The sequence below is a fragment of the Curvibacter sp. GW821-FHT09D12 genome (assembly GCF_059416245.1).
In genome coordinates, this window is the sequence record NZ_JBWKOU010000010.1 from 56,597 (window position 1) to 113,546 (window position 56,950).

The window sequence follows — 56,950 nt, forward strand, 5'->3', positions numbered from 1 at the left end:
GGCCCGCCAGGCGGCCCAGCTCAACACCCACACCCGCTACCTGCACGAGGGCGTGCTTGACTACGCCGAGCGCCTGCTGGGCCACCTGCCCAGCGAGCTGGGCCAGGCCATGTTCACCTGCACCGGCAGCGAGGCCAATGACCTGGCGCTGCGCATCGCACGCGCCCACACCGGGGCGCAGGGCGTGGTCATCACCCGCTGGGCTTATCACGGCGTGACCACCGTGCTGGCCGAGGCCTCGCCCTCGCTGGGGGCCGGCATGAAGCTGGGCGCCGCCGTGCGCACCGTGGCCGCCCCCGACAGCTACCGTGAGCCTGCCACTGATCTGGGCCAACGCCTGGCCCGCGATGTGCGCGCCGCCATCGCCGACCTGCAAGCCCAGGGCCTGCGCCCCGCGGCCCTGCTGGTCGACACGGTGTTCTCCAGCGACGGACTGTGCACCGCCCCGGCAGGCTTTCTGCAGCCCGCCGTGCAGGCCATGCGCGAGGCTGGCGGCCTGTTCATCGCTGACGAGGTGCAGCCCGGCTTCGGCCGCACGGGCGAGGCCTTCTGGGGCTTTGAACGCCACGGCCTGGTGCCCGACATCGTGACCCTGGGCAAGCCCATGGGCAACGGCCACCCGGTGGCGGGCCTGGCCGTGCGGCCCGAGGTGCTGGCCGCCTTCGGGCGCGAGTGCCGTTACTTCAATACCTTTGGCGGCAACCCGGTGTCGATGGCAGTGGCCAGCGCCGTGCTCGACGTGATCGAGCAAGAGGCCCTGCAGGCCAACGCCCTGGCCGTGGGCCAGTACCTGCGCGATGGCCTGCAGTCACTGGCCGCCCGCCATGAGGCGGTGGGGGATGTGCGCGGTGCCGGCCTGTTCGTGAGCGTGGAGCTGGTGAATGACCGGGCCCGCCAGCAGGCAGACGGCCCGCTGGCCGCCCGGGTGGTGAACGGCCTGCGCCGCGCCGGCGTGCTGCTCAGCGCCTCGGGCCCGCAGGCCAACTGCCTGAAGATCCGCCCGCCCCTGGTGTTTTCAAAAACCAACGCCGACGAGCTGATCGACAAGCTGGATGGTGTGCTGAAAGACGGCGGCTGAGGCCCAACTTCCCATCACCTCTCCATTTGAATGGCCCCGAAATGACCTCTCACCCCGCACCGACAGCCGCAGCGCTGCAACAGGCCGTGGCGCAACTCGACGCCGAGATGATCGACACCCTGAGTGCCTTCGTGGCAGCGCGCAGCCCCTCAGGGGCCGAGCAGCCGGCCGCCGATTTTCTGGAGGCCCAACTGCGAGCCCTGGGCCTGGACTGCGAACGCATCGTGCTCGACAGCGATCGCATCCGTCGCTCGCCCCTGTTCTCCTGCCCCTGCGACCCCGATGGCGGGCGCTACAACCTGCTGGCCCGGCACCTGCCACGCAACAAGCAAGGCCCTCGCGGGCGCTCAGTGCTGTTCAACGGGCACCTGGATGTGGTGCCGACCGGCCCTGAGGCCCTCTGGAGCGCACCGCCCTTCCAGCCCCATGTGAAGGACGACTGGCTGTTTGGCCGGGGCGCGGGCGACATGAAGGGGGGCATCGTCTGCGCCCTGATGGCCTTCAAGGCCTTGCGCCGGCTCGGCCTGCAACCGGCCGGGGTGGTGGGCTTCAATGCCGTGCTGGACGAAGAGAACACCGGCAACGGCACCTTGGCCACGGTACATGCCCTGCAGAACGCCCTGGCCAAGGCGCGCCTGACCGACTTTGACGCGGTGATCATCCCCGAGCCCTTTGCCGAAACCCTGATGGCGGCCCAGGTGGGTGTGAGCTGGCTGTTCGTCACCCTGACCGGGCGGCCGGCCCATGTGGCCTACATGGGCCAGGGCCTGAACCCCATCGAGGCGGCCCACGAACTGATGGCCGACCTGAAGCTGCTGGAAGCCGAATGGAATGCACCGGAGAACCGCCACCCGGCCTTCCGGGACGTGGCCCACCCGATCAACTTCAACCTGGGGCGCATCGAGGGGGGTGAATGGAACTCCTCCGTGCCTTGCACCTGCACCCTGGGCCTGCGTTGCAGCTACTACCCAGGCACCGAACCCGATGCCGCGGTGGCCCTGATCAGCCAGCGCTTGCGCGCCAAGGCCCAGGCCCTGAACCCGGCCCTGCAAGTCGAGATCAGCACCCAAGGCCATCGCTCGCCAGGCTGTGTGTATGACCTCGATCACCCGGCCATGCAGGCGCTGGCCCAGGCCCACCGGGCGGTGAACGGCCGCGAGGCCGAGCGCCTGGCCTGCACCGCCACTACCGACGGCCGGCACTTCAGCCTGATGACCGACATCCCGGTCACCAATTACGGCCCGCTGGCACGCGACATCCATGGCATCGACGAGGCCGTTTCACTGGCCAGCATGCGCCGGGTCACCCTGACGCTGGCCCACTATCTGGTGAATTGGTGCGGGGTGGAACCGATATAAACCGGGTTGAGGACAAAAATGCCTTGAGCCGCTGGTCAGAAAAATGGGATAATCGAGGGCTTTTGGCGAAAAGTGCTGTGCAGTGGTTTGTGCAGTGGCTCTCGCAACTTCCTAAAAGGTAAGACCATGGCCAAAGAAGGCATTCACCCGAACTACCGCGAAGTCCTGTTTGTGGACCTCTCCAACGGTTTCAAGTTTGTGACCCGTTCCTGCGTGAACACCAAGGAAATGGGCAAGACCGAAGACGGTCGCGAACTGCCCCTGTTCAAGCTGGACACTTCCAGCGAATCCCACCCCTTCTACACCGGCACCCAAAAGTCGGTGGACAACATGGGTGGTCGCGTCGAACGCTTCCGCAACCGTTTCGGCAAGCTGGCCACCGCCAGCAAGTAAGTCATTGGCGGCGACTCTCGCCGCTTCGACTTCTGCTAAAAAGGCAGCCCGGTCCCCGAGCTGCCTTTTTTCTTGCCCGCTGCATTTTGCCCCCCGCAGCGGGCGGCCCGGTTGCCACGACACTTCCCGAACCGCACCTTGAACTCGACCTCACCCGCCATCGTTGCCCAGAGCGCTGTCCGTCGCCTGCCCCGCTGGGCCCTGATCGGCCTGTGTGCCGCCTACGTGCTGGCCGGCTTCTGGGGCCGCGCGCCCTGGAAAGGCGCCGACATCGCCGAACTGGGCTACATGATGGAAATGGCGGCCGGCCACACCAGTTGGCTGCAGCCCACCCTGGCCGGGCTGGCCCCCGAGAACGACGGCCTGCTGGCTTACTGGATCGGCGCCTGGATGCTGCAACTGGCGCCGGCCAGCTGGGCCCCCGAGTTGGTGACCCGCTTGCCCTTCATGGCCATGCTGGCCCTGACCCTGGTGGCCACCTGGTACGGCGTGTATTACCTGGCCCGCAGCCCGCGGGCCCAACCCGTGGCCTTCGCCTTCGGAGGCGAGGCCCGCCCCAATGATTACGCCCGCGCCCTGGCCGATGGCGGCCTGCTGGCGCTGATGGCCTGCCTGGGTCTGGCCCGGCCCAGCCATGAAGTCACCTCTTACCTGGCCCAACTCACCTGCACCACGCTCACCTTCTATGCGGTCGCCGCCAGCCCCTATCGGCGCTGGGCCCCGCTGACGGCCCTGGTGCTGGGGCTGGCTGGCCTGGCCCTGAGCGGCGCCCCCACTGTGGCACTGGTGCTTGGGGCGGCCAGCGCGGTACTGATCCGCCTGCAGACCGATGCCGACACCGAAGGCCGCCAACGCCCGGCGTGGCCCCGCGAGGCCTCGCTGGCTGCCGCCTGCGTGACGGCTGGCGTGGGCGTGCTGGTCTATCAGCTGAATCTGGCGCACTGGCGCATGGTGTGGCCCAGCTTTGGCGAGGCGCGCAGCCTGGCCCGCCTGCTGCTGTGGTTTGCCTGGCCTGCCTGGCCGCTGGCGCTGTGGTCGCTGTGGCGCTGGCGCCATCACCTGCGCACGGACCCATGGCCTTTGCACCTGGGGCTGCCCATCTGCTTCGTGGCCGTGTCGGTGGTGATCACCTTCACCACCCCGCCAGCCGACCGGGCGCTGCTGCTCGGCCTGCCGGCATTGGCCACCCTGGCCGCCTTTGCCCTGCCCACGTTGAGCCGCAGCATGGGGGCACTGATCGATTGGTTCACGCTGCTGTTCTTTACCAGCGCCGCGCTGGTGATCTGGGTGGTGTGGCTGGCCATGCAAACCGGCTTTCCGGCGCAACCGGCGGCCAATGTGGCACGGCTGGCGCCTGGATTCCGGCCCGAGCTGTCGTGGTTCCCCCTGCTGTGTGCAGTGGCCGCCACCGGCGCCTGGCTGTGGCTGGTGAAATGGCGTGCCGGCCGCCACCGCGCCGCGATCTGGAAGAGCCTGGTGCTGCCCGCCAGCGGTGCCGCACTGGGCTGGATCCTGCTGATGACGCTGTGGCTGCCCCTGCTCGATTACGCGCTGAGCTACGCCAGCATGGTGCAGTCGGCGCGGGCCCTGATGGGCACGGCCACCTGCGCCGAGGTCTACGGCCTGAGCCCCGACCAGACGGCAGCCTTCCAGGTGCACGGCGATCTGCGCCTGGTGCCCACCGGCGCCAACACCCGCTGCGACTGGCTGCTGGTGGACCGCAACCAGTTGGTGGGTTGGCTGGAAACCCACGACGGCCCGAACTGGATTTACGAAACCAATGTGTGGCGCCAGGGTGAGCAGCGCGAATCCGTGCTGGTCTACCGCCGGGTCGGGAGCTGAACTTGAGCGAGTTGCGCCTGATTGCCCGCCATGCGGGCACGGTGCTGGCCGGCCAATTGGCCGTGATGGCCTTCGGCGTCACCGACACCCTGGTGGCCGGCCGCCATTCACCCGAGGCCCTGGCCGCGCTGGCCGTGGGTTCGGCCGTGTACATCAGCGTCTACGTGGGCTTGATGGGGGTGCTGCAGGCCTTGCTGCCAGTCTGGGCCGAATTGGAAGGCGCAGAGCGCCCGCTGGCGGTGGGGCGTTCGGTGCGCCAGTCGCTGTACCTGTGTGCGGTCGCTTCGGTGCTGGGCATGGGCGTGCTGCTCCAGCCCGACGCCTTGCTGCGCTGGACCGGGGTGCCCGACGAGCTGCGCGCCGATGTGGGCCATTACCTGCAAGTGCTGGCCCTGGCATTGCCGCCGGCGCTGCTGTTTCGCGTCTACAGCACGCTGAACCAGGCCCTGCACCTGCCGCGCCTGGTCACCTGGCTGCAGTTGGCGGGGCTGGCGCTGAAGGTGCCGCTGTCGATGTGGTGGGCTTGGGGCGGCGCCGGTGTCACCGCACAGGGGGCCACGGGCTGCGCCTGGGCCACCCTGGCCGTGAATGGCGCGATGGCCGCCCTGGCTGCGCTGATGCTGAGCCGGCAGACGGTCTATCACCCCTACCGCCTGTGGCAACGGCCCGAGCCCCCCGACTGGCAGCAGTTGGGCCAGTTTCTGCGCCTGGGGCTGCCGGCCGGCCTGTCCATCCTGGTCGAGGTGACCTCCTTCACGCTGATGGCGCTGTTCGTTGCCCGCCTGGGCACCACCGCGGCGGCCAGCCACCAGATTGCGGCCAACCTGGTGGCCGTGCTTTACATGGTGCCCTTGTCGATCGCCATCGCCACCAGTGCCCGCACCAGCTACTGGCTGGGGGGGCGCCAGCCGGCCCGGGCCCGGCAGGCGATCCGAACCGGCTTGCTGCTGGCCCTGGGTCTGGCCACGCTGTGCTCCACCGCGCTGTGGCTGGGCCATGCCGCGCTGCCCCGGCTCTACACCCAGCAGGCCGAGGTAGCCCGCCAGGCCGCGCCCCTGCTGGTGTGGGTGGCGCTGTACCACCTGTTCGATGCGGCCCAGACCCTGTGCGTATTTGTGCTGCGCTGCTACCGCGTGACGGTGGTCACGCTGGTGGTGTACGGCGCCTTGCTGTGGGGTGCCGGCCTGGGCGGCGGCTACTGGCTGGCCTACCGCGGCCTGGCCGGCTGGGCACCCTGGGAACGGCCTGATGCCTTCTGGGCTGGCAGCACCGTGGCACTGGCCGCCGTGGCGGCCATCTTCATGCCGCTTCTTTGGCGCGCGGTGCACCGCCCGTTGGCATCGCCCCGGTGAGTGCGGGAACGGCCTGCCGCAAGCGGCTGGCAGGGAACACGATCGAGAACCGCGAGCCCACACCCAGCGTGCTTTCGATGTTGAGCTGGGCCCCGTGGCGCTGCACCACGTGCTTGACGATGGCCAGGCCCAGGCCGGTGCCACCGGTTTCACGCGAGCGGCTGCGGTCCACGCGGTAGAAGCGCTCGGTAAGGCGCGGCAGGTGCTCAGGCGCAATGCCAGGGCCAGAATCCCGCACGTCAAACTCGGCGCGCCCGTCCGGCAGCATGTGCCAGCTGACCTGGATGCTGCCGCCGCCCGGGGTGTAACGCACGGCATTGCTGACCAGGTTGGACAAGGCGCTTTGCAACTCGTTGTGTGAACCGGCCAGGTCGAGGCCGCGGGCCGCTTCGATGTCGAAGTGGATCTGGTGGCGCCGCCCGCTGTGGCTGCCGATCACGCCCGACAGGGCCTGGGCCTCTTGCTCGCAGTGCATGAGCAGCCCCAACACCCCCACCCATTCGGTCAAGCCCGGGGCCGGGCTGCCTTCCAGACGCGACAACGTGAGCAGGTCGCTCACCACGGTCTGCATGCGGCTGGCCTGCTGGGACATCAGGTTCAGGTAGTGCTGACGCTCGTGGTTTTCGAGGTTGAGGGTCTGCAGGGTCTCGATGAAACCCGACAGCACCGTCAATGGGGTGCGAATTTCGTGCGACACGTTGGCCACAAAGTCACGGCGCATGGCGTCGGCCTGGTCGAGTGCGGTGATGTCGCGCGACAACAGCAGACGCCGTCCTTCGCCATAGCCGTGCAGGTGCACCGACAGGCGCACCGGCCGGGACAAGGTGCTGCCGCGGCCGTTCATCACAATGTCGTGGCTGTAGTCACGCGAGGCGTAATAGGCGGCAAAAACCGGCTCGCGCAACAGGTTGCCGATGGACTGCATCAGGTCCCGGTCCGGATCGAAGCCGAAATGCTCGGCCGCGGTCTGGTTGCACCATTCGATGTGACCTTCGGGGTCCAGCAGCACCACGCCGTTGGGCGAGGCCTGGATGGCCAGCAGAAACTCCTGCAGCCGGGCTTCGCTGTCCTCGGCCTTCTTGACCAGTTGGCGCAGCATGCGTCGCGCCCGGTCGGCCACCTCGCCCCACAGGCCGCCCAGGGCGGGGGCCTCATCGAGTTGGCCTTTGCGCAACCAGCGGCGCACCCGCAGGCCACGCCAAAGGTCAAGCAGAAACCACAGCCAGGTGCCCAGCAGCAAGGCCAGCAGGGCCCCCAGGGCGTCGCCCAGCGACCACCCTGCCAGGACCGCCAACAGCTGGGCCCCGGCAAAAGTCAAAAACCGGAATGTCATGAGAAAGGCCAGTCAGGCCGTCAGGCGGAAGCAATAGACGCAGCAGAAGCCACAGGAGCAACCGACGCGGGGGCAGACACCGCCACCTGGGGCTGACCAGTGAGCCGGTAGCCCGCGCCGCGCACGGTTTCGACCATGGTGCCGGCCCCACCCAGGGCCTCACGCAGGCGTTTGACGTGCACGTCAACAGTGCGCTCTTCGATGAACACATGGTCGCCCCACACCTTGTCGAGCAATTGCGAACGGCTGTGCACGCGCTCGGAATGCTTCATGAGGTAGTGCAGCAGCTTGAACTCGGTGGGGCCGACCTTGAGCGGCTGGCCCGAGAACGTGACCCGGTAGGTGGCTGCATCGAGCACCAGTTCACCGATGGTCACCGTGTCGGACACCTGCTCCGGGGCCCGGCGGCGCAGCACGGCACGGATGCGCGCCAGCAACTCCTGGGTGGAAAAGGGCTTGGTGATGTAGTCGTCGGCACCCGCGTCAAGACCCGCCACCTTGTCGGACTCGTCGCCGCGCGCGGTCAGCATCAGGATCGGGACACCCTTGGTGCGGGCGTCGGCGCGCCGTTTGCGCGCCAGGGCCACACCGCTCTGGCCGGGCAGCATCCAGTCCAGCAGGATGACATCGGGCAGCACGGCATCCAGCTCGCGCTGGGCCGAAATGCCGTCTTCGGCCCACACCGGCTGAAAGCCGTTGTGGCGCAGGTTGACCGCGATCAGCTCGGCAATCGCCGGCTCATCTTCAACGATCAGGATATGGGGCAGCTTCTTCATGGCAGATCACCGGACGGCGGACTCCACGTCGTCGATGGACGCGTGGCGCACATCCGTGCCCTTGACAACGTAAATGATGAACTCGGCAATGTTCTTGGCATGGTCACCGATGCGCTCGATGGCCTTGGCCAGGAACAGCAGATCCAGGCTGGGCGAGATCGTGCGGGGGTCTTCCATCATGTAGGTGATGAGCTTGCGCACGAAACCGTCGAACTCGCGGTCGATCAGGTCATCCTCTTTGAGAATGGCCACGGCCGTGGAGGTGTCAAGCCGGGCAAAGGCGTCGAGCGCCTTGCGCAGCAGGCCGGCCGCCAAGTCCGCCGCCACACGCAGGTCGGTGGAAGGCAGTTGGCGGGCCGAGCCGCTTTCGATGATCGACTTGACCATGCGGGCGATCTTGCTGGCCTCGTCGCCCACGCGCTCCAGGTTGGCCGTGGTCTTGGAGATGGCCAGCAACAGGCGCAGGTCGCGCGCCGTGGGCTGGCGCCGCGCAATGATGGAGGCGAGATCTCGGTCGATCTCGATCTCCATGGCATTGACCCGCTGTTCGATATCGATCACCTGGGCCGCAGCCTCGGTGCTGAAGTTCGACAGCGAGTAGATGGCTTGATGGATCTGGGATTCAACCAGGCCGCCCAGCTCCATGACCCGCGACGAAACGCCGTTGAGATCACTGTCGAACTGGGTGGAAAGATGTTTTTCAGGCATGCTGCCCTCCTCAACCGAAACGGCCTGTGATGTAGTCTTCTGTTTCTTTGCGGGTGGGCTTGAAGAACATCTGTTCCGTCTCGCCGAACTCGACCAGATCGCCCAGGTACATGTAGGCGGTGTAGTCGCTGCAGCGTGCCGCCTGCTGCATGTTGTGGGTCACGATGACCACGGTGTAGTCATCCTTCAATTCGGCGATCAGCTCTTCCACCTTGGCGGTGGAGATCGGATCAAGCGCCGAGCAGGGCTCGTCAAGCAACAGAACCTCAGGCTTGATGGCGATGCCGCGGGCGATGCACAGACGCTGCTGCTGGCCACCGGACAGGCCCGAACCGCTCTGGTTGAGCTTGTCCTTCACCTCGGTCCAGAGTGCCGCCTTGCGCAAGGCCCATTCAACGCGATCATCCATGTCGGTGGCGCTGAGGTTCTCAAACAGCTTCACACCGAAGGCGATGTTGTCGTAGATCGACATCGGGAAGGGCGTCGGCTTCTGAAACACCATGCCGACCTTGGCACGGATCAGGGCCACGTCCTGCTTGGAGGTGAGCAGGTTCTCGCCATCCAGCACGATCTCGCCTTCGGCCCGTTGCTCGGGGTACAGCTCGAACATGCGGTTGAAGGTGCGCAGCAGGGTCGACTTGCCGCAACCCGACGGGCCGATGAAGGCGGTGACCTTCTTCTCGGGAATGTTCAGGTTGATGCCCTTGAGGGCATGGAATTTGCCGTAGTAGAAGTTCAGGTTGCGCACCGCAATCTTGGCTTGCTCGTCGGGCACGGTGAATGTGGTCATGAAAAATCCTTGCCTTTACTTCTGACGGGTCAGCACGCGCGCCAGGATGTTGAGCCCCAGCACCGCCATGGTGATCAGGAACACGCCTGCCCAGGCCAGTTGCTGCCAGTTTTCGTACGGGCTCATCGCAAATTTGAAGATGGTCACGGGCAGGCTGGCCATGGGTTTGGACAGGTCCGAGTTCCAGAATTGATTGTTCAGCGCGGTGAACAGCAAGGGGGCGGTCTCGCCCGAGATGCGGGCCACTGCCAGCAACACCCCGGTGATCACGCCCGACTTGGCAGCGCGCAGCGTGATCGTGATGATCACCTTCCACTTGGGCGTGCCCAAGGCGTAGGCGGCCTCGCGCAGCGCCGAAGGCACCAGCGTGAGCATGTTCTCGGTGGTCCGGATGACCACCGGGATCACGATCAGTGCCAGGGCGATGATGCCGGCCCAGCCCGAGAAGCTCTTGAAACGGGCCACCACGATGGCGTAGACAAACAGGCCGATCACGATGCTGGGCGCCGACAACAGAATGTCGTTGACGAAGCGCGTGGTCGAGGCCAGCCAGCTCTTGGTGTCGTACTCAGCGAGGTAGACGCCGGCCATGATGCCGATGGGCGTGCCGATGAAGGTCGAAACGACCACCATCACCAGCGAGCCGAAGATCGCGTTGGCAATGCCACCCACCTCGTTCGGCGGTGGCGTGGACTGGGTGAACAAGGCCACGCTCAGGCCACCAAAGCCCAGGCGAACCGTCTCCCAGAGAATCCAGATCAGCCAGAACACGCCAAAGGCCATGGCTGCCAGCGACAAGGCCAGGGCCATGGTGTTGACCCGCTTGCGGCTGGCGTAGCGCGCCTGGCGCACCGCGGCCAGCGCCGTGCGCTCAGCCAGTGCCGAAGAAGCTGCTGTATTCATGAGCGGGCTCCTTCGTTCTTCTTGAGTTGCATCAGCAGCACCTTGGACAGGGCCAGCACCACGAAGGTGATGAAAAACAGCACGAGACCCAGGTAGATCAGCGAAGCCTGGTGCAGGCCCTCGCCCGCTTCAGCGAACTCGTTGGCCAATGCCGAGGTGATGCTGTTGGCAGCCTCGAAGACACTCAGCGAGTTGAGCTGATTCATGTTGCCGATCACAAAGGTGACGGCCATGGTCTCGCCCAGAGCCCGGCCCAGGCCCAGCATGACCCCGCCCAGAACACCGGTCTTGGTGTAAGGCAGAACCACCTTCCAGACCACTTCCCAGGTCGTGGACCCCAGGCCGTAGGCGGATTCCTTGAGCAGGGGTGGCGTCACTTCGAACACATCACGCATCACCGAGGCAATGAAGGGAATGATCATGATGGCGAGGATGATGCCGGCCGACAAAATGCCGATGCCCACCGGCGGGCCGGAGACAAACGAGCCCAGCAGCGGCACCCCCTTCAACAAGGCCTGGAGGGGCTGTTGCACGAAGCGCGCCAGAATGGGGCCAAACACCATCAGGCCCCACATGCCATAAACGATGGAGGGAACCGCTGCCAACAGCTCGATGGCGGTGCCCAAGGGGCGCTTGAGCCAGGCCGGCGAAAGCTCGGTCAGGAACAGGGCAATGCCGAAGCTGACCGGCACGGCAATGGCCAGCGCGATCAGCGAGGTGGCCAGCGTGCCGTAGATCATCACCAGACCGCCAAAATCGGACTGGACCGGATCCCAGACGCTGCGCACGAGGAAACTCAGGCCGTACTTTTCAATTGAGGGCCAGGCGCCGAAAACCAGCGACAGCAAAATGCCGAAAAGAAGGCCCAGGGTCAGAATGGCAGCGCCTTTGGCCAACCAGCCAAAAAGACGGTCAGCCATGGCACCCGACAACAAAGGGCGGGGAGATGGAGGTGTGGTCATAGGTTGAGCACGCCCCACCGAGGCGGGTGGGGCATGGTTGACCGGCAGTGTAGTGGACACGACTAAGTCCCGAAAGCAGGTCTGAGGCTGAGGTCAGAAACCGCGACTCACTTGAAGGCGACCGGCTTGTCGCCAGCCGCTTCGCGGATCTCGCTCCAGGACTTCAGGATCACTTCCTTGACGCTGTCGGGCATGGGCACGTAGTCCAGGTCAACAGCGGTCTTGTCGCCGCTCTTGTAAGCCCAGTCAAAGAACTTCAGAGCGGTGGTGGCCTGGGCCGGCTTGTCCTGCTTCTTGTGCATCAGGATGAAGGTGGCGCCCGTGATGGGCCAGGAATCCTTGCCCGGCTGATTGGTCAGGATCTGGTAGAAGCTCTTGCTCCAGGTGGCGCCCGCAGCGGCAGCCTTGAAGGTCAGGTCGTCCGGAGCCACATAGGTGCCGGCTGCGTTCTGCATCTGCACATAGTTGAGCTTGTTCTGCTTCACATAGGCGTACTCGAGGTAGCCGATGGAATCCGGCAGGCGACCCAGGAAGGCGGCCACGCCTTCATTGCCCTTGCCACCCGCACCGGTGGGCCAGTTCACAGCAGTGCCTTCACCGACCTTGCTCTTCCACTCGGGGCTGACCTTGCTCAGGTAGTTCGTGAAGATGAAGCTGGTACCCGAGCCGTCGGCGCGACGCACCACGGCGATCGGCGAATCCGGCAGGGCGAGGCCTGGGTTCAGCGACTTGATGGCGGCATCATTCCAGTGGGAGATCTTGCCCAGGTAGATGTCGGCCAGCACAGCGCCGGTCAGCTTCAGTTGGCCCGGGGTCAGGCCCTTGACGTTGATCACCGGCACCACGCCGCCAATCACGGTGGGGAATTGCACCAGGCCCTTGGCCTTGAGGTCGTCATCGGTCAACGGGGCGTCGGAGGCGCCGAAGTCCACCGTCTTGGCTTCGATCTGACGGATGCCGGCACCCGAACCCACCGATTGGTAGTTGATCTTCACGCCGGTGGCCTTGTTGTAATCGGCCGCCCACTTCGAGTAGAGGGGGGCCGGGAAGCTGGCACCTGCGCCGGTGGCTTCCTGTTGCGCCCAACTGGCGGGAGAGAGCAAAGCGGCAACGGCGCCGGCAACAGCCATACGAATCGTCCAGGTCATTTCAATTCACCTTGGTGGGTTGGAGAGTTGACTGGACTCTAGTGGGCCTTGATGACAGTTGCGTGACAGGCCCCAAAGAGGCTGAAGATCCCGATTTTTTGTCACAATCAGCGCAAATTCGGTCACCCAACTGTCATAAACGGCTTCTAGACTGCGAAACGCGTGAAAAATACGGGGTCGTCGGTTGGTGTCCTGTCGGTCGCAGCCACAATCGCTGCTGTCAGGTTCAGCCGCCACGCAGGCGGGAGTCCGATATCCAGCGAACTTGCCTCGACAGACTCCGGAACCCGAACCCCCTCTCTTCACAGCCCAGTACGCAAGCGGCGACGAACTCAGCTGCCGCCGCAGAGTGACCGGACCCAAGCGCTGCCAACAAATGCAAAACGGAACACTCATTGCCGCTGTCGACCTGGGGTCGAACAGCTTCAGACTTGAAATTGGCCGCCTGCAACACGGCCAGATCCAGCGCAGCGAATACCTGAAGGAAACAGTTCGTCAGGGCAGCGGCCTGGACGAGGAGCGTCGGCTTCGTGCCGAGGCCATGCAACGCGGCTGGGATTGCCTGGCCCGCTTTGCAGAACGTCTGGCCGGATTTCCGCGCACCCAGGTGCGTGCGGTGGCCACCCAGACCCTGCGTGAAGCCCGCAATCGGGACGACTTCCTGACCCGGGCCACCGAGATCCTGGGTTTTCCGATTGACGTGATCTCGGGCCCCGAGGAGGCCCGCCTGATCTACCAGGGCGTGGCACGACTGCTGCCCCAGTCGGATGAGCGTAGATTGGTGATCGATATCGGAGGGCGCTCTACCGAAATGATTCTGGGCCAGCAGTACAACGCCCACATGATGGCGTCGTACCGCGTGGGCAGCGTCGCCTGGTCAATGAAATATTTTCCCCAGGGCCTGTTCACCCAACAGGCCTTCATGACCGCCGAGATCGCGGCCAAGGCCGTGCTCGACGAAGCCCTGGACAGCTACCGCCGCGACAGTTGGGACATCGCCTACGGCTCCTCCGGTACGGTCGGTGCCGTGGCCGACGTCCTTGCCGCTGCCGGTGAACCTGGCGGCATCATCACCCGCAGCGCGCTGCATTGGCTCAAGGAGCGCCTGCTGCGCGCCCAAAGCGCAGAACGGGTGCGCATGGAAGGTTTGAAAGACGACCGCCGCGCCGTCATTGGCGGTGGGGTCAGCGTGCTCACGGCCATTTTTGACCTGTTGGGCATTGATGAAATGCACGTGGCCCAAGGTGCCTTGCGCCAGGGCGTGCTGTACGACCTGCTGGACCGCGAACAGCCCCACACCGACTTGCGCGCCACCACGGTGGTGTCACTGTGTGAACGTTTTCAGGTCGACCTGGCCCAGGCAGAGCGCGTGCGAGACGCGGCACTGGCGCTTTACCAGCAGGTCGAAAGCCCGCTGGACGAGCGTGCCGAACGCAAGCTGGCCTGGGCTGCCAGCCTGCACGAGATCGGCATTCAGATCTCGCACAGTGATTACCACCGGCACGGCGCCTACATTCTGGACAACACCGATGCACCGGGCTTTGCCCTGCCCGAACTCCACCGGCTCAGCCTGCTGATCCTGGGTCACCGCGGCAAGCTGCGCAAACTGGAGGCCGATTTCAGCGACGCGGCCTTTGTGGCGCAGTTGCTTTGCCTGCGCCTGGCCGTGGCCCTGTGCCACGCCCGGCGCACCCCCGATCTGGCCCCGCTGGAGCTGGCCTGTGACGGCATGGCCTACACCCTGCACCTGAGCCAGGCCTGGTGCCAGCAATACCCGCAATCGGCCCACCTGCTGCGCGAGGAAGCGATCGCCTGGCAAAAGACACCCTGGTCGCTGGATCTGCTGGTGTCCTGAGCGCGCTGCCCCAGCCGACCGGCCATCCCATGAGCCCCCGGCACCTTGCGGTGACCGGGGGTTTTTTCATGCCGGGTGCAGGCACCCGACTGGCATCACCGCAGCCTTACAAACATCGAATTAAACCGTATATACTGTTTATACCGATTCACTCAAGGAATGTTGATGACCAGCACCAGCGACAAAAAAGAGACCCCGACAACCCCCGTGGCCACCCCCGTGGTCGCAACGCCCGTGACGGCGGCTGCCCCTGCCAGCGCCCCGGTGAGCAAGGCGGCCGAAAAGCCGGCCGCCAAGCCCGCCCCCAAGGCGGTGCCCGCCGCCCCCGTGAAGGCAGCCGCTCCGGCCAAGGCCGCCACACCTGCCAAGGCCAAGGCTGCGGCTCCGGCCAAGGCCCCCGCCAAGGACACCAAAGCCATCAAGGCCAGCCCCGCCCCCAAGAAGGCCGTGAGCAAGCCTGCCGCCAAGCCCAAGGCCGCGCCGGTGGCTGTCGCCGCGCCCGTGCCCGCACCGCCCAAGGCGAAGGTCGAAGCCCCCAAGAAGATCAAGGACAGCAAGCCCAAGAAGGCTGCCGAGCCCGAACTGAAGGCCAAGAAGGCGAAGCTGGTGCGCGACAGTTTCACCATCCCCAAGGATGAGTACGACGTGCTGGCCGACCTGAAGCAACGCGCCCACCTGCTGGCCCACAGCCCCAAGAAGAGCGAGATCCTGCGCGCAGGCGTGCGTTTGTTGGCCGGCCTGGGTCAAGAAGCCTTCCTGAAAGCCCTGAAGGCCATTCCTTCGATCAAGACAGGCCGTCCCGCCGCCGAAAAGCCGGCTGCTGTGGCCCCCAAGAAGGCCGGCAAAGCCTGACAGAGTCGCCCCCGGTCAAATCGGGGGCTGGGGGTTACAGCAGCTCCGGAATCTGGACCGTGACCACCACGGTCTGAGATTCGCCTTGCCGTTCCCGGTGGCGCAGCCACCAGACCGCCCCCTTGCGCACCGAGCACTCCCCCTCAGGCAAGCCCAGCAGATGGGCCACGGTCTGGCCCAGCATGGGCTGGTGTCCGATCACCAGCACGGCCCCTCGTTGACGAGGCCATTGCACCAACTCGAGCAGATCCGACACCTGCCCCCCGGGCAGCAGTTCGGCGCGCAATTTGTACTTGCGACCCAGGGCCAGCGCCGTCTGCTCAGTGCGCCGGGCGGGGCTGCACAACACCCTCAAGCCCTCGGGCAGTTGGCGATCCAGCCAGGCCGCCATGCGCATGGCCTGCTTCTCCCCCCTGGGGGTGAGGTTGCGGGCCAGGTCTTCCATGGCCCCGGCATCGTCTTCAGCTTCGGCATGTCGCCACAAGATCAGGTCCATGGGGGTCACTCACTCCAGGTCAGGTTTTCTTGGGTTTGGGGTCGCTGCCGTAACGGTCCATCAGGGCCTGCTGGACACCGTGGGCCACATCCCCCAACGGAGCAACCCGCTGGTAGACGCCATCGGCACCCAAAGTCCAGGCATCACGGTCGTCGCACAGGTAGCCGACCAGGCATTCGTCAATGATGCGTTGGCGCAGTTCTGGGTCATGGACGGGCCACGACACCTCGACCCGGCGCAGCATGTTGCGGTTCATCCAGTCGGCGCTGGACAGGTAGAGATGCTCTTGCTCGCCCATGCGGTAATAGAAGACCCGGGAATGCTCGAGAAAGCGCCCGATGATGGAACGCACCCGGATGTTGTCGGTCTGCCCCGGGACGCCCGCGGGCAACATGCAGGCGCCGCGGATGATCAGGTCGATGCGGGCCCCGCGCTGACCCGCCTCGATGAGTGCGCGGATCAGGGGCTCGTCGGTCAAGGCGTTCATCTTGGCGACGATGCGCCCCCCCTCGCCTCGCTCGGCCGCCAGACCCACCTGGCGAATGGCCTCCAGGGTCTTGGCGTGCAGATGGAAGGGTGCCACCCACAGGTGCTTGAGGCGAGGCAGGCGGTTCTGGCTGGCCAGATGAGAGAACACCTGGTCCATCTCGGAGGTCAGATCCGGGTTGGCCGTGAGGTAACTCAGGTCGGTGTAGAGGCGCGCGGTGCGGGGGTTGTAGTTGCCCGTGGAGAGGTGCCCGTAGCGGCGCAGCACGCGGCCCTCGCGACGGGTCACGAGCAGCATCTTGGCGTGGGTCTTGAGCCCCACCACCCCGTAGACCACCTGGGCACCGATGGACTCAAGTGCCTCGGCCCAGTTGATGTTGGCCTCTTCGTCAAAACGGGCCTTCAGCTCGACCACGGCCGTCACTTCCTTGCCGCGGCGCACCCCTTCGCGCAACAGCTCCATCAACTCTGAATCAGACCCGGTGCGGTAGATGGTTTGCTTGATGGCCAGCACCTGAGGGTCGTTGACGGCCTCGCGCAAAAAGCCCAGCACGCCGTCAAAGCTCTCAAAGGGCTGGTGGATCAGCACATCCCGCTGCGCCACCTGCTCAAAAATCGAGGTGCCATGCTGCAACTGACGCGGCAGTGCGGCCTTCCAGGCCGGAAACAGCAGCGAGGGCTCGGTCATCAGATCGATGAGCTGCGTCAGGCGAACCAGGTTGACCGGACCGTGCACACGGTAGAGCGCCCCCACCGGCAGACTGAACTGGGACAACAGGAAGTCGGACAGGAATTTGGAGCAACCAGCCGACACCTCAAGCCGCACGGCCTGGCCGTAGTTGCGGTGCTCCAGGCCCTGGCGCAGCGCGGCACGCAAGTCACGCACATCTTCTTCATCAAAGGCCAGGTCGGAGTGGCGCGTGACCCGGAACTGCGAGAACTCGGTCACTTCGCGGCCGGCAAACAGATCGTGCAGATGCGCCCGGATGACGCTGGACAGGCTGACGAAGCTGACCCCCTTGCCCGCCACCCGGGCTGGCATGCGGATGACCCGGGGCAGCACCCGAGGCACCTTGACGATGGCCACTTCGTTCTCGCGCCCAAAGGCGTCCTGGCCTCGCAGGCGAACAATGAAATTGAGCGACTTGTTGGCCACCTGGGGGAACGGGTGCGCGGGGTCCAGGCCCACCGGCACCAGCAGGGGGCGCACCTCGCGCTCGAAGTAATCGTGCACCCAGCGGCGTTGCTCGGCATTGCGCTCGCCGTGAGAGACGATGCGGATGCCCAGGCGCGCCAGCGCGGGCGTCAACTGGTCGTTGTAGAGCTTGTATTGGCGTTCGACCAGATCATGGGCACGCTCCGACAGGGCCTCAAACGAGTTGCTGCTGTAGGTGCCGCGCGGATCGCGCAATTGCAGGGCAATCAGGTGCGGCGCCACACGCACCTCGAAAAACTCGTCGAGGTTGGACGACACGATGCACAGAAAACGAAGCCGCTCCAGCAGCGGCACATCGCCGCGGCGGGCCCAGTCCAGCACACGGTCGTTGAAGGCCAGGATGCTGTGATCGCGATCCAGCAAAGGGAACGGCTGCACCGTGTCGGGCACGGCAGGTTCGGATGGGGATGACGTAGCGGAGATGGACAAGCAAGAAACCTCAGACAAGCATGCCGGCTGACGCCGGGTGGCGGCACTCAGACGGAAGGCAACCCGCCGACCCGGCAGGGCAGGAACAGGTCGCCAACATTATTCATACCGAGCCCGGCCTTTTGATGACAAATGCATGACAAGTCGATTTTCGACCAATGGGTTCCACTTTATCAATAGAGGGCCGACTCAGACACTGAGCGCGTTGATCGCCGTCCCGTGCGGCTGGCCCAGGCTCGGGTTCCAGTGCACCAATTCGAGTCGACCATCAAAGTGCTCGACCAAGGCCGTGTGGCTTTCCACCCAATCGCCATCGTTGCAGTACAGCGTGCCCTGGATGGTGCGCATTTCGGCCCGGTGGATGTGCCCGCACACCACCCCATCGAGACCCCGGCGTCGCGCCTCGGTGGCCACGGCCACCTCGAAGTCCATCACGTAATTCAACGCCTTCTTGACCTTGCCCTTGAGGTAGGCCGAGAGGGACCAGTAAGGCAGACCCAGCCGGCCCCGCAGGTTGTTGAGGTGCCGGTTCAAGCGCAGCAGCAATTCATAAAGGTTGTCGCCCAGGTAGGCAAGCCACTTGGCACACTGGATCACACCATCGAAATGATCGCCATGGATGACCCAGAGGCGGCGGCCGTCCAAGGTGGTGTGGATGGCCTGCTCGACCACCTCGATGCCCCCAAAGGAATGCCCGACAAAGCCGCGGGCAAATTCGTCGTGGTTGCCCGGAATGAAGATGATCTGACACCCCTTGCGGGCCCGTCGCAACAGCTTCTGCACCACGTCGTTGTGAGCCTGGGGCCAGAACCAGCGGCGGCGCAACTGCCAACCGTCAATGATGTCCCCCACCAGATACAGGGTGTCGCTGGGGTGGTGCTTGAGGAAGTCGAGCAGTGCCTCGGCCTGGCAGCCCGGGGTACCCAGGTGCAGGTCGGAGATGAACACGGCTCGCACCCGGTTGCGCCCCTCGTCCCCGCCCGGATCCGTCTCGACTTCAGTGGGCGGGCCCTGAGTGGCCCACTGGTTCAGCGCCTCGAAGCTGGTTCTCATCAGACACCCAGAAAGTGCTTGCGGTAGCGTGACGGCAGGTCGGAGATGCGCATGAGCATGGGCAGATCGGCGGTGTTGAAGTCAGGGTCCCAGGCGGGTGCACCCAGCACTTTGGCCCCCAGGCGCAGGTAGCCCTTGATCAGCGCTGGCGGCTCGATCTGCAGGCTGTCATCGAGCTGTTCGACCGGCAAGGCCAGGCGAGGCAGCACGTGGTACTCGATGGGGGCCAGGTGCGTGTCACGCAGTTGGCGCCAGATGCTGGCCGCTGCGTCGCCACTGACCACCCCGTTGTGCAGCATGGGAATGCTGGCACAGCCGATCATGGTGTCGAGTTGGTTGCGCACCATGAACTCGGCCAAAGCGCCCCACAAAGCCATGATCACGCCGCCCTGGCGGTGCTCGGGGTGCACGCAGCTGCGGCCCAGCTCGACCATGCGCGAGCGCAGCATGCGCAGGCGGGTCAGGTCGAACTCCATGTCGCTGTAGGTGCTGCCGATGCGCTTGGCCTGGACCGGGGTCAGCACACGGTAGGTTCCGATCACCTTGCCACTGTGCTGCTCACGCACCAGCAGATGCTCGCAGTAGTCGTCGAACAAATCCACGTCGTGACCGGGCACCGAGGTGGCCAGGCGGGCGCCCATCTCACCGGCGAAGATGTCGAACCTCAGGCGCTGGGCTTCACGCACTTCGTCAAGGTGTCGCGCCCACGAAACCTGAATACCCCCGCGCCCAGTTGACGCATCCGCAGCGCCGTGCGGGCGCTCAGCTGAGTGGTCGCCTCGATGAAGCGACCCCCGAGGCAAGGCAATCGGCGACAGCGGGAAGGTCGGGTTGGGCAACTCTTTCATCGTGGGCTCCTGGGCGACTGACAGGCGGGGCTGCACCTGGTCAGCCGCACACCGAATGCTGAAAGGGGCCGCCACCCAACGTGGCCTACCCCACCGTTGCAAGCTCGGCGCCGCGCCGGATCACACCAGGACGAGGACAGCCAGCTGCTCTGGGGGGAAGTCTCTTCAGCCGCGATGACCGGGTCATGTCATGGGCATGGCAAAACCGTGACACTGCCCTGGGTGCCCAGGAAGCCCTGTGGTCTGACGGTCTTCTCAGCAGGGTGAACGGCATAATCAACCCAGTTCACCTACGCACCTTTGCCGCCATGCCCTCCGTGAAACCCTGGACTGCAGCACTGCTGACCTTCCTGCTTTCCATGGCGGCCTCCGTGGCCTTGGTCCAGGTCTTGCAAAACCACGAGCGAAGCGAAGCCATCGCCCGTTTGTCCGATCTGGCCAATGACCATGCCCAGGCCGTGCAGCGCGCATTGGAGCAGGCACTGGCCGCCAACTACGCCTTGGCCGCGCTGGTGCAGCAAAGCCGCGGCAATGTGAGTCAGTTCGATGCGGCAGGGGAGATGCTGCTCAAATTTCATCCCGGGGTCACCATGCTGGGGCTCGGGCCCGGGGGGCGGATCAGTCAAGTGGTCCCCCTGGCGGGCAATGAGCGTGCGATCGGCTTCAACCCGCTGGAAGACCCGCTGCAACGCGATGAAGCGCTGCGGGCCCGGCAGGCCAAGCAGCTCAGCATGGCCGGCCCCCTGAAGCTGGTTCAAGGTGGGGTGGGTGTGGTGGGGCGCCTGCCCGTGTTCTTGCCCGACGGCACAGGCCAAGACAGTTTCTGGGGTTTCACCAACGTGACCATTCGATTGGACCCCGTCTTGAACCAGGCTCAACTGCCCCGTTTGAGCGAACGCGGCTTTGTCTACCAACTGTGGCGGACCGCACCCGACACCGGCGCCAGACAGGTGATCGCCGAAGGCGGCCACGGCTTGCTGGATCAGCCCGTCGAGCGGACGATTGCACTGCCCAATGCCGAATGGCACCTCAGCGTCAGTCCGGCTGACGGCTGGACGTCCCCCCTGAACCACTTGGTTCATGGACTGGGTGCGACCCTGGTCTCGATGCTGCTGGGGTACCTGGTGTATCTGCTGGCGCGCCAGAGGCTGCAGGAGCGCTGGCTGGAGACCCAGGTTGCCACCCGCACGGCCGAAATCGAAGCCGCACAACAGCATCTGCAGGCCACGCTGCAGGCCGTACCCGACCCCATGTTCGAGTTCGACCTGGAAGGCCTGTGCCTGGGGGCGCAGGTGCCCGTCTATGGCACCGGTGTTCTTCACACCGAACTGGTGGTAGGCCGCCCCCTGCAGGAGACCCTTGATGCGGAAGCCAGCAAAGAGGTGATGAGCGCCCTGGATGAAGCCCATCGACTGGGATGGTCGGGGGGGCGTCTGTTCGTGCTGCACCATGAGGACGGCCCCCATGAATTCGAACTGTCTGTGGCCCGATCAGCCGTGTCTGCAGGGGCCATGCCGAGGTTCGTGGCAGTGGTGCGAGACGTCACACGACGGCAGATGGACCAGGAGATGCTGCGCCTGACCGCCAAGGTGTTCGAACTCAGCAGCGACGCCTTCGTCGTGACCGATGCGCATGAGCACATCATGATGGTCAATCAGGCGTTCTGCACCTTGACCGGATTTAAACGCCAGGAGGTGCTTGGCAGACCCGCCAAGTTGCTCGCTGCGCACCGTGAGGACGACCGCTTCGTGCACCTGGTGCGCGCTGCCATTCACCAGCACGGCCATTGGGAAGGCGAGGCCTGGAACCAGCGCAAAGACCGCAGCCGCTACCTGCAGTGGCTGTCCGTGAGCAGTCTGGTGTCGCCCCAAGGCCAGACCAGCCACTACATCGCGGCCTTTCGTGACATCACCCTGCAAAAGCAATCTGAAGAACGCATCCGGAGCCTGGCCTACTTTGACCCCCTCACTGGGCTGCCCAACCGGACCTTGCTCCAGGAGCGAAGCCAGGCGGCCTTGAATACGGCCCGGCGCACCGGCCAGGGTTTCGCCGTCTTCTTCCTGGACATTGATCATTTCAAGAACGTGAACGACTCCCTGGGCCACGGAGTCGGGGATCAGCTGCTGCTTGAATTCGCCCGCCGCTTGCACGATCTGGTGACCGAACCAGACACCGTGGCTCGCCTGGGAGGGGATGAGTTCGTGTTGCTGATTGGCCAGGCGCAGGCGCCCGAGGCACAGAAATTGGCCCAGGCAGTGCTGGATCTGGCGACCGAGGCTTTCATGGCAGGAGGCCATGAGCTCAACGTGACCTTGTCGATTGGCGTGGCCCTGTTCCCGCAACACGGCACCGATTTCCAGGCGCTGCAGCAGCGGGCGGACGCGGCCATGTACCGTGCCAAGCGCAGCGGCCGAAACCAGTATTGCCTGTTCACCGATGCGATCCAGGCCGACGCCAATCGGGTCCTGGTGCTGGAGAACGCCTTGCGACGGGCCCAGGAGCGCGGACAGTTGAGCTTGCACTACCAACCCCAGCTCGACCTGAACACCGGTGCGGTGGTGGGCGCTGAAGCCTTGATGCGTTGGAACCACCCGGAGCTGGGGGCTGTTTCGCCAGCCGAGTTCATTCCGATTGCAGAAGACACCGGCCTGATTCTGGGCTTGGGGGAATGGGTGCTGCGCACCGCACTGGGCCAGTTGCGGCAATGGGTCGATCAGGGCCTGCCGCCATTGACCCTGGCCGTGAACGTGTCTGCCGTGCAGTTCCGTCAGTCCCAGCTCCCTGATTTGGTCAAGCGGCTGGTCGACGAAGCGGGCGTTGCCCCTGATCTGGTGGGGCTCGAACTGACCGAGGGTGTCGCGCTGGAGGATCCTGTCGGGGCCAGCCAGATCATGGACCGATTGCATGCGCAAGGCATCCGGCTGCTGATCGATGACTTTGGCACAGGCTACTCGTCACTCAGCCAACTCAAACGCTTCCAGGTGAGCACGCTCAAGATTGACCGCTCCTTCATCAACGATCTGCAGAACAACCCCGAGGACCGGGCCCTGGTGCGGGCCATCATCAGCATGGCACAGGCCCTGGACATGGTGACCCTGGCAGAAGGGGTGGAAAGCGCTTGGCAAATGGACTTCTTGCGCCAAGAGGGGTGCCAGGAAATCCAGGGCTTTCACTTCAGTCGCCCCTTGCCGGCCCACGAATTCGAGACCTTTGTCAGGCAACACCACCAGGCACTGCTGGCCACCGCCGTCTGAACCAGGGGCATGGCCGTGGGTAGGCCTGCCGGCTCAGCCAGCCCGCGCGGCGTCGGCCATCTGATGGGCCAGCGAGCTGGCCAGGCTGGCATCGCGGGCCTCCACCATCACGCGCAGTAGTGGCTCTGTGCCACTGGGGCGGATCAACACCCGCCCCTGCCCCGCCAAAGCGGCCTCCGCCTGGGCAATGGCCTGCTTGAGCAAAGCGTTGTCCTGCCAGGTCTGGCCCGGGCGCAGACGGACGTTGACCAGGGTCTGCGGGAACAAGGTCACTGGTGCCAGCCACTGTGCCAGGGTGCGACCACCACGCACGCAGGCCTGCAGCACCTGCAAGGCACTGATGAGGCCGTCGCCCGTGGTGTGGCGATCCAGGGCCAGCAGGTGTCCGGAGCCCTCGCCACCCAGGGTCCAGCCTCTTTGCTCAAGCTGTTCGAGCACATAGCGGTCACCCACCTTGGCCCGCACAAAATCAACGCCGTGTTCACGCAGCGCCAACTCCACCGCCATGTTGGTCATCAAGGTGCCGACAACACCAGGCACTGGCAGGCCCCGCTCCAGTCGGTCCATGGCAAACAGGTAAAGCAGTTCATCGCCGTTGTAGAGCCGCCCGGTCGCATCGACCATCTGCAGGCGATCGGCATCCCCATCCAGCGCCACGCCGAGATCGGCCTGGTTGGCCCGGACAGATCGCACCAGGGCATCCGGGTGGGTGGCACCGACTTCGTGATTGATGTTCAGGCCGTCGGGGTTGCACCCCAGCGCAATCACCTCGGCGCCCAACTCATGAAACACCTTGGGGGCGATGTGGTAAGCCGCACCGTGGGCAGCGTCCACCACGATGCGCAAGCCCTTGAGCGTGAGTTCGTTGGGAAAGGTGCTCTTGCAGAATTCGATGTAGCGGCCGGCCGCATCGTCGAGACGCCGGGTCTTGCCCAGCGAAGCCGAGTCCACCCAGACGGGGGCTTCCTGCAGGGCGGCTTCCACATCCAGCTCCCAGGCATCGGGTAGCTTGGCGCCCTGGGCACTGAAGAACTTGATGCCATTGTCCTGAAACGGATTGTGGCTGGCACTGATGACCACGCCCAGGCTGGCGCGCTGGGCGCGGGTCAGATAAGCCACGCCGGGCGTCGGCAGAGGGCCCAGCAATACCACGTCAACCCCGGCCGAATTGAAGCCGGATTCCAGTGCGCTCTCCAGCATGTAGCCTGAAATGCGGGTGTCCTTGCCGATCAGCACGGTGGGACGGCTTTCGGTTTGGCGCAGGACCCGACCCACGGCATGGGCGAGTCGCAACACAAAGTCAGGGGTGATGGGCGCCTGGCCCACCGTGCCTCGGATACCGTCGGTGCCGAAATACTGTCGTGTCATGTCAATCCCTCGTCTGGCCCGGTGAATCTCAGGCCGCTTGTTGAATGCTTGGTTTCTCGGCATCGCGAACCGCCTGCCACACCTGCAAGGCGGCCCGGGTCTCCCGCACATCGTGCACTCGCACCACACGGGCCCCCCGGTCCACGGCGAGCACGGCCGCCGTGGTACTCGGCACCAGGCGCTGCTCCACCGGCAATTGGGTCACGGCCCCCAGCGACGACTTGCGCGACCAGCCCGCCAGCCAGGGCAGGCCCAGCACATCCAGCTCACTTTGGCGGGCCAGCAGAGCAAAATTCTGCGCCACGGTCTTGCCGAAGCCGACTCCGGCGTCCAGCACCACCCGCTCGGGGTCCACCCCCGATGCGAGCAGGCGATCGAGCTCTTGTCGCAAAAAGGCGTTCACGGCAGGAACGACGTCGCCTTCCAGAGGTTCCAGCTGCATGGTCTGAGGGTCGCGGTGCATGTGCATCAGACAGACCCCGCAGCGCGGATGGCGGGCCACGACCTCACGTGCGCCGGCCTGCCGCAAGGCCCAGATGTCGTTGATGACATCGGCACCCAGGTCCAGCACGGCCTGCATCACCTCGGGCTTGTAGGTATCGACCGACACCGGCACGCCCAGGCGCACTGCGTCCTGTACCACGGGCAGCACACGGGCCAATTCATCCTCCAGCGACACCGCCGGGCTGCCCGGACGCGTGGACTCACCACCGATGTCCAGCAGATCTGCCCCTTGGGCCAGCAGTTGCTCGGCATGCCGCAAGGCCTGAACAGCCGTGGCGTGGTGACCGCCATCGGAGAAGGAGTCGGGGGTGACGTTGACGATGCCCATCACCTGCGGGCGACTCAGGTCGATCCGAAAACGCGAAGTCTGCCAAAACATCCAAAAAAACCGATCCGAAATAGGCAACGGGGCCAGTCAAGGCCCCGTTGAGGAGAGACGCCCTGGGCGTCGATCAAGGTCAGCGCCCGAGACTCAGGCGGCCGTCGGTGCTGCCGGAGCCGCCTCGGTGTTGACGGCAGGGGTACCACCGCCACCGCCATCACCACCGGTGGGGGTGCGGGGCGTCCAGTCCTTGGGAGGACGGGGGGCCTTGCCAGCCATGATGTCGTCAAGTTGCTCGCCGTCGATGGTTTCCCACTCCAGCAAGGCCTTGGCCATGGCGTGCATCTTGTCGCTGTGCTCTTCGATCAGGCTTCGCGCAAGCGCGTACTGCTGGTCGATGATGCGACGCACTTCAGAGTCGACCTTTTGCATGGTCTGCTCGCTCATGTTGGTGGTCTTGGTCACCGAGCGGCCCAGGAACACTTCGCCTTCGTTCTCGGCATAGACCATCGGGCCCAGCGATTCGGTCATGCCGTAGCGCATCACCATGTCACGGGCAATCTGAGTGGCACGCTCAAAGTCATTGGAAGCGCCGGTGGTCATCTGGTTCATGAACACTTCTTCCGCAATCCGGCCACCGAACAACATGCTGATCTGGTTGAGCATGTAGTCGCGGTCGTAGCTGTAGCGGTCTTGCGCCGGCAGGCTCATGGTCACGCCCAGCGCACGGCCGCGCGGGATGATGGTGACCTTGTGCACCGGATCGCACTTGGGCAGCAGCTTGCCGATCAAGGCATGGCCCGACTCGTGGTAGGCCGTGTTGCGGCGCTCTTCCTCGGGCATGACCATGCTCTTGCGCTCGGGGCCCATGAGGATCTTGTCCTTGGCCTTTTCAAAGTCTTGCATTTCAACAGTGCGCGCATTGCGGCGGGCAGCCATCAGGGCAGCTTCGTTGCACAGGTTGGCCAGGTCGGCACCGCTCATGCCGGGCGTGCCACGGGCAATGATGCCGGGGTTCACGTCCTGTCCAATGGGCACCTTGCGCATGTGCACATTGAGGATCTGTTCACGGCCGCGGATGTCGGGCAGGGTGACGTAGACCTGACGGTCGAAACGGCCCGGACGCAACAAGGCAGCGTCCAGGATGTCAGGGCGGTTGGTGGCAGCCACCACGATCACGCCGAGGTTGGTCTCAAAACCATCCATCTCGACCAGCATCTGGTTGAGGGTCTGTTCGCGCTCGTCGTTACCGCCGCCCAGCCCGGCGCCGCGCTGGCGTCCGACCGCATCGATTTCATCGATGAAGATGATGCAGGGCGCGTTCTTCTTGGCGTTCTCGAACATGTCGCGCACGCGGGCTGCGCCCACGCCAACGAACATTTCCACGAAATCAGAGCCCGAAATGCTGAAGAAAGGCACCTTGGCTTCGCCAGCAATCGACTTGGCCAGCAAGGTCTTGCCGGTACCCGGAGGGCCCACCAGCAGGAGGCCACGGGGAATGCGCCCACCCAGCTTCTGGAACTTCTGCGGGTCCTTCAAGAAGTCGACCACCTCTTTGACTTCTTCCTTGGCTTCATCGCAACCGGCCACATCGGCAAAGGTGACCTGGTTGTTGTTCTCGTCGAGCATGCGAGCCTTGCTCTTGCCGAAGCTGAAAGCGCCGCCCTTGCCACCACCTTGCATCTGACGCATGAAATAAACCCACACGCCGATCAGCAACAGCATGGGGCCCCAACTGACCAGCAGGGTCATGAGCAGGGAGCCCTCTTCGCGCGGCTTGACGTCGAACTTGACGTTGTTGTTGATGAGGTCACCCACCAGACCGCGATCGAGGTAGGTGGCGGTGGTGCGCAGTTTGCGGTCGTCGGTGGTGACGGCCACGATCTCAGTACCACCCTGGCCTTCTTGGATGGTGGCGCTCTTGATGCGGTTGCCACGCACTTCCTCGAGGAAATCGGAGTACCCGACATAGCCCGCACCCGAACCACCACGCGAGTCGAACTGCTTGAAAACAGTGAACAGCACCATGGCAATCACGAGCCAGACGGCAATTTTCGAAAACCACTGATTATTCAAGCGGGGCTCCAGAAGCGTAAGTCAACGAGGGAAACGTGGGGCCCATTTTAGGCCTTTCAAGTCGTCAGGGGATCTGATTTCTCGATTGCAGCCATAGGGCAAACAAGGGTTTTGACGCAGGAAGCCCTGATTTTCTTGATCTGACTCACGGTTTGCCCGGGTTCTTCAGCCCCATGCCGATCAGAAAGGTCTCCGACGATTTGTCGCGCGAGGACTTGGGCTTGAGCGGCTTGACCACCTTGAAGGTCTCTTTGAACAATTGCACCAGTTGGGTGTAGCCGCTGCCATGGAATACCTTGGTGACCAACGCGCCCTCAGGCTTCAGGTGGTTCTGTGCGAAGTCGATCGCCAGCTCGATCAGATGGGCAATTCTGGCGGCATCGACGTTCTCGACACCCGACAGGTTGGGTGCCATGTCGGACACCACCACATCGATCGGTCGCCCCTGCACCACAGATTCGAGTTGCGCCAGCACCTCGGCTTCACGGAAGTCACCCTGAATGAAAATGACCCCTTCGATCGGATCCATGGGCAGCAGGTCGAGCGCAATGATGGCGCCATTGAGCTCGCCCACGGCGGCACCCGCCGGCGACAGCTTGCGTCGCACGTACTGACTCCAGGCCCCCGGCGTGGAACCCAGATCCACCACCAGGTGGCCTGGCTTGATCAAGCCCAGTGCTTCATCGATTTCCTTGAGTTTGTAGGCCGCACGGGCCCGATAGCCGTCGCGTGCGGCCTGCTTCACGTAGGGGTCGTTGACATGGTCGTTCAACCATGCCTTGTTGACCTTTTTGCTCTTCGTTTTGATCTTCATGTTTCCTTGCCGGCGGCCTGGCCGCCAGGTCACCCTGGTTCTAGGGGCGGCCAAGCCCGATAATACGGCCATGCCCCAAATTCAACTTACACCCGCCGAGCGCCGGGAACAACGGGCCAACGCCCACCACCTCGATCCCGTCGTGCTCATCGGGAGCGATGGTCTCACCCCTGCCGTCCAGAAAGAAGTGGACGCCGCCCTGAATGCCCACGGCCTGATCAAGGTCCGGGTGTTCTCGGACGACCGAGCCAACCGCGAACAGATTTACCAGACCCTGGCCAATGACCTGGGTGCCGCCCCGGTGCAGCACATCGGCAAGCTGCTGGTGCTGTGGCGCCCGCAAGCCGAAAAGCAACGCCCCGAGGACGAAGACCGCATGCCAGGTCCGCGCGACGTCAAGGTGCTGAAATACAGCAAGCGCGCAGGCCACAAGCCTGAGGTCAAGACGCTTCGCGTGCTCGGCAACCAGCGCCTGACGGCGGGTGGTGTGGTCAAGCGCGCCAAGCCCAAGCAGAAGTCGATCAAGAAACGCCAGGCCGACTGAACGCATGAGCCCGGTACCCGACACGGCGATCACCTACAACGGTGATCGCCACGTCATCTGCATGAAATGGGGCACGAAATACGGCCCCGAATACGTCAACCGGCTTTACGCCATGGTGCGCCGCCACCTCAGCGGCCCCTTCAATTTTGTCTGCCTGACAGACGATGCCACCGGCATACGACCCGAGGTCCAGTGCCTGCCCATTCCTGCCCTGAACCTGCCAGCCGGCATTCCCGAACGGGGCTGGACCAAGCTGGCCACGTTCAGTGCCGACCTGCACGGCTTGAACGGCACCGCCCTCTTCCTCGATGTGGACGTGGTCATCACGGGCTCGCTGGATGCGTTTTTCACCCAGCCTGGCGAGTTCCTGATCATCCATGACTACAAACGCCCTTGGCGCATCACAGGCAATTCGTCGGTGTACCGCTTTCAACTGGGGGCTCATCCGGACGTATTGGCGTACTTCAGAGACCATTTCGATCAGATTCGCCAACAGTTCCGCAACGAGCAGGCCTATCTGTCGGATTTTCTGCATCGACAGGGCAAGCTGGCCTATTGGCCTGCCGATTGGTGCCCCAGCTTCAAGTACCACTGCATCCCCGCTTGGCCCAGCAACTACTGGAAAGCCCCTTTTGTGCCCCAGGGCGCGCGTGTGGTGATCTTTCACGGTGAATGCAACCCCCCGGATGCCCTGGCAGGCCGACGCAACCGCCGCTTCCGTCACATCCAGCCCGCCACCTGGGTGGCCGATCACTGGCACGAGTAAAAGCCCTGCAAGCCACCCCTTCAGGCGGCTTGCCGGTGCGACTCACCCGCGACGCCACTGAGGCGCCACAACAGCAGTCCGACCCATACCCACTGCAACAAATACAGGCCACTGCCCAATGAATGCCACAGCTTGAGATTGTCCCGGGCCACGATGTGTGGCGCCACGCCAAACTCAGACAGCAAGGCACACAGCATGGCTGCCAGCACAAAGCCCAGCCATGTCGTCGGCCACACCGGGGCCGAGGCATCTTGATCGGCTGATGGACGCAAGAACATCAGCAACAACAAGCCACAGACCGTCCCAACCCAGGTTTGAGCCGTGAACAGATGGGCGGCCATGCCCCCGGCTACCGCAGGGGCGCCCAACTTGGCAAACAGCAAGGGCACCACCATGAAGCCGACGGCACTCAGGCTGCCCCACCACAGGCCTGCCACCAGGATCGGCAGGCGCGCCCGGAGTCGCTGACGCCAGGTGCTGGTCACAGGTAATGCACCGCCACCACTTCGTAGCGCTTGATGCCGCCCGGGGCCTGCACCTCGGCCACATCGCCTTCTTCCTTGCCGATCAAGGCACGAGCGATCGGGCTGGAGACATTGATCAGACCTTGCTTGAGATCGGCCTCATCCTCACCCACGATCTGGTACCTCACGGCGTCACCGGTGGCCTCGTCTTCCAGTTCGACGGTGGAGCCGAACACCACACGGCCGCCTGCATCGAGGGCCGACGGATCGATGATCTGTGCCGCCGACAGCTTGCCTTCGACTTCCTGAATCCGGCCTTCGATAAAGCCTTGACGGTCTTTGGCAGCTTCGTACTCGGCGTTTTCGCTCAAGTCGCCCTGGGCGCGCGCCTCGGCGATGGCATTGATGACCCAGGGACGGTCGACAGTCTTGAGGCGATGCAGCTCTTCCTTGAGCTTTTCAGCGCCACGCTTGGTGATGGGGATGGTAGCCATGGGGTTACTCCGTCATTTTTTCTTCGAAGTCTGCCTTGCTGACACGGCAGGCTGGCAGGGCACAAAAGCAAACCGCCGCACGTTGCCGCGCGGCGGTTTCATTTCAGCGGTGGATTATGCCGCGATTAGAGCGGTGAACTCAGGCAGCCGTCAATTGCGCATGCAACTCTTGCACCGAGTACACGTCCAGGTTGTCCATGTACTTCATGCCCTCGACGGCCGCCTCGGCACCCGCAATGGTGGTGAAGGTGGTGACACGGGCCAGCAAGGAGCTGGTGCGGATCTGCCGCGAATCAGCGATGGCGTTGCGACGCTCTTCAACCGTGTTGATGACCAGGGCAATCTCGTTGTTCTTGATCATGTCGACGATGTGAGGACGGCCTTCGGTGACCTTGTTCACCGTCACGCAGGCCACGCCTGCGGCGGTGATGGCCGCCGCAGTGCCCTTGGTGGCCACCAGCTCGAAGCCTTGCGCCACCAGTTGACGGGCCACTTCGACGGCGCGCGCCTTGTCGTTGTTCTTCACGGTCAGGAAAGCCTTGCCCGAGCGCGGCAGCTTGGTGCCGGCACCCAGCTGGCTCTTGACGAAGGCTTCGCCGAAGGTCTTGCCCACGCCCATGACCTCGCCGGTGGACTTCATCTCCGGCCCGAGGATGGTGTCCACACCCGGGAACTTGACGAAGGGGAACACCGCTTCCTTGACGCTGAAATAAGGCGGTGTGACCTCTTCGGTGACGCCTTGGGAGGCCAGGGTCTGACCGGCCATGCAACGAGCAGCCACCTTGGCCAGCTGAATGCCGGTGGCCTTGGACACGAAGGGCACGGTGCGTGAGGCACGCGGGTTCACTTCGAGCACATAGATCACGTCCTTGCCGTCGATGTGCTGGATGGCGAACTGCACGTTCATCAAACCCACCACGTTCAGCGAGGCCGCCATGGCGCGGGTCTGCCGCTTGATCTCAGCCACCGTCTCTGCGCTCAGGCTGTAGGGCGGCAGCGAGCAGGCGGAGTCACCGCTGTGCACGCCAGCCTGTTCGATGTGCTCCATCACGCCACCGATGAAGGTCTTGCCTTCAGGGTCGCGCAGGCAGTCGACATCGCATTCGATGGCGTCGTTCAAGAAGCGGTCCAGCAGCACGGGCGAATCGTTGCTGACCTTGACGGCTTCGCGCATGTAGCGCTCCAGGTCGCGCTGCTCGTGCACGATTTCCATCGCACGGCCACCCAGCACGTAGCTCGGGCGCACCACCAGGGGGTAACCCAGGGCGGCCGCCTTGTCGAGGGCTTCGGCTTCGGTGCGCGCGGTGGCGTTCGGGGGCTGACGCAGACCCAGCTCTTGCAGCAGTTTCTGGAAACGTTCGCGGTCTTCGGCCGCGTCGATCATGTCAGGGCTGGTGCCGATGATGGGCACACCCTCAGACTCCAGGCCCAGGGCCAGCTTCAGAGGGGTCTGGCCACCGTACTGAACGATCACGCCGGCCGGCTTTTCCTTGTCGACGATCTCCAGCACGTCTTCCAGCGTCAGGGGCTCGAAGTACAGGCGGTCGGAGGTGTCGTAGTCGGTCGAGACGGTCTCGGGGTTGCAGTTGACCATGATGGTTTCATAGCCGTCCTCGCGCATGGCAAGGGCCGCATGGACGCAGCAGTAGTCGAACTCGATGCCCTGACCGATGCGGTTCGGGCCACCGCCCAGCACCATGATCTTCTTCTTGTTGGTGGGCTCGGCTTCGCACTCGTCTTCATAGGACGAGTACAGGTAGGCCGTGTCGGTGGCAAATTCGGCGGCGCAGGTGTCCACGCGCTTGTAGACCGGGCGCACGTTCAGGGCCTTGCGGGTGTCGCGGATCGCCTTTTCAGGCACCTTGAGGAGCTTGGCCAGACGGCGGTCCGAAAAACCCTTTTTCTTCAGGCTGCGCAAGGTGCCGGCATCGATCGAGGCCAGAGCGGCATCGCCCTTCTCGGCAGCCAGCTTGTCCAGTTCGAGTTCGATCTTGACGATCTCTTCGATCTGCACCAGGAACCAGCGGTCGATCTTGGTCAGATCGAACACTTCGTCCACGCTCAAACCCATGGCAAAGGCATCGCCCACATACCAGATGCGCTCGGGGCCGGGCTCACCCAACTCTTTTTCGAGCACTTCGCGGTCTTGCGTCTTTTCGTTCATGCCGTCCACGCCGACCTCCAGGCCGCGCAGGGCCTTTTGGAACGATTCCTGAAAGGTACGACCCATGGCCATCACCTCGCCCACCGACTTCATCTGGGTGGTCAGGCGGCTGTCGGCCGTGGGGAACTTCTCGAAGGCAAAACGGGGGATCTTGGTGACCACATAGTCGATGCTGGGCTCGAAGCTGGCCGGCGTGGCGCCACCCGTGATTTCGTTGCGCAGCTCATCGAGGGTGTAGCCGACAGCCAGCTTGGCCGCCACCTTGGCAATCGGGAAGCCCGTGGCCTTGGAGGCCAGCGCCGAGGAACGAGACACCCGCGGGTTCATCTCGATCACGATCATGCGGCCATCTTTGGGGTTGACCGAGAACTGAACGTTGGAGCCGCCGGTATCCACACCGATTTCACGCAGCACCGCCAGCGAGGCGTTGCGCATGATCTGGTATTCCTTGTCGGTCAGCGTCTGGGCGGGTGCCACAGTGATCGAGTCACCGGTGTGGACGCCCATGGGGTCCAGGTTCTCGATCGAGCACACGATGATGCAGTTGTCCGCCTTGTCGCGGACCACTTCCATCTCGTACTCTTTCCAGCCCAACAACGATTCTTCGATCAGCAGTTCATTGGTCGGAGAGGCTTCCAGACCGCGCTTGCAAATGATTTCGAACTCTTCAGCGTTGTAGGCAATGCCGCCACCCGTGCCCCCCAGCGTGAAGCTGGGGCGGATCACGGTGGGGAAGCCCACGGACTTCTGCACCGCCCAGGCTTCGTCCATGCTGTGGGCAATGCCTGAACGGGCCGAACCCAGACCGATCTTGGTCATGGCGTCCTTGAACTTCAGGCGGTCCTCAGCCTTGTCGATGGCCTCGGGCGTGGCGCCGATGAGCTCCACCTTGTACTTGTCGAGCACACCGTTGTGCCACAGGTCCAGGGCGCAATTCAGAGCGGTCTGCCCCCCCATGGTCGGCAGGATCGCGTCAGGGCGCTCCTTGGCGATGATCTTTTCGACCGTCTGCCAGGTGATGGGCTCGATGTAGGTGACGTCGGCGGTGGCCGGGTCGGTCATGATCGTGGCAGGGTTGCTGTTGATCAGGATGACCTTGTAGCCCTCTTCGCGCAGGGCCTTGCAGGCCTGCACGCCAGAGTAGTCGAACTCACAGGCCTGGCCGATGATGATCGGGCCGGCGCCAATGATCAGGATGCTTTTGAGGTCTGAACGCTTAGGCATTTTTGTGTTGCTCCATCAGTGCCGTGAAGCGGTCAAAGAGGTACGAGATGTCATGCGGGCCTGGCGACGCTTCAGGGTGACCCTGGAAGCAGAAGGCCGGCTTGTCGGTGCGGGTCAAACCTTGCAGCGTGTTGTCGAACAGGCTGATGTGCGTGGCACGCAGGTTGGCCGGGAGCGTCTTTTCGTCGACGGCAAAACCGTGATTCTGGCTGGTGATGCTGACGCGACCGGTGTCGAGGTCTTTCACCGGGTGGTTGGCGCCGTGGTGACCGAACTTCATCTTGAAGGTCTTGGCGCCCGAGGCCAAGGCCATGATCTGATGCCCCAGGCAGATGCCAAAGGTCGGAATACCGGTTTCGATCAACTCACGGGCCGCAGCAATGGCGTAGTCGCAGGGCTCCGGATCGCCGGGGCCATTGGACAGGAAGATGCCATCGGGCTGATGCTTGAGCACTTCGGATGCAGGCGTCTGCGCCGGCACCACCGTGACCTTGCAGCCGCGTTCAGCCAACATGCGCAGGATGTTTTTCTTGACACCGAAGTCGTAGGCCACGACATGGAACTTGGGCTCAGACTGCACACCGTAGCCCGCGCCCAGCTTCCACTCGGTCTGGGTCCAATCGTAGGCTGCGGGCACGGTCACCACACGGGCCAGATCCAAACCGGCCATGCTTGGGGCCCCCTGGGCGGCGGCCACCGCCTGATCGATCAGCGACTGGGTCACTTCCTGACCAACTGCCAAGCCGACAATCGCACCGTTCTGAGCCCCCTTGCTGCGCAACAGGCGGGTCAGCTTGCGGGTGTCGATGTTGGCGATCGCCACCGTGCCTTCGCGCTGCAGGTAGGCCGACAGCGTCATGGACATGCGGAAATTGGATGCCAGCAAAGGCAAGTCTTTGATGATCAGGCCAGCGGCGTGGACTTTCTCAGCTTCGACGTCTTCCTCATTGACCCCATAGTTGCCAATGTGCGGATACGTGAGCGTCACGATCTGCTGACAGTAGCTGGGGTCGGTGAGGATTTCCTGGTAGCCGGTGATGGCGGTGTTGAACACCACTTCACCGACCGTGGAGCCGGGGGCTCCGATCGAGTTGCCAATAAAGACCGTGCCGTCTGCGAGCGCCAGGATGGCGGGCGGGAAGCTTCCCTGTTGAGACAAAAGCACTGGGTTCTCCGGGTTGGTTACGGGTACGCCCAAGCGGATTCCGACGAGTTGCCTCTGTGGATGTGCTTTTGGAGGGAATGGCTGGAATGCGCTAGGCGTGGGTGTTGCGTGAAAGCCTCTCATTATAGCTGATCGGCGGCACAACTGACGCGAAGTTGACAACCGAGACCCATTTTGAGGTAGGTATTTTTTCGAAACCGCACCTCAAACCAAACAGCCAAACTGGCCGCCCATCAACTCTTCAAGGCAGCCAGCGCACTGGCATGCAGGCAAATGGCCGCAGCAGCTGCCACATTCAAGGACTCTTCACCCCCCGGCTGCCCGATGCGCACGGCCCATTCGGCGCGCGCCATCAGCGCCTCGCAAACGCCCTGCCCTTCGTGGCCCATGGCCCAGGCACAAGGCCAGGGCAAGGATTGATCCTGGATCAGCGCCCCCTGGTGTGAGCTGGTGACAATCAAGGGCACCTTGAGCTCAAGCACCTGCTCCAGCGCCAGGCCCTCAATCAGGTCCAGGGCGAAGTGCGCCCCCATGCCTGCTCGCAGAACCTTGGGCGACCACAAAGCCGCCGTACCCTTGACTGCCAGCACCTGCTTGAAGCCGAACGCAGCGGCGCTGCGCAGGATGGAGCCGACATTGCCCGCATCCTGTACCCGATCCAACACCACGGTCGGCACCGCACCGTTGACGGCTGACGGCACCGGCAAGGCCATCACAAAGGCCATCGGGGCGGGCGATTCAAGGCCACTGAGGTCTTTGAACAGGGCATCGGGCAGCACCAGATTTCGCGGAGCGTGAGACGCCCAGCCCGCCCCTTCGCGGCTCCAGAAGGATTCAGCGTAGACACCCAGTGCCGGGCGCAGGCCCCGCTGCAAGGCCGCGCGGGCCAGATGATCACCCTCCAGCCACACCCGCCCCTGTTTGCGGTAGGCCGTGCTGTCCTGGGTGAGGCGACGCAACTCCTTGAGTTGCGGATTGTCACGCGAAGTGATCGGGGTGAAGTTGGCGTTCTGAGTCACAGACAGCATTGTCGCGCACCCGCCAGGGCTTGCGCCTCACGCACTGGCGCGAACGTGTGCCTGTGCTGAGGACAGGGCCCCTGCTCACGCAAGGCCGCCAGGTGCGCGGCGGTGCCATACCCCTTGTGCGAGTCAAAGCCGTAAAGCGGATACTGCTGATGGTATTGCTGGCACCACCGATCACGGTGCACCTTGGCCAAGATGGAGGCCGCCGAAATGGATGGAATCAAGGCATCGCCCTTGACCACGGCCTCAGCCAGCACATCGAGACGAGGCAGTTGATTGCCATCCACCAGCACCTTGACGGGCTTGAGTCGCAAGCCCTCCACAGCCCGGCGCATCGCCAGCAGGGTGGCCTGCAAGATGTTGAGCCTGTCGATCTCCTCCACCGAGGCTTCTGCAATCGAGCAACACAAGGCCTTGGCCCTGATTTCATCAAACAGCTTCTCCCGCCGCGCCGCAGTGAGCTTCTTGGAGTCGGCCAGCCCCTGGATCGGCCGCAGTTCATCCAGGATGACGGCTGCAGCCACCACGGGCCCCGCCAGTGGGCCACGCCCAGCCTCATCGACTCCCGCCTGCAAACCAGGGGGGTCCCAGAGCAGCGTGGATTGTTCAGCGTGCAAGAAGCTTCTCGATCGCATCGGTGGCCAGGCGAGCGGTGTCGCGTTGAAGGGTTTGGTGGAGTTGAAGAAAATGAGCCTGAAGGTCTGCGACCCTGGCTGGGCTGTCCAGCCAATCACCCACTGCCGCTGCCAGCGCCGAAGGCGTGGCCGCCTCCTGCAGCAACTCGGGCACCACAAAGTCTCGAGCCAGGATATTGGGTAGGCCCACCCAGGGCTGCAGCTTTTTACCCTTCATGATCTGCCAGCTCAACCAAGGCATGTTGTAGGCAATCACCATCGGGCGCTTGAACAGGGCGGCCTCCAGCGTCGCCGTACCACTGGCAATCAGGGTCACATCACAGGCCGCCAGCGCAGCGTGGGATTGCCCCTCCAGAATGGTCAGCATCCCCTCGGTCAGGCCCGCACGCCGCGCCGCAGCCTCCACCTCGGCTCGCAAGGCTGGCAAGGTGGGAAGCACAAAGCGAAGATCGGGGTAACGTGCCCGCAACAGACCGGCAGCCGCCATGAAACGATCCACCAGGTAGTGCACCTCGGAACGCCGGCTGCCCGGCAGCAAGGCCACGATGCGCCCATCCTGCGGCAGGCCGAGTTGGCGCCGCGCTGCCGCGCGATCAGGCTCCAGCGGAATCATGTTCGCAATCGGATGCCCAACATAGGTGGCCGCAACACCATGGGCGGCCAGGAGCTCTGGCTCGAAAGGGAAAACGCACAGCACGTGATCGGCTGCGCGGCGCAACTTTTCGACCTTCTTGGCCCGCCAGGCCCAAAATGAGGGACTGACGAAATGCACCGTGGGGATCCCGGCCTCGCGCAAGCGGATTTCCAGATCGAAATTGAAATCAGGGGCATCTACCCCCACGAACACATCAGGGCGGTCGGCCAGCAGGCGGTCGCCAAGGGCACGGCGCATGGCCAGCAGCTCACGCAGGTGCGGTAGCACCTCGACATAGCCCCGAACGGCCAGACGCGCCTGAGGCCACCAGGCCTCGAAGCCTCGCTGAGCCATCGCCGGCCCACCGATGCCCCGCGCAGTCAAGGCAGGCCAACGGGCCTTCAACCCATCCAGCAGCAAGGCGGCCAACAAGTCACCGGACGCCTCGCCGGTCACCATGGCGAAACGCGGATCCATGGTCACTTCGGGGTCAGCGCACGATGCCGCGGCTGGGCGGCGTCTGCTCAAGGAATTCGAGCATCATCTGCACGTCTGCCGCAGCTTCAGGATGGCTTTCGGTCAAACGCGAAATCTCGGTGCAGGCCACATCCAGCGCCAGATTGTTGCGGTACAAAAGCTTATGAATGCTCCGCACGGCAGCAATGCGTTCGGACGAGAAGCCCCTGCGGCGCAAACCTTCGAAATTCATCGAACGGGCCTGGGCCGGCTGCCCCTGAGCCATGACAAATGGCGGTAGGTCAGCAAACAACAGCGAGCACATGGCCGTCATGCAATGCGCACCAATGCGCACAAACTGGTGCGCCACGGTGAAGCCGCCCAGAATCGCCCAGTCACCGACTTCCACATGACCTGCCAGCTGCGAATTGTTGGCAAAAATGGTGTTGTTACCCACCATGCAATCGTGAGCCAAGTGGACGTAAGCCATGATCCAATTGTCATTGCCGACGCGTGTCACCCCTCCGCCACCAGGTGATCCGATGTTGAAGGTGCAAAACTCACGAATCGTATTGCGATCGCCGATGAACAGCTCGCAAGGCTCGTTGTCGTATTTTTTGTCCTGCGGAATCGCACCCAGTGAGTTGAACTGGAAGATGCGGTTATCGCAACCGATCGTGGTGTTGCCCTCGATCACGCAGTGAGCACCGATCGTGGTGCCCGCACCAATGATCACGTCCGGCCCGATGATGGTGTAAGGCCCCACCGAGACCGTGCTGTCGAGCTCGGCTGCGGGGTCCACGATGGCGGTGGAATGGATTTGGGCCATGGCGTGCTCCTGGGATTGATCAGGCAATGGTGCGCATGGTGCACATGAGTTCGGCTTCGCAGGCCACTTCTTCGCCCACGCGGGTGATGCCCTTGAACTTGAAGATACCGGCCTTCATACGCTCCAGCGAGACGTCCATGATCAGTTGATCACCCGGCTCGACAGGGCGCTTGAAACGCGCACCATCAATGCCGGCGAAGTAATACACCGTCTTGTCGTCAGGCGTGACACCCAGGGTGTCAAAAGCCAGCAAAGCTGCCGCTTGAGCCATGGCTTCCAGCATCAGCACGCCCGGCATCACAGGGCGATGAGGGAAATGGCCCATGAAGTAGGGCTCATTGATCGACACGTTCTTCAAGGCCTTGATGGTCTTGCCCTTTTCAACCGACAGCACACGATCTACCAGCAGGATGGGATAACGGTGGGGCAGTTGCTTGAGGATTTGATGAATGTCCAACATGGGGTACTTTATGAATTCGATTCTTGTTTTGACGACTCAAGCGCCTTGATGCGTTCTCGAAGGCCGTGAAGTTGCTTGAGAGTGGCCGCATTCTTCTCCCACTGGCGGTTGTCGTCCAGAGGGAACACGCCAGTGTACTGGCCGGGCTTGAGCAATGAGCGGGTCACCACAGAGGCTGCAGAAATGTGAACATGGTCCGCCAGCGTCAGGTGCCCCAGCACCACGGCGCCGCCGCCGACGGTGCAATGCGCCCCGATGGTGGCGCTGCCCGCCACCCCCACACAACCTGCCAACGCAGAGTGCGCGCCAATGCGGACGTTGTGGCCGATCTGGATCAGATTGTCCAGCTTCACGCCATCTGCCAGCACGGTGTCGTCCAGCGCTCCGCGGTCAATGCAGGTGTTGGCACCAATCTCGACATCGTTTCCGATACGCACGGCGCCCAATTGCTCGATCTTTTCCCAGATCCCATCGACAGGTGCGAAGCCGAAACCATCTGCACCAATGACCACGCCTGGGTGAAGAATGCAGCGTTCACCAATCGAACACCCCTCGCCCACGGTGACACGGGAATAAAGCAAGGTGTCCGCACCGATGCGAGCGCCGCGCTCGATCACACACAGTGCACCGATGCGGGCCGTGGGATGAACCTCAGCCTCGGGATCGATCACTGCGCTGGGGTGAACACGCAAGGTGTTCACTGGGCGCATCGCCTGCTTCCAGAACCTGGTCAACCGCGCGAAGTACAAATAGGGCTGATCCGTGACGATGCATGCGCCGCGCTCGCGGGCCAAGTCACGAAAAGCCGGCGCCACGATCACGCAACCCGCCTTTGTCAGAGACAACTGCTGCTGGTATTTGGGGTGGCTCAGAAAACTGATGGAGTCGGCCTGCGCCGACTCCAGCGGGGAGATGCGAGCAATGCCCAGCGACGGGTCTCCGATGAGTTCGCCGCCGAGTGCCTCAACAATCTGCCCCAGATGCAGGACCATGCCTGTCACCCGGCTCACTTGCCCGTGCTGCCCGAGGCTGCGCTGGCAGCATTCAAAGCTTTGATCACCTTGTCAGTGATGTCGTGCTTGGGATTGATGTAGATGGCTTCTTGCAGAATCACGTCGTACTTTTCAGTTTCGGCGACTTGCTTGACCACCTTGTTGGCGCGATCGATGACCTGCTGCAGTTCTTCGTTCTTGCGGGTGTTCAGGTCTTCCTGGAATTCACGGCTCTTGCGCTGGAAATCGCGGTCTTGATCGACCAGCTGCTTCTGGCGGCTGGTGCGCTGCGTTTCAGACAGGGTCGGTGCCTCACGCTCGAACTTGTCCGAGGCGGTCTTCAACGCGTTGCGCTGATCGACCAATTCTTTTTCGCGCTTGGCAAATTCAGCTTCGAGCTTGGCCTGGGCAGACTTGGCCATGTTTGCTTCGCGGAAGATGCGGTCGGTGTTGACGAAACCGGCACGGAAGTCTTCGGCCATGACCGGAGCAGCAGCGAACGCGGAGGCACCCAGCACTGCGGCCAGGGCCCATTGACGAGAAATGGATTTCATTAGAAAGACGTTCCGATCTGGAATTGCAATCTCTGGATTCTATCGCCAGGGAACTTGCGTACCGGATTGGCAATGGCAAAACGCAGAGGCCCCATGGGAGATACCCAACTCAAGCCAATACCCACCGAAGTGCGGAGTTGGCTGGAGGTGATTTTTTCATTTTCACCAAAAATGTTACCAACGTCCGTGAAGCCGAAGACACGAAGTGTGCGGTCATTGCCGGCACCCGGGAACGGCGCCGTGACTTCGGCGTTGAGAACCACCTTCTTGGCACCGCCCACGATGGCGCCTGTGACGTCGTGCGGGCCCAAGGTACCTTGATCAAAGCCCCGGACAGAACCCAGACCACCGCCGTAGAAGTTCTTGAACACCGGGAATGGGCGTCCACCCAACCCCTTGCCCAGACCGATTTCGCCGTTGAAAGCAAACGTGAACTTCTTGGTGATGGGCACGTATTGCTGATACTGGTAGTTGTTGCGGGTGTATCGCGCGTCCCCGATCATGCCCAGTTCTGAATTGAAGCGCTGATAGCGCCCATTGTTGGGTGCCAGGGCGCTGTCCCGATCATCCCGGGACCAGCCGAGCGTGAGGGGGGCAGCCCAGCTGGTGTAGCCGTAGGTTTCCGCGTAGGTCAGATATGCGGCTGGAATGTTGGTACCCGCCTGGATGGTGGTTTGCTCAGCATTCATGCCCACAAACACGCGATCGGTCTCGCTGAACGGGATACCGAAACGCAGACCAGCGCCCGTGGTCAGCAAGCGGTAGTTCCCCCCCTGATCTGCGTAGGGCCGCAGCGCGCGGTGGTAGAGATCGATGGTGCGGGAGATGCCATCGACCGTGAAGTACGGGTCGGTCGCATTCACCGAAATGACGCGGTTGTACTTGCTGGTGTTGATCTCGAAGCCGAGGTAATTGCCCGAGCCAAACACGTTTTCATTGCGGATGCTGAACGAGAGCGAAACGCGCTCGGCACTCGAAAACCCGGCACCCAACTGAATGCTGCCTGCCGGCTTCTCCGTCACATTGATGACCAGATCAACCTGGTCTGGCGAGCCTGGCACCTCCTGGGTTTCGATGTTGACGTCCTTGAAGAAACCCAGACGATCCACCCGGTCACGCGACAGCTTGATGCGGTCCCCGTCGTACCACGAAGCTTCAAACTGGCGGAACTCACGGCGAACCACTTCGTCACGCGTGCGGCCATTGCCTGTCACGTGGATGCGGCGGACGTAAGCGCGGCGAGACGGTTCCGCTGCCAGCACAAAAGAAACGCGATTGGTGCTGCGATCAATGTCGGGGCGAACCTCCACCCGAGCAAAGGCAAAGCCAAAATTGCCAAAATAATCAGAGAAGGCCTTGCTGGTGTGAGCAACGTCATCGGCGTTGTAGGGCTCACCCACCTTGATCGAAACCAAAGACTTGAATTCGTCTTCTTTGCCCAGGAAATCGCCCTCCAGCTTGACACCAGACACGACAAAGCGCTCACCCTCAGTCACGTTGATGGTGATGGAAATGTCTTTCTTGTCAGGCGAGATCGCGACCTGGGTCGAGTCAATGCGGAACTCAAGATAACCACGTGCCAGGTAATAGGAGCGCAGGGATTCCAGATCGGCATTGAGCTTGGCACGGGCATAGCGATCCGACTTGGTGTACCAGCTCAGCCAGCCGCCGGTGTCCAGGTCAAACAGGCCGCGCAGCGTCGATTCGCTGAAGGCCTTGTTACCCACCACCTGGATGTCCTTGATTTTGGCGGGTTCACCCTCGACCACCGAGAAGGTCAGATTGACCCGGTTGCGCTCAATGGGCGTGACGGTGGTCACCACTTCGGCGCCGTAAAGACTGCGGCTGATGTATTGGCGTTTGAGTTCCTGTTCAGCCCGGTCGGCCAACGCTTTGTCAAAGGGTCGCCCCTCTGCCAGGCCCACGTCGCGCATGGCTTTTTTCAGAGTGTCTTTGTCGAACTCTTTGGTACCGACGAAATCGACTTCGGCCACTGTGGGGCGCTCTTCAACGACCACCACGAGCACGTCGCCATTGGCTTCGAGTCGCACGTCCTTGAAAAGACCCAATGCAAACAGCGCACGGATGGCTGCCGAGCCCTTGTCATCGTTGTAGGTCTCACCGACCCGGAAAGGGAGTGACGCAAAGATGGTTCCGGGCTCAACCCGCTGGAGGCCCTCAACGCGGATGTCACGCACAGTGAAGGGGTCGACGGCCCAGGCATGCGAGGCTACCAGGAGGGTCGTCACTGCAGCCACAGTGCGCAGGCAAAAACGGGAGAGATGTTTGTTCATGAATGAGCGCGGGCCGCGGCGCCAAGCGCTGCGACCACAAGGTTAACCAAAGAGCCGGGTGACGTCGTTGAAGAACGCGACGGACATCATGGCCATCAGCAGGGCGATCCCCCCCCGCTGCAGCCGCTCCATCCAGGCATCTGACACGGCCTTGCCGGTCACCGCCTCCCAAAGATAATACATCAGGTGTCCACCGTCCAAGACCGGCAGGGGAAGCAGGTTCAAGACGCCAAGGCTCACACTGATCAAGGCCAAAAACACCAAGTACTGACTCAACCCCAGGCTGGCTGACTTGCCGGCGTAGTCCGCGATGGTCAATGGGCCACTGATGTTGCGGATCGAGGCCTCGCCAATCACCATCCGCCCCATCATGCGCAGGGTCAGCGACGACACCTCCCAGGTCTTGACAGCGCCTCGCCAAAGCCCGTCGATGGGCCCAAGACGCACGGTCACGAATTCAGGTGGCGCACCAATCATGGCCCCCACGCGGGCCACCCGGCCGTCGCGGCCGTCTGGCTGCATCTCGGGCTTCATCTCGAGGGAACGCACCACCCCGCCCTGCTCGACGCGCCAGGTCTGGGCCAGCGGCACGCCCTGCACCACTGAAGAGCGGATCAATTCGCGCAACTGCTGCCCATCGACGATGGGTGTGGCGCCGATCTGATGGACAAGATCACCCCGGCGCAATCCACCCCGCTCTGCAGGGCTGCCAGGCATCACATCGCCCACTTCAGGGCGGGTCCACGGCCCCATGAGTCCAATGCGGCGAAAAAGCTGAGCGTCAGCCTCTTTGACCTGAACCCGGGACAGGGGCAACAGGTAGTCACGCGTGCCGGCGTGCTCTCCCATCGCCACTTCGAGCTGAACGTCTCGGCCATTGAGTGCAGCCTGCGTCAACAGCCAGCGCAGGTCTTCAAAGGAAGTCACCGCCTCCAGTTCTTCGCCGGCCAAGGCCGCGCGGCGCACCGTCTCCCCCCCCTGCAAACCAGCCTGGGCCGCAATCGACCCTTGCACAGGGCTGGCCAGGATCGCCGCAGGCTCTTCAACGCCCGTCCAGTTCACCACCGTGTAGAGCAGGACGGCCAACAGCAGATTGGCCACCGGACCCGCTGCCACCACCGCCGCACGCTTGAACAAAGGTTGGGCATTGAATGCCAGGTGCCGCTCCGCGGCATCCACCGGGGCCTCGCGCTCATCCAGCATGCGGACATAGCCGCCCAAAGGAAATGCACTCAGAACAAACTCAGTCGGCGAGCCTTTGGGCTGCCATCGCAACAGGACCTTGCCAAACCCGATGGAGAAGCGGAGCACTTTGATGCCGCAGGCCACGGCAACTCGGTAGTGCCCATATTCATGAACGGCAATCAACACGCCCAAGGCCAGAAGAAAAGCCAACACGGTCATCAACATGGGCACTCCTCAGCCATCAGGTCTGCATGCGCTGGGCGGCCTGCCCGGCGACTTCACGCGCACGGGCATCCAGCAACAGCAGTTCTTGAAGTGTGGCCGGCTGCTGGGGCAACACCGCAGCCAACGCTTCCAGATTCACATGGTGAATCTGATCAAAGCGGATGCGACGGTCCAGGAAGGCCTGAACAGCCACCTCATTGGCTGCGTTGAGCACGGCAGCGGTGCCGGCAGGCCCCTCCAGGGCGTCCCAGGCCAGTTGCAGGCCTGGAAAGCGGGCCGGGTCAGGTGGCTCGAACGTCATGGCCGGCAAGGCCGTGAAATCGAGGTGCGCAGCGCCACTGTCAATGCGTTCGGGCCATGCCAATCCGTAGGCAATGGGCGCACGCATGTCGGGCACGCCGAGCTGAGCCACCACAGAGGTATCGTGGTACTGAACCATCGAATGCACGATGCTCTGAGGGTGGATCACCACCTCGATTCGCTTGGGTGCCAGGCCGAACAGATAGCGCGCCTCGATCACCTCAAGGGCCTTGTTCATCATGGTGGCGGAGTCGACCGAGATCTTGCGCCCCATCGACCAATTGGGATGGGCACAAGCCTGCTCGGGCGTCACCTCGGACAATGTCCGCGGGTCACGGGTGCGGAAGGGCCCACCAGAAGCCGTGAGGATGATCTTGCGCACCCGCCGATCCCAGGTGGAGGCATCGTCGGGCAAAGACTGGAAGATGGCCGAGTGCTCGCTGTCAATCGGCAGCAGCACCGCCCCGCCCTCGCGCACAGCCTGCAAAAAGACCTCAGCCCCCACGACCAGGGCCTCCTTGTTGGCCAGCATGAGGCGTTTGCCGGCTCGCGCCGCCGCCAGACAGGGCGCCAGACCTGCCGCGCCGACGATGGCCGCCATCACAGCATTCACCTGCGGGTGGGCAGCCACCGCCTCGATGGACTCGGCACCCCACAACACCTCGACAGGCAGACCTTCAGCCTTGACCCGATCCGCCAGACGTCGGCCATGGACTTCGCTGGCCATCACCGCAAAACGGGGGCGATAGCTTGCACATTGCTTGAGCATGAGCTCAACCTGCGTCGCCGCCGTGAGTGCGAATACTTCATAGCGCTCGGGGTGGCGCGCCATGACGTCCAATGTGCTTTGACCGATGGAACCGGTCGATCCCAGAATGGTGATGCGTTGTGTCATGTCTTCAAACCAGAGTGCTCAGCATCATGGCGAGCGGCAAAGTGGGCAACAAGGCGTCGATGCGGTCAAGCACGCCGCCGTGGCCCGGCAGCAGGCCGCTGCTGTCCTTGGCGCCCGCGCTGCGCTTGATGAGCGACTCCACCAGATCACCCACCACGCTCATCGCACCCATGAACACCACAGCCAGCAGGGCAAAGAGCCAGCCCGGCGCCATCAAACGACTGTAAAAACTGGGGACCGTGGCCCCCAATGACGCATCAGCCAGCGGCCATACCCAGGCCAGAACGATGACCCCAGCCAACCCACCCCAGACGCCTTCCCAGCTCTTGCCAGGACTGATGCTGGGGGCGAGTTTGCGGCGCGTGAAGCGCAATCCAAATGCACGCCCGGCGAAATAGGCAAAGATGTCGGCCACCCAGACCAGAACCAGAACCGAAAGAAGAAAATTGACGCCCACCACCTTGGCCTGAGCCACCGCCAGCCAGGCCGTCACCAAGGCCAAAAGGCCCGCCACCCAGCGAACCAGCAGGGGCACACGGGGCCAGCCCGCCACTCCACCACGCAGCAACGCAGCACTGCCCAGCACCCACGCGGGCCCGGCTACCACCCAAAGGCTGCGCAGTGAAACATCCAGCGCCCCCGCCCACCAGGCCAGCGCACAAATGAGCAGACAGACCCCGGCAGTGGCCCAGGACATGGGTTGCGACAAACCATTCAGGCGCCCCCACTCCCAACCGCCGGCAGCGATGAACAACAGCATCAAGGCACAAAAAGGCTGCGGCTGCGCATAGAACAAGGCGGGCAGCAAAACAGCCAGCAGAATCAGTGCGGTGATGACACGCTGCTTGAGCATGGAAATCGCCTTTCTCAGACCTTGGGGGATGCAGACGAGGTCGCCTGCGCCATCTGCTCAGACGTCTTGCCGAAGCGACGTTCACGGGCACCATAGGCCGAAAACGCCTCATCCAGAGCAGCCTCGTCGAAATCAGGCCAGAGGCGGTCGCTGAAGAAAAGCTCGGAGTAAGCGCATTGCCACAACAGGAAATTGCTGATGCGTTGTTCGCCCCCTGTACGGATCATCAAGTCCGGGTCGGGCACATGGGAGAGGGCCATGGCCCGATCCAGTGCCAGTTCGGTGATCGGCTCACCTCGGGCGACCAACGCTGCTGCAGCCTGGGCAATGTCCCATCGACCACCGTAGTTGAAACAGACATTGAGGATCAATCGATCGTTCTGCGCTGTCGCGGCCTCAGCTTGGGCCAAGCCTGCAGCCACCTTTTCGGAGAGGCCTCGACGTTCGCCAACAAAATGCAGACGCACACCATCCGCCTTCAGTTGAGGAACCTCACGGCCCAGGGCCATCGCCAACAAATCCATCAAGCCGGACACCTCGTCAGCCGGGCGATTCCAGTTTTCGGACGAAAAGGCAAAAACGGTCAGCACCTTCACACCGCGCGCTGCGCAGGCCTTGACACAACGCCGCAAGGAATCAACCCCCTGCTTGTGGCCAGCCACCCGCGGGAGGAATCGGCGCGTGGCCCAGCGCCCATTGCCATCCATGACGATGGCGACGTGATGAGGAACAGCCTGGTTCGCGGGAATCTGGGTCATGGACAGCAAGATACTTCAGAGACAGGGCACGATACCCCAGAAAACGAATGGGGCAGCCCTGCTGGAGAGCCGCCCCTGAAATGGCCCTCAGGCCTGGATAGCACGACAAGCGGCGGCCATCAAACCGCCATGATGTCCTGTTCCTTGGAAGCCACCAGTTTGTCGATCTCGGCAATGTGCTTGTCGGTCACCTTCTGGGTGTCGGCTTCTGCGCGCTTTTGATCGTCTTCGGAGGCCAGCTTGTCCTTGACCAGCTTCTTCACCGACTCATTGGCATCGCGACGCAGGTTGCGAATGGCCACCTTGGCGGCCTCACCTTCGTTGCGCACGACCTTGGTCAGTTCCTTGCGACGCTCTTCGCTCATGGGGGGCATGGGCACGCGGATCAGTTCGCCCATGCTGGAGGGGTTCAAGCCCAGGTCGCTGTCGCGGATGGCTTTTTCGATCTTGGCGCCCATGCCCTTTTCCCAGGGCTGAACGCTGATGGTGCGAGAGTCCAGCAGCGACACGTTGGCCACCTGGCTGATCGGCACCGGCGATCCGTAGTAATCCACCTGCACGGCATCCAGCAGAGCCGGGTTGGCGCGACCCGTGCGGATCTTGGTCAGGTTGTTCTTGAAGGCCGCGATGGACTGATCCATCTTGGTTTCGGTTGTCTTCTTGATGTCGGCAATGCTCATGTCAATCTCCTGGAACGAATCCCGGCAACTGTTGCCGGAACTCTTCGGGCTGAAGGGCCGGGGCTCAGGCGTAAACCAGAGTCCCCTCGTCCTCACCCATCACGACGCGCTTGAGCGCACCGGGCTTGAAGATGGAAAACACCTTCACTGGCAACTTCTGGTCGCGGCACAGAGCAAACGCCGTGGCATCCATGATGCCCAGGTTCTGCGCCATCGCTTCATCAAACGAAATTTTCGCGTAACGGGTTGCGTTGGGATCCTTCTTGGGATCCGCAGAGTACACACCATCCACCTTGGTGGCCTTGAGCACCAGCTCGGCGCCGATTTCAGCACCACGCAAGGCAGCCGCAGTGTCCGTCGTGAAGAAAGGGTTACCCGTGCCGGCGGCAAAGATCACCACCTTGCCCTCTTCGAGATACTGCAAGGCCTTGGGACGCACATAGGGCTCGACCACCTGCTCGATGGCAATCGCGGACATGACACGGGCGATCAAACCCGCTTTTTCCATGGTGTCAGCCAGCGCCAGTGCGTTCATCACCGTGGCCAGCATGCCCATGTAATCGGCCGTGGCCCGATCCATCCCCACGGAGCCTCCGGCAACACCCCGGAAGATGTTGCCGCCCCCGATCACCACCGCCACCTCGACACCCAGGCGGGTGACCTCGGCCACCTCTTCCACCATGCGGACGATGGTAGCTCGGTTGATACCAAAGGCATCGTCCCCCATCAGGGCCTCGCCTGACAGCTTCAGCAGGATCCGCTTGTTGGCTGGTTTGGCGTTGGTCATGAAAGGGTTCTCCTGAGTTCGATGGGGTGACGTTGGGGGTTATTGCGAGATGACGGAATCAGGCTGCAGCCTTGGCAGCAGCGACCTGCGCAGCTACTTCAGCAGCGAAGTCGTCAACCTTCTTTTCGATGCCTTCGCCAACGATGAACAGCGTGAAGCCCTTCACATCGGTGCTGGCGGCCTTGAGCATCTGCTCGACAGTTTGCTTGTCGTTCTTCACGAAGGCCTGGTTGAACAAGGACACTTCCTTCAGGAACTTCTGCACACCACCTTCGATGCGCTTGGTCACGATTTCAGGCGACTGCACCGGCTTGCCTTCGGCCTGGGCCTTGGCGGCATCTTCTGCAGCCTTGCCAGCGGCCACAGCACGCTCTTTTTCAATCAGATCGCTCGGCACATCGGCGCTGGTCAGGGCCACGGGCTTCATGGCGGCCACGTGCATGGCGACGTCCTTGGCGGCAGCTTCGTCACCATTGAACTCAACCACCACACCAATGCGGGTGCCGTGCAGGTAGGCGGCCAGTTGGGCGCCATTGTCAAAACGCTTGAAACGGCGGAAAGACATGTTTTCGCCGATTTTGCCGATCAAGCCCTTGCGCACGTCTTCCAGGGTGGGGCCGTAGGTGTCTTGCTCATAGGCCAGAGCGCCCAGGGCTTCAATGTCAGCGGGGTTGTGCTTGGCAACCAGCTCAGCGGCAGCCTTGGCCAGAGCCAGGAAGCTGTCGTTCTTGGTCACGAAGTCGGTTTCGCAGTTCACTTCGATCAGCGCACCAGTGTTGCCTTCGATGAAGCTGGCGACCACGCCTTCAGCGGTCACGCGCGAGGCAGCCTTGCCGGCCTTGGTGCCCAACTTGACACGCAGCAGCTCTTCCGCCTTGGCCATGTCGCCACCGGCCTCGGTCAGTGCCTTCTTGCACTCCATCATGGGGGCGTCGGTCTTGCCACGCAGTTCAGCGACCATGCTTGCGGTAATTGCAGCCATTTTTTGTTACTCCGTATTCAGTTCAAGTCAAAACGTTGTTGATGGGCTAAAAAAAAGGGGGCAACTAAGCCCCACTTTCTTCGCGACCCTTCGGAATTCGCGCGGGGCAAACTCAGGCAGCCGATTCTTCGACTTCCACGAATTCGTCGCCGCCTTCAGCAGCCACAGCCTTGACCACTTCGTTACCGGCTTCTGCACGGCCAGCGATGATGGCGTCAGCAATGCCACGGGCATACAAAGCCACGGCCTTGGCCGAGTCATCGTTGCCGGGGATCACGTAGTCGATGCCTTCGGGCGAGTGGTTGGAGTCAACCACACCAATCAGCGGGATGCCCAGTTTCTTGGCTTCAGCGATGGCAATCTTGTGGAAGCCGACGTCAATCACGAAAATGGCGTCCGGCAGGGCCGTCACGTCCTGGATACCGCCGATGTCTTTTTCGAGCTTGTCGATTTCGCGGCTGAACGTCAGCTGTTCCTTCTTGGACAGGCCACCCAGGCCAGCTTCTTGTTGTGCCTTCAGATCCTTCAGACGCTTGATCGAGGTTTTCACAGTCTTGAAGTTGGTCAGCGTACCGCCCAGCCAACGCTGGTTCACGAAAGGCACGCCGGCGCGCTCGGCTTCAGCAGCCACGATGTCGCGGGCTTGACGCTTGGTGCCCACAAACAGGATGGTGCCGCGGTTGGCAGCCAGTTGCTTCACGAACTTGGAAGCTTCCTGGAACATCGGCAGCGACTTTTCCAGGTTGATGATGTGGATCTTGTTGCGATGGCCGAAGATGAAGGGGGCCATCTTGGGGTTCCAGAAGCGGGTTTGGTGACCGAAGTGGACACCGGCTTCCAGCATTTCGCGCATAGTAACGGACATGAAAATTCTCCGAAGGTTGGGTCTAAAATCCAGCCCGACTTTGGCGTTTCTTACAGGGAAAACCCTTGAAAACGCCAACACCTTGATGGGTCTGGTTTGCGATTTGTCTTGCCGTGACACCAGCAAAAACCCCAAAATTATAGCATGGCCAACCGCCTGTCCCGACCGATGGCCTACTCACCCATTGGCAGGTCCGCGTCGCGACAGCACCAAGCCCAACGAAAGACTGGCACCTCCGGTCGACCAAGAATTCACCAGGTGCCCCAAGCAAAGCGCATGAACATTGCCATCATTGGCGCCGGAATCATCGGCGTCACGACAGCCTACGAACTGGCCTACGACGGCCACCAGGTCACCGTTTTCGAGCGCCACGGCGCAGTTGCAGAGGAATGCAGTTTTGCGAATGCCGGCCTCATCTCGCCGGCCCAGCTGCTGCTCTGGGCAGCTCCCGGCATGGCAGGCAAATGGCTGCGCCAATGGGGCGCGGCCCACTCAGCAATGCAACTCGGCCCCAGACTCGGCCTGCGCGAACTGGGCTGGATCGGGCAATGGCTGCGCGCCAGCCGAGGCAGCCGAAGCACGGAGAGTGGCCAACATCTGCAACAGCTGATCACCCACAGCCTGACGCGTCTGCATCACCTGCGCCAACGACATGCACTTGAATTTGACGCCAGCACAGGCCATCTGCTGTTGCTGCGCAATGCGCAGGAACACAAAAGCCTGCAAGAACGCCTGAGCCGCCTGCGCGAAGCGGGTCTAGGCTTTCGCGAGCTCAACGCCGACGAGGCCCGCAAGCTGGAACCCGCCCTGAACCCGGACAGCCCCATTGAAGCCGCCATCCACCTGCCGCAGGATGAAGTGGGCAACTGCCGCCAGTTCGCACTGATGATCAGGAGCGAAGCTGTGCGCCTGGGTGTGACCTTCGAATTCAACACCGCCGTCAGCCACATCGCCCCCGGCCCGCGCCCCTCACTCAGCACCCAAAGCACAAACCCACCCCGACCCTTCGATGCCATCGTGCTGTGCACCGGCGCCGACGCCTCAACACTGATCAAGCCACTGGGCCTGAAGATTCCACTGATGGGCATTCAGGGCTACTCGGTCAGTGCCAATGTGCGAGAAGCCCTGAATGCTCCGCGAAGCATCGTCAGCGATGAGCGCCATCGAATCACCATTGCCCGACTAGGTCAACGCGTGAGGGTGGCTGGCGGGGCAGAATTGGGCTACCGGCAGGATGACAAGCGGACCTCCGCGCTGCGCACACTCTATCAAGTGCTGCAAGACTGGTTTCCAGGCGCCGCCTCCATGACTGCAGGTGTGCAGGAATGGAAAGGCAGCCGGCCCATGATGCCCGACGGACTGCCGGTGCTGGGTGCCAGCGGTGTTCCCGGCATCTGGCTGAACCTGGGGCATGGCGACAATGGCTGGGCCCTGAGTTGCGGTAGCGCCAGGCTTCTGGCCGACGCCCTGGCGGGCCAAAAGTCCGAACTGGATCTTGACGCCTGCTCCATCGCACGGCTGCACCGATGACCGAAAGGGCAGCGCTGGTTCATAGAGTCCCACCACACGGATAGACACCCCATGCACCGCATTCACCCCGATCGAGCCCACCCCCTGCATCGGCTGTCCAGCACGCGCACACTGGAGGCCACGTGGCTGAAGCAACTGCCGGCACACACCCTGATGCAGCGCGCAGGACGTGCGCTGGCTCAATTGGCCCAGGCACTGGCACCCCACGCACAAGCCATCTGGGTGGCGTGCGGCAGCGGCAACAACGGCGGCGATGGCTGGGAAGCCGCCTACCACCTCCAACTTCAGGGCTTCAGGCCTGTGGTGACCTGGCTGGGCCGACCCGATCGGTGCAGCGCGGACAGCCTCGCCAGCCGTCAGGCAGCCCTGCAGGCCGGCGTGATCTACCAGGAACACCCGCCAGTGCTGGGGCCGAATGACCTTTGCATCGACGCACTGCTTGGCATCGGACTGATTCGACAGACAGCCCCCTCCGGCGACATTCGCCTGAGAGAATGGATTGAGCGCATCAATAGCAGTGCCGCCACCGTGCTCGCAGCAGACATCCCCTCGGGTCTCTGCGCCGACCAAGGCACCCCTGCACTGGCCGCAGGCGCCGTCCGCGCCGATCACACCCTCAGCCTGTTGACCCTGAAACCGGGGCTTTTCACAGCCCAGGGGCGTGACCACGCAGGTACTGTGTGGCTGGACACCCTGGATGTTCCGTCGCTGTCCACACCAGCCGACGCCTGGCTCAGCCCGCCGCCGCCACCTCGCCCCCATCGCCATGGCAGCCACAAAGGCACTTATGGCGACGTGCAAGTGCTGGGCGGCGAGGGCCTGAGCCTGCGCGGACTGGGCATGACCGGCGCCGCCCTGCTGGCGGGCCGGGCGGCCCTGCATGCTGGCGCTGGGCGCGTGATGGTCGCTTTGCTGGATGCCGACGAATCGCACCTGCCGGTCGATATGACCCAGCCCGAGTTGATGCTGCGCAGCCCCGAAGCGCTGGTCATGGGGAACGGCGTTCTGGTTTGCGGCTGCGGCGGCGGCGAAGCGATCGAACGCTGGGTACCCCAAGCCCTGACAGAGGCGCCTCGCCTCTTGCTGGACGCAGACGCCCTCAACGTGCTGGCGCGTCATCCTGACTGGATGCCGCTGCTGGCAACGCGTCGGCAACGCGGCTGGGACACGGTACTCACGCCCCACCCGCTTGAGGCAGCACGACTCTTGGACACCACGGCCGCCAGCATCCAGGACGACCGCCTGGCCGCCGCCCAGGCTCTGGCCGCCCTGACAGGTGCCGTGACGGTGCTCAAAGGCTCAGGGACTGTGATTGTACAAAGCGGCAAGCCACTTCACATCAACCCCACTGGCAACCCCCTGCTGGCCACAGCAGGCACCGGCGACGTGCTGGCGGGGCTGATCGGAGCCCTGTGGGCGCACCCCGGCACCCAGGCCTTCGACGCTGCCTGCCAAGGCGTCTTTGAGCACGGCCGGGTGGCAGACCAATGGCCAGCCCATCAAGCGTTCACGGCGGGCGCGCTCGCCAACGCCTTGCGCCGGCCATGAGGCAGCAGATCCGCTCTCAGCCCCGACCGGCGAACGGCATCTTGGTCGCCATCACCGTGTGGAACATCACGTTCGCCTCCAGCGGCAAGCTGGCCATGTAAAGCACCGACTGGGCCACGATGTTCACATCCATCAAAGGCTCGATCGCCACCTCGCCATTGGCCTGAGGAACCCCCTTGGCCATGCGCGCAGCCAAATCGGTGGCCGCATTGCCGACATCAATCTGGCCGACGGCGATGTCGTACTTGCGGCCATCGAGAGACGCCGTCTTGGTCAAGCCCATCACCGCATGTTTGGTGCTGGTGTAAGCCACCGAGTTGGGACGCGGTGTGTGGGCCGAGATCGAACCGTTGTTGATGATGCGTCCGCCCTGGGGTTGCTGCACCTTCATGACCCGGAAAGCCTCGCGCACACACAAGAACATGCCCGTCAGATTGGTATCCACCACGCGACGCCAATCGGCCAGCGCCAGATGCTCCAACAACACCCCCGGAGCGTTGATGCCAGCATTGTTGAACAACAGGTCGACCCGCCCCCAGGCTTTGACGGCGGCAGAAAAAAGCGCTGCCACCGCCTGCTCGTCGGCCACATCGCAAGGCACGACAAGGGCCCGCCCGGCAGCACCCGACTCGTCTGCCACCTGCTGCAGCAACTCAAGCCGTCGTCCCGCCAGGGCCACTGCGTAACCTGCGTTCAACAAGGCCAGCGCCACAGCCCGCCCGATACCCGATCCAGCCCCCGTGACGATCGCGACACGAAGCGCCGAAGCTTCCGATGCAGTGGAGGTATTCAAGGCAAGCTCCTGGAATGGCCGTGACTTTGGGGCACGGCAAGATCAACAATCAAATCAGCGATGGGATTTGCCACGGCCGCCTTTTGCACTCTTCTTCTTGGCCGCCGCGGCCGCTTTCTTCACCGAGGCCTTCAGCGCCTGGATCGGCGAACGAGGCGTCAGGTCGCCCCCCGAGCCAGACCGAGGCGTCCGGGCCGAGGCGTCGACCTTCTCGTCCTGCCGGGAGCCACCGCGAGCCTTCTTGCTCGCACTGCGCGAGCCTCCAGGGGCTGGCGCTAGACCCGACTTGTCACGCTGCGCACGCCCCGCCACGGCCTCACCCTCATGCACCAGACGAAAGTCGATCTTGCGACCATCCAGATCCACACGGCTGACCTGCACCCGAACCCGGCTGCCGATCGCGTAGCGGATGCCTGTGCGCTCGCCACGAAGTTCCTGACGGGCCTCGTCGAACTTGAAGTACTCACCGCCCAATTCGGTGATGTGCACCAAGCCCTCAACATACATCGCGTCCAAGGTCACGAAGATGCCGAAGCTGGTCGCCGCCGAAACCACGCCACCAAACTCCTCGCCCAGATGCTCGCGCATGTATTTGCACTTGAGCCAGGCCTCCACATCACGACTGGCCTCGTCGGCACGGCGCTCATTGGCACTGCAATGCAGACCGGCTGCCTCCCAGGCCTGGGTCTCGGCCGTGGCCTTGCGCGGCTTGACCGAAGGCTCTTTGACCCGAGACGCCAGGCGTCGAGCCAGCTTGGTATGGGCCTCGCCAGGTGTGGGCAAGGCCGGCAACTGATAGCGCGACTTGCCCAGAATCGCCTTGATCACGCGGTGCACCAGCAGATCCGGATAGCGCCGGATCGGACTGGTGAAGTGGGTGTAAGCCTCGAAAGCCAGGCCGAAGTGACCGCTGTTGATGGGGGTATAGATGGCTTGCTGCATGGAGCGCAGCAGCATGGTGTGGATCTGCTGTGAATCCGGGCGGTCCTTGGTGGCCTCGGCAATCGCCTGGAACTCGCCCGGCAGCGGCTCATCACTGACCGACAGTCCGACCCCCATGGCCTTGAGGTAGTTGGCCAGCAACTCGCGCTTCTCGGGGGTTGGGCCCTCATGAACACGGAACAACCCGGGATGCTTGCCCTGCCCAATGAAGTCGGCACTGCAGACGTTGGCGGCCAGCATCGCCTCTTCAATCAAGCGGTGCGCGTCATTGCGGGTGCGAGGCACGATCTTCTCGATGCGACCACTGTCATCGCACACGATCTGGGTCTCAGTGGTGTCGAAATCCACTGCACCTCGGATCCGGCGGGCGCCCAACAAAGCCCGGTAGACATCGTGCAGGTTCAACAGGTGAGGTACCAATGCCTTACGGCGGGCGGCTTCCGGCCCTCGTGTATTGGCCAGAATGGCCGCCACTTCGGTGTATGTGAAACGCGCATGGCTCCACATCACAGCCGGGTAGAACTGATAGGCATGGATCTCGCCCTTGGCGTTGATCAACATGTCGCACACCATGCAAAGCCGATCCACCTCGGGGTTGAGCGAACACAGACCGTTGGACAGCTTCTCCGGCAGCATGGGGATCACCCGCCGGGGAAAATAAACACTGGTGGCGCGCTCATAGGCATCGATGTCAATGCCAGAGCCGGTGTGCACATACTGACTCACATCAGCGATCGCGACCAACAGACGCCATCCCTTGCCGCGTCCGACACGGGCGGGCTCGCAATAGACAGCATCATCAAAGTCACGCGCATCTTCACCATCAATGGTGACCAGCGGCACGTCCGTCAAATCGATGCGATCACGCTTGTCAGAGGGACGAACCTTGTCCGGCAGCGCCTTGGCCTCATCCAGGCAGGCCTGGGAAAATTCGTGCGGGACACCGTACTTGCGCACCGCGATCTCGATTTCCATGCCAGGGTCATCCACCTCACCCAGCACCTCCGTGATGCGACCAACCGGCTGACCGAACAGCGCCGGCGGTTCCGTCAGGTCAACCACCACCACCTGACCTGGCTTGGCGGCCCCTGTTGCGCCCTTGGGAATCAATACATCCTGACCGTAGCGCTTGTCTTCGGGTGCCACCAGCCAGACACCACTCTCTTGCAGCAAACGGCCGATGATGGGCTGAGCAGGTCGCTCAATGATTTCCACCACACGACCCTCAGGCCGGCCACGGCGATCAGATCGCACGATGCGGGCCTTGACCCGATCCTTGTGCAACACCGCTCTCATTTCATTGGGTGGCAGATAGACGTCTGGCTCACCGTTGTCACGGATCACAAACCCGTGCCCATCACGGTGTCCTTGGACGACACCTTCAAATTCATCTGAAAAATTGTTCACTGACTTGCTTTGGCCTAAATTTTTGATATACAATCGAATTCTTCCTGAGATGCCCAGGTGGCGGAATTGGTAGACGCACTAGTTTCAGGTACTAGCGAGTAACATCGTGGAGGTTCGAGTCCTCTCCTGGGCACCAAGTTTAATGAAAACGAACTCAATATTCGCTTTCAAATGAATTAAAATCAGGAAATATTATTGTCGATAGACTGCCCAGGTGGCGGAATTGGTAGACGCACTAGTTTCAGGTACTAGCGAGTAACATCGTGGAGGTTCGAGTCCTCTCC

At 63.1% G+C, this 56,950-nt stretch carries 49 protein-coding genes and 1 tRNA gene (1 of these 50 only partly in view); 13 read left to right on the plus strand and 37 right to left on the minus strand.

Features of this window, described 5'->3' with window-relative positions; genetic code table 11:
* The 5 genes from AC07PT_RS17195 to AC07PT_RS17215 form a co-directional block, all read left to right on the plus strand.
* Nucleotides 1–1,078, plus strand: partial view of an aspartate aminotransferase family protein gene (locus tag AC07PT_RS17195; RefSeq protein ID WP_492346354.1) — the 3' portion only. 215 nt of this gene lie to the left of the window's left edge; only the last 1,078 of its 1,293 coding nucleotides appear in the window; its start codon lies beyond the left edge, outside the window; its stop codon occupies nt 1,076–1,078.
* 41 nt (nt 1,079–1,119) lie between these two features.
* Nucleotides 1,120–2,436 carry an ArgE/DapE family deacylase gene (locus AC07PT_RS17200; protein WP_494657473.1) on the plus strand — a complete coding sequence of 439 codons (1,317 nt, stop codon included), beginning with the start codon at nt 1,120–1,122 and terminating at the stop codon, nt 2,434–2,436.
* Nucleotides 2,437–2,562: 126 nt separating this feature from the next.
* Nucleotides 2,563–2,829: a type B 50S ribosomal protein L31 gene (locus tag AC07PT_RS17205; RefSeq protein WP_019573252.1), complete on the plus strand. Its 267-nt coding sequence runs from the start codon at nt 2,563–2,565 to the stop codon at nt 2,827–2,829.
* Nucleotides 2,830–2,967: 138 nt separating this feature from the next.
* Entirely contained in the window at nt 2,968–4,671 is a 1,704-nt protein-coding gene (locus tag AC07PT_RS17210) for a glycosyltransferase family protein (RefSeq protein ID WP_494657474.1), read from the plus strand.
* 2 nt (nt 4,672–4,673) lie between these two features.
* The gene (locus tag AC07PT_RS17215) at nt 4,674–6,023 is read left to right on the plus strand and encodes an MATE family efflux transporter (protein WP_494657475.1); all 1,350 of its coding nucleotides are present in this window, start codon (nt 4,674–4,676) and stop codon (nt 6,021–6,023) included.
* On the opposite strand, the gene phoR is transcribed toward AC07PT_RS17215, so the two are convergent.
* The 7 genes from phoR to pstS all read right to left on the minus strand — a co-directional run bounded on the left by phoR (nt 5,971) and on the right by pstS (nt 12,643).
* Entirely contained in the window at nt 5,971–7,356 is a 1,386-nt protein-coding gene (gene phoR, locus AC07PT_RS17220) for a phosphate regulon sensor histidine kinase PhoR (protein WP_494657476.1), read from the minus strand. The genes AC07PT_RS17215 and phoR overlap by 53 nt on opposite strands.
* Before the next feature lie 20 nt (nt 7,357–7,376).
* Nucleotides 7,377–8,132, minus strand: a complete 756-nt coding sequence (phoB, locus tag AC07PT_RS17225; RefSeq protein WP_494657477.1) for a phosphate regulon transcriptional regulator PhoB — start codon at nt 8,130–8,132, stop codon at nt 7,377–7,379.
* Nucleotides 8,133–8,138: 6 nt separating this feature from the next.
* Nucleotides 8,139–8,840: a phosphate signaling complex protein PhoU gene (gene phoU, locus AC07PT_RS17230; RefSeq protein WP_492346349.1), complete on the minus strand. Its 702-nt coding sequence runs from the start codon at nt 8,838–8,840 to the stop codon at nt 8,139–8,141.
* A 10-nt stretch (nt 8,841–8,850) separates the two neighbouring features.
* Entirely contained in the window at nt 8,851–9,630 is a 780-nt protein-coding gene (pstB, locus tag AC07PT_RS17235; RefSeq protein WP_492346348.1) for a phosphate ABC transporter ATP-binding protein PstB, read from the minus strand.
* Nucleotides 9,631–9,645: 15 nt separating this feature from the next.
* The gene (gene pstA / locus AC07PT_RS17240; RefSeq protein WP_492346347.1) at nt 9,646–10,533 is read right to left on the minus strand and encodes a phosphate ABC transporter permease PstA; all 888 of its coding nucleotides are present in this window, start codon (nt 10,531–10,533) and stop codon (nt 9,646–9,648) included.
* On the minus strand, nt 10,530–11,453 hold the full coding sequence (pstC, locus tag AC07PT_RS17245) for a phosphate ABC transporter permease subunit PstC (protein ID WP_492346346.1): 924 nt from the start codon (nt 11,451–11,453) through the stop codon (nt 10,530–10,532). The genes pstA and pstC overlap by 4 nt, the downstream gene beginning before the upstream one ends.
* Before the next feature lie 149 nt (nt 11,454–11,602).
* Nucleotides 11,603–12,643, minus strand: a complete 1,041-nt coding sequence (gene pstS / locus AC07PT_RS17250; protein ID WP_494657478.1) for a phosphate ABC transporter substrate-binding protein PstS — start codon at nt 12,641–12,643, stop codon at nt 11,603–11,605.
* A 376-nt stretch (nt 12,644–13,019) separates the two neighbouring features.
* Between pstS and ppx the strand changes: the two genes are divergently transcribed.
* Together ppx and AC07PT_RS17260 are read left to right on the plus strand one after the other, a co-directional pair.
* The gene (gene ppx / locus AC07PT_RS17255) at nt 13,020–14,498 is read left to right on the plus strand and encodes an exopolyphosphatase (protein WP_494657479.1); all 1,479 of its coding nucleotides are present in this window, start codon (nt 13,020–13,022) and stop codon (nt 14,496–14,498) included.
* Nucleotides 14,499–14,663: 165 nt separating this feature from the next.
* Nucleotides 14,664–15,350: a hypothetical protein gene (locus tag AC07PT_RS17260; RefSeq protein ID WP_494657480.1), complete on the plus strand. Its 687-nt coding sequence runs from the start codon at nt 14,664–14,666 to the stop codon at nt 15,348–15,350.
* 34 nt (nt 15,351–15,384) lie between these two features.
* Here AC07PT_RS17260 and AC07PT_RS17265 read toward each other — a convergent pair whose 3' ends face one another.
* The 4 genes from AC07PT_RS17265 to AC07PT_RS17280 all read right to left on the minus strand — a co-directional run bounded on the left by AC07PT_RS17265 (nt 15,385) and on the right by AC07PT_RS17280 (nt 19,878).
* The gene (locus tag AC07PT_RS17265; RefSeq protein WP_494657481.1) at nt 15,385–15,846 is read right to left on the minus strand and encodes a SixA phosphatase family protein; all 462 of its coding nucleotides are present in this window, start codon (nt 15,844–15,846) and stop codon (nt 15,385–15,387) included.
* A gap of 19 nt (nt 15,847–15,865) precedes the next feature.
* Complete coding sequence (gene ppk1 / locus AC07PT_RS17270; protein WP_494657555.1) at nt 15,866–17,938, minus strand: polyphosphate kinase 1; 2,073 nt, start codon at nt 17,936–17,938, stop codon at nt 15,866–15,868.
* A gap of 228 nt (nt 17,939–18,166) precedes the next feature.
* Nucleotides 18,167–19,030: a UDP-2,3-diacylglucosamine diphosphatase gene (locus AC07PT_RS17275; RefSeq protein ID WP_494657482.1), complete on the minus strand. Its 864-nt coding sequence runs from the start codon at nt 19,028–19,030 to the stop codon at nt 18,167–18,169.
* Entirely contained in the window at nt 19,030–19,878 is an 849-nt protein-coding gene (locus AC07PT_RS17280) for a GNAT family N-acetyltransferase (protein ID WP_492346340.1), read from the minus strand. The genes AC07PT_RS17275 and AC07PT_RS17280 overlap by 1 nt, the downstream gene beginning before the upstream one ends.
* Before the next feature lie 308 nt (nt 19,879–20,186).
* On the opposite strand from AC07PT_RS17280, the gene AC07PT_RS17285 reads away from it, so the two are divergent.
* Complete coding sequence (locus AC07PT_RS17285) at nt 20,187–23,132, plus strand: bifunctional diguanylate cyclase/phosphodiesterase (RefSeq protein ID WP_494657483.1); 2,946 nt, start codon at nt 20,187–20,189, stop codon at nt 23,130–23,132.
* A gap of 33 nt (nt 23,133–23,165) precedes the next feature.
* On the opposite strand, the gene glmM is transcribed toward AC07PT_RS17285, so the two are convergent.
* The 4 genes from glmM to AC07PT_RS17305 form a co-directional block, all read right to left on the minus strand.
* Complete coding sequence (glmM, locus tag AC07PT_RS17290; RefSeq protein WP_492346338.1) at nt 23,166–24,500, minus strand: phosphoglucosamine mutase; 1,335 nt, start codon at nt 24,498–24,500, stop codon at nt 23,166–23,168.
* Nucleotides 24,501–24,528: 28 nt separating this feature from the next.
* Nucleotides 24,529–25,383: a dihydropteroate synthase gene (gene folP, locus AC07PT_RS17295; protein WP_492346337.1), complete on the minus strand. Its 855-nt coding sequence runs from the start codon at nt 25,381–25,383 to the stop codon at nt 24,529–24,531.
* Between the two features lie 93 nt (nt 25,384–25,476).
* Entirely contained in the window at nt 25,477–27,402 is a 1,926-nt protein-coding gene (gene ftsH / locus AC07PT_RS17300; protein WP_492346336.1) for an ATP-dependent zinc metalloprotease FtsH, read from the minus strand.
* Nucleotides 27,403–27,547: 145 nt separating this feature from the next.
* Nucleotides 27,548–28,216, minus strand: coding sequence for an RlmE family RNA methyltransferase (locus AC07PT_RS17305; RefSeq protein WP_492346335.1), 669 nt, complete (start codon nt 28,214–28,216; stop codon nt 27,548–27,550).
* A 70-nt stretch (nt 28,217–28,286) separates the two neighbouring features.
* On the opposite strand from AC07PT_RS17305, the gene AC07PT_RS17310 reads away from it, so the two are divergent.
* The gene (locus AC07PT_RS17310) at nt 28,287–28,760 is read left to right on the plus strand and encodes a YhbY family RNA-binding protein (RefSeq protein WP_492346334.1); all 474 of its coding nucleotides are present in this window, start codon (nt 28,287–28,289) and stop codon (nt 28,758–28,760) included.
* Nucleotides 28,761–28,764: 4 nt separating this feature from the next.
* The gene (locus AC07PT_RS17315) at nt 28,765–29,526 is read left to right on the plus strand and encodes a glycosyltransferase (RefSeq protein ID WP_492346333.1); all 762 of its coding nucleotides are present in this window, start codon (nt 28,765–28,767) and stop codon (nt 29,524–29,526) included.
* 20 nt (nt 29,527–29,546) lie between these two features.
* Here the strand turns inward: AC07PT_RS17315 and AC07PT_RS17320 are convergent, their stop codons facing one another.
* From AC07PT_RS17320 to rpsB, 20 genes are all read right to left on the minus strand, one after another.
* On the minus strand, nt 29,547–30,011 hold the full coding sequence (locus AC07PT_RS17320; RefSeq protein WP_492346332.1) for a DUF4149 domain-containing protein: 465 nt from the start codon (nt 30,009–30,011) through the stop codon (nt 29,547–29,549).
* Entirely contained in the window at nt 30,008–30,484 is a 477-nt protein-coding gene (gene greA / locus AC07PT_RS17325) for a transcription elongation factor GreA (protein ID WP_494657484.1), read from the minus strand. Before greA ends, AC07PT_RS17320 begins: the two co-directional genes overlap by 4 nt.
* A 139-nt stretch (nt 30,485–30,623) precedes the next feature.
* Nucleotides 30,624–33,872 (minus strand): carbamoyl-phosphate synthase large subunit, encoded by a 3,249-nt coding sequence (gene carB / locus AC07PT_RS17330; protein WP_492346330.1) that lies wholly within the window; start codon nt 33,870–33,872, stop codon nt 30,624–30,626.
* The gene (gene carA, locus AC07PT_RS17335; protein WP_494657486.1) at nt 33,865–35,037 is read right to left on the minus strand and encodes a glutamine-hydrolyzing carbamoyl-phosphate synthase small subunit; all 1,173 of its coding nucleotides are present in this window, start codon (nt 35,035–35,037) and stop codon (nt 33,865–33,867) included. Before carA ends, carB begins: the two co-directional genes overlap by 8 nt.
* A gap of 233 nt (nt 35,038–35,270) precedes the next feature.
* Nucleotides 35,271–36,065 (minus strand): TrmH family RNA methyltransferase, encoded by a 795-nt coding sequence (locus tag AC07PT_RS17340; RefSeq protein ID WP_494657487.1) that lies wholly within the window; start codon nt 36,063–36,065, stop codon nt 35,271–35,273.
* Nucleotides 36,053–36,697, minus strand: coding sequence for a ribonuclease HII (gene rnhB, locus AC07PT_RS17345; protein ID WP_492346327.1), 645 nt, complete (start codon nt 36,695–36,697; stop codon nt 36,053–36,055). The genes AC07PT_RS17340 and rnhB overlap by 13 nt, the downstream gene beginning before the upstream one ends.
* Entirely contained in the window at nt 36,669–37,790 is a 1,122-nt protein-coding gene (gene lpxB, locus AC07PT_RS17350) for a lipid-A-disaccharide synthase (RefSeq protein WP_494657556.1), read from the minus strand. Before lpxB ends, rnhB begins: the two co-directional genes overlap by 29 nt.
* 31 nt (nt 37,791–37,821) lie before the next feature.
* Nucleotides 37,822–38,616, minus strand: a complete 795-nt coding sequence (lpxA, locus tag AC07PT_RS17355) for an acyl-ACP--UDP-N-acetylglucosamine O-acyltransferase (protein WP_492346326.1) — start codon at nt 38,614–38,616, stop codon at nt 37,822–37,824.
* Nucleotides 38,617–38,635: 19 nt separating this feature from the next.
* Nucleotides 38,636–39,076, minus strand: a complete 441-nt coding sequence (gene fabZ, locus AC07PT_RS17360; protein ID WP_492346325.1) for a 3-hydroxyacyl-ACP dehydratase FabZ — start codon at nt 39,074–39,076, stop codon at nt 38,636–38,638.
* A gap of 8 nt (nt 39,077–39,084) precedes the next feature.
* Nucleotides 39,085–40,068: a UDP-3-O-(3-hydroxymyristoyl)glucosamine N-acyltransferase gene (gene lpxD / locus AC07PT_RS17365; protein ID WP_494657488.1), complete on the minus strand. Its 984-nt coding sequence runs from the start codon at nt 40,066–40,068 to the stop codon at nt 39,085–39,087.
* A 14-nt stretch (nt 40,069–40,082) separates the two neighbouring features.
* Nucleotides 40,083–40,622 (minus strand): OmpH/Skp family outer membrane protein, encoded by a 540-nt coding sequence (locus AC07PT_RS17370; protein WP_027478711.1) that lies wholly within the window; start codon nt 40,620–40,622, stop codon nt 40,083–40,085.
* Nucleotides 40,622–42,916 carry an outer membrane protein assembly factor BamA gene (bamA, locus tag AC07PT_RS17375; protein WP_494657489.1) on the minus strand — a complete coding sequence of 765 codons (2,295 nt, stop codon included), beginning with the start codon at nt 42,914–42,916 and terminating at the stop codon, nt 40,622–40,624. Before bamA ends, AC07PT_RS17370 begins: the two co-directional genes overlap by 1 nt.
* A gap of 42 nt (nt 42,917–42,958) precedes the next feature.
* Nucleotides 42,959–44,326: an RIP metalloprotease RseP gene (gene rseP / locus AC07PT_RS17380; RefSeq protein WP_494657491.1), complete on the minus strand. Its 1,368-nt coding sequence runs from the start codon at nt 44,324–44,326 to the stop codon at nt 42,959–42,961.
* Nucleotides 44,327–44,342: 16 nt separating this feature from the next.
* The gene (gene ispC, locus AC07PT_RS17385; protein WP_494657492.1) at nt 44,343–45,521 is read right to left on the minus strand and encodes a 1-deoxy-D-xylulose-5-phosphate reductoisomerase; all 1,179 of its coding nucleotides are present in this window, start codon (nt 45,519–45,521) and stop codon (nt 44,343–44,345) included.
* 4 nt (nt 45,522–45,525) lie between these two features.
* Complete coding sequence (locus tag AC07PT_RS17390) at nt 45,526–46,374, minus strand: phosphatidate cytidylyltransferase (RefSeq protein ID WP_494657493.1); 849 nt, start codon at nt 46,372–46,374, stop codon at nt 45,526–45,528.
* Between the two features lie 14 nt (nt 46,375–46,388).
* Nucleotides 46,389–47,132, minus strand: a complete 744-nt coding sequence (gene uppS / locus AC07PT_RS17395) for a polyprenyl diphosphate synthase (protein ID WP_494657494.1) — start codon at nt 47,130–47,132, stop codon at nt 46,389–46,391.
* A gap of 119 nt (nt 47,133–47,251) precedes the next feature.
* Nucleotides 47,252–47,812, minus strand: a complete 561-nt coding sequence (frr, locus tag AC07PT_RS17400; protein WP_019573212.1) for a ribosome recycling factor — start codon at nt 47,810–47,812, stop codon at nt 47,252–47,254.
* Nucleotides 47,813–47,876: 64 nt separating this feature from the next.
* Nucleotides 47,877–48,599 (minus strand): UMP kinase, encoded by a 723-nt coding sequence (pyrH, locus tag AC07PT_RS17405; RefSeq protein WP_492346318.1) that lies wholly within the window; start codon nt 48,597–48,599, stop codon nt 47,877–47,879.
* A gap of 58 nt (nt 48,600–48,657) precedes the next feature.
* On the minus strand, nt 48,658–49,581 hold the full coding sequence (tsf, locus tag AC07PT_RS17410; protein ID WP_492346317.1) for a translation elongation factor Ts: 924 nt from the start codon (nt 49,579–49,581) through the stop codon (nt 48,658–48,660).
* Nucleotides 49,582–49,693: 112 nt separating this feature from the next.
* On the minus strand, nt 49,694–50,446 hold the full coding sequence (gene rpsB, locus AC07PT_RS17415; RefSeq protein WP_492346316.1) for a 30S ribosomal protein S2: 753 nt from the start codon (nt 50,444–50,446) through the stop codon (nt 49,694–49,696).
* 276 nt (nt 50,447–50,722) lie between these two features.
* Here rpsB and AC07PT_RS17420 point away from each other — a divergent pair, with 276 nt between their 5' ends.
* Both AC07PT_RS17420 and AC07PT_RS17425 read left to right on the plus strand, forming a co-directional pair.
* Nucleotides 50,723–51,976: an FAD-dependent oxidoreductase gene (locus AC07PT_RS17420; RefSeq protein ID WP_494657495.1), complete on the plus strand. Its 1,254-nt coding sequence runs from the start codon at nt 50,723–50,725 to the stop codon at nt 51,974–51,976.
* Between the two features lie 51 nt (nt 51,977–52,027).
* Nucleotides 52,028–53,524 (plus strand): NAD(P)H-hydrate dehydratase, encoded by a 1,497-nt coding sequence (locus AC07PT_RS17425; RefSeq protein WP_492346314.1) that lies wholly within the window; start codon nt 52,028–52,030, stop codon nt 53,522–53,524.
* Nucleotides 53,525–53,540: 16 nt separating this feature from the next.
* On the opposite strand, the gene AC07PT_RS17430 is transcribed toward AC07PT_RS17425, so the two are convergent.
* Together AC07PT_RS17430 and rnr are read right to left on the minus strand one after the other, a co-directional pair.
* Nucleotides 53,541–54,317 carry an SDR family oxidoreductase gene (locus tag AC07PT_RS17430; RefSeq protein WP_494657496.1) on the minus strand — a complete coding sequence of 259 codons (777 nt, stop codon included), beginning with the start codon at nt 54,315–54,317 and terminating at the stop codon, nt 53,541–53,543.
* 54 nt (nt 54,318–54,371) lie between these two features.
* Complete coding sequence (gene rnr, locus AC07PT_RS17435) at nt 54,372–56,699, minus strand: ribonuclease R (protein WP_494657497.1); 2,328 nt, start codon at nt 56,697–56,699, stop codon at nt 54,372–54,374.
* Nucleotides 56,700–56,717: 18 nt separating this feature from the next.
* On the opposite strand from rnr, the gene AC07PT_RS17440 reads away from it, so the two are divergent.
* Nucleotides 56,718–56,802, plus strand: a tRNA-Leu gene (locus AC07PT_RS17440).
* Nucleotides 56,803–56,950: the final 148 nt, after the last annotated feature.

Bases quoted from the DNA above. Each gene is read 5' to 3' on its own strand.
- glmM (WP_492346338.1), bottom strand. From the start codon at position 24,500: ATGACACGACAGTATTTCGGCACCGACGGTATCCGAGGCACGGTGGGC.
- ispC (WP_494657492.1), bottom strand. From the start codon at position 45,521: ATGACACAACGCATCACCATTCTGGGATCGACCGGTTCCATCGGTCAA.
- greA (WP_494657484.1), bottom strand. From the start codon at position 30,484: ATGGCTACCATCCCCATCACCAAGCGTGGCGCTGAAAAGCTCAAGGAA.
- AC07PT_RS17340 (WP_494657487.1), bottom strand. From the start codon at position 36,065: ATGCTGTCTGTGACTCAGAACGCCAACTTCACCCCGATCACTTCGCGT.
- AC07PT_RS17370 (WP_027478711.1), bottom strand. From the start codon at position 40,622: ATGAAATCCATTTCTCGTCAATGGGCCCTGGCCGCAGTGCTGGGTGCC.
- tsf (WP_492346317.1), bottom strand. From the start codon at position 49,581: ATGGCTGCAATTACCGCAAGCATGGTCGCTGAACTGCGTGGCAAGACC.
- phoB (WP_494657477.1), bottom strand. From the start codon at position 8,132: ATGAAGAAGCTGCCCCATATCCTGATCGTTGAAGATGAGCCGGCGATT.
- phoU (WP_492346349.1), bottom strand. From the start codon at position 8,840: ATGCCTGAAAAACATCTTTCCACCCAGTTCGACAGTGATCTCAACGGC.
- pyrH (WP_492346318.1), bottom strand. From the start codon at position 48,599: ATGACCAACGCCAAACCAGCCAACAAGCGGATCCTGCTGAAGCTGTCA.
- frr (WP_019573212.1), bottom strand. From the start codon at position 47,812: ATGAGCATTGCCGACATCAAGAAGACAACCGAAACCAAGATGGATCAG.
- lpxB (WP_494657556.1), bottom strand. From the start codon at position 37,790: ATGGTGACCGGCGAGGCGTCCGGTGACTTGTTGGCCGCCTTGCTGCTG.
- AC07PT_RS17305 (WP_492346335.1), bottom strand. From the start codon at position 28,216: ATGAAGATCAAAACGAAGAGCAAAAAGGTCAACAAGGCATGGTTGAAC.
- rnhB (WP_492346327.1), bottom strand. From the start codon at position 36,697: ATGCGATCGAGAAGCTTCTTGCACGCTGAACAATCCACGCTGCTCTGG.
- AC07PT_RS17390 (WP_494657493.1), bottom strand. From the start codon at position 46,374: ATGCTCAAGCAGCGTGTCATCACCGCACTGATTCTGCTGGCTGTTTTG.
- phoR (WP_494657476.1), bottom strand. From the start codon at position 7,356: ATGACATTCCGGTTTTTGACTTTTGCCGGGGCCCAGCTGTTGGCGGTC.
- AC07PT_RS17420 (WP_494657495.1), top strand. From the start codon at position 50,723: ATGAACATTGCCATCATTGGCGCCGGAATCATCGGCGTCACGACAGCC.
- pstA (WP_492346347.1), bottom strand. From the start codon at position 10,533: ATGAATACAGCAGCTTCTTCGGCACTGGCTGAGCGCACGGCGCTGGCC.
- rpsB (WP_492346316.1), bottom strand. From the start codon at position 50,446: ATGTCCGTTACTATGCGCGAAATGCTGGAAGCCGGTGTCCACTTCGGT.
- AC07PT_RS17200 (WP_494657473.1), top strand. From the start codon at position 1,120: ATGACCTCTCACCCCGCACCGACAGCCGCAGCGCTGCAACAGGCCGTG.
- AC07PT_RS17285 (WP_494657483.1), top strand. From the start codon at position 20,187: ATGCCCTCCGTGAAACCCTGGACTGCAGCACTGCTGACCTTCCTGCTT.
- AC07PT_RS17275 (WP_494657482.1), bottom strand. From the start codon at position 19,030: ATGAGAACCAGCTTCGAGGCGCTGAACCAGTGGGCCACTCAGGGCCCG.
- AC07PT_RS17315 (WP_492346333.1), top strand. From the start codon at position 28,765: ATGAGCCCGGTACCCGACACGGCGATCACCTACAACGGTGATCGCCAC.
- pstC (WP_492346346.1), bottom strand. From the start codon at position 11,453: ATGGCTGACCGTCTTTTTGGCTGGTTGGCCAAAGGCGCTGCCATTCTG.
- uppS (WP_494657494.1), bottom strand. From the start codon at position 47,132: ATGACCCAGATTCCCGCGAACCAGGCTGTTCCTCATCACGTCGCCATC.
- lpxD (WP_494657488.1), bottom strand. From the start codon at position 40,068: ATGGTCCTGCATCTGGGGCAGATTGTTGAGGCACTCGGCGGCGAACTC.
- rseP (WP_494657491.1), bottom strand. From the start codon at position 44,326: ATGTTGATGACCGTGTTGGCTTTTCTTCTGGCCTTGGGCGTGTTGATT.
- AC07PT_RS17260 (WP_494657480.1), top strand. From the start codon at position 14,664: ATGACCAGCACCAGCGACAAAAAAGAGACCCCGACAACCCCCGTGGCC.
- bamA (WP_494657489.1), bottom strand. From the start codon at position 42,916: ATGAACAAACATCTCTCCCGTTTTTGCCTGCGCACTGTGGCTGCAGTG.
- pstB (WP_492346348.1), bottom strand. From the start codon at position 9,630: ATGACCACATTCACCGTGCCCGACGAGCAAGCCAAGATTGCGGTGCGC.
- pstS (WP_494657478.1), bottom strand. From the start codon at position 12,643: ATGACCTGGACGATTCGTATGGCTGTTGCCGGCGCCGTTGCCGCTTTG.
- carB (WP_492346330.1), bottom strand. From the start codon at position 33,872: ATGCCTAAGCGTTCAGACCTCAAAAGCATCCTGATCATTGGCGCCGGC.
- AC07PT_RS17265 (WP_494657481.1), bottom strand. From the start codon at position 15,846: ATGGACCTGATCTTGTGGCGACATGCCGAAGCTGAAGACGATGCCGGG.
- AC07PT_RS17425 (WP_492346314.1), top strand. From the start codon at position 52,028: ATGCACCGCATTCACCCCGATCGAGCCCACCCCCTGCATCGGCTGTCC.
- AC07PT_RS17310 (WP_492346334.1), top strand. From the start codon at position 28,287: ATGCCCCAAATTCAACTTACACCCGCCGAGCGCCGGGAACAACGGGCC.
- folP (WP_492346337.1), bottom strand. From the start codon at position 25,383: ATGTTTTGGCAGACTTCGCGTTTTCGGATCGACCTGAGTCGCCCGCAG.
- ppx (WP_494657479.1), top strand. From the start codon at position 13,020: ATGCAAAACGGAACACTCATTGCCGCTGTCGACCTGGGGTCGAACAGC.
- fabZ (WP_492346325.1), bottom strand. From the start codon at position 39,076: ATGTTGGACATTCATCAAATCCTCAAGCAACTGCCCCACCGTTATCCC.
- AC07PT_RS17205 (WP_019573252.1), top strand. From the start codon at position 2,563: ATGGCCAAAGAAGGCATTCACCCGAACTACCGCGAAGTCCTGTTTGTG.
- AC07PT_RS17280 (WP_492346340.1), bottom strand. From the start codon at position 19,878: ATGAAAGAGTTGCCCAACCCGACCTTCCCGCTGTCGCCGATTGCCTTG.
- lpxA (WP_492346326.1), bottom strand. From the start codon at position 38,616: ATGGCCCAAATCCATTCCACCGCCATCGTGGACCCCGCAGCCGAGCTC.